This is a genomic window from Vibrio algarum, from assembly GCF_028204155.1.
Lineage (GTDB): Bacteria > Pseudomonadota > Gammaproteobacteria > Enterobacterales > Vibrionaceae > Vibrio > Vibrio algarum.
In genome coordinates this window covers 576,715-634,385 of the sequence record NZ_JAQLOI010000003.1, presented here as the reverse complement: position 1 = coordinate 634,385, position 57,671 = coordinate 576,715, and the positions used below count along the sequence as shown (strand labels likewise).

Below are 57,671 nucleotides of genomic sequence, written 5' to 3'. Positions count from 1 at the left end.
GTCAGAACACTTAGAGCAACCACCTTTGACATCATGATCGTTTAATCCTTTGAAAACAATGGCTCTCATCTAGTCTTCGGAGTGTGTTTTAAGGTATCGGCCCCAAATATCTCTATCATTGATATTTGGGGCTCCAGAAATCCAACCTTTAAGACCACCTGTATGGCATGACTGACATACCTTCTCAAAAGCTGAATTCTCTGCTACAAGCGGAAAACTTGCTGTTAGTAGGCATGTAGAGATTAAACTGAACACAGTTCTTCGCCGCAACCTTAGTTTCATTGTCTTGCCTTCTGTCTCATATGTAAATATTGACTCATTTCTATTCTTCTGAAAATCATATTAGCAATATGTTGTCACATCTCAGATATCATGACAGCACGTTGCCAATATGACAACATTGTGTCATTGTTATGTGCTTCTTGCGACAAGGTGTAATTTTTAAAAGCCAAACTACAACTTAAGTGAAAACCAATTAGAGGTAATAATCGCTATGAACAAATTAACTTCTTCTGACGATAGATCGTTTTTACGAGGTGAAACCAACGGCGGAGTGTATAAAGGTGCTGTAATGCCTATAGGTGAAGACTCATGGAAATCAACAAATCTTGGGGGGATCTATGCATTAGAAGTTGATGGAGGAAACCCTGGTGGAAATTTAGGTCTTCTAATCGGAGATGACGGTATTGTCTTAATTGATAATGGACTGGAAAAAGCGGGTCAAATGACACTAGCGACAACCCAAAAAATGGCCGACGACACTGTCAATTTCGTCATAAACACACACCTCCATGCTGATCATCTCGCCTGCAATCCTATTTATTCGGCTACAGGTGCAAAAATTATCGCACATGATAATACACGTAGCGCTCTGCTTGCAGATAGTCAATTTGATAAGACAGGTTTACCCAACCTAACATTCAATGATACTGCTACCTTTTATCTGAATGGCCAAACCCTTAAGTTATTGCACATACCGAAAGCACATACCAATAGTGACATAATAATTCACTTCAGCGATGCCAATATTATCCACGCCGGAGACATGTTCTTTAACAAGGTCTTTCCGTTCATCGATTTAAATAACGGGGGCAACATTGACGGTTTTATCGCTGGTCAGCAACAAGTTATTGAATTAGCGAACGAAAAAACAGTAATCATTCCTGGACATGGCCCCTTGGGTAGTAAAGCCGATATGCAAGAAGCACTAGATATGCTGATCAACATCAAAGGTTGCATCAAACCATTGGTTGAACAGGGTTTATCGATGGAAGAAGTGTTGAGGGTTAATCCACTGGCAGACTTCGAAAACTGGGCTTGGTTTCATATTAGCATAGAGCGAATGACCAAAATTTTATATTGCCTGTTAACGGAAGGGCAATGACATCATAGCTATATCTGATTCAGAATGATTTATCCGCATAGGCAGTCGAAATTAAAATCACTGCCTTTCTCTATTGCGCACCAAGGTAACTCGCCATCTTTTGAAGTACGAACAATGTTGTCTCTAGTTCTTCTTTGGACAAGTCTTCTGCACCTTTACTAGCCCAGCATGTTTGTTTTATATCCAATAGCCTATATACTTTTTTTCCTTGTTCTGTAAGGTCAACAAGCTTGGCTCTCTTGTGATGTGGGTTCTCCACCAATTGCAGTAAACCATCCTTTGTCATCACATCTACAATTCGCTGCGTTGCCTGTCTACTCTGCCCCATAGTACGACCAATTTGAGGTACCGTCAGAGCCGTCTCAGACCTGCCGATCGCTCCCATAACTTTCCACCTAGCGCTACTTAAGCCAAATTCTTTTGTAAGATCATCACCTTCTACGTTAAGCATTCCGCTTACTTTGAAAACTTCTAAAACGACTTCAGTAAAGGTTTCTCCATTTGCTTTTTTTAACATGGCTATATTTCACTCCCATCCATTGACAACATGTTGTCAATGGATTAATATTGACAACATGTTACCAACTATACACGTGTGGAGTCACATATGAAACCCCTAATTCATCGTAGTTCGGCAATATTAGCCACAATCTGTATAGCTACCTTTTTTAGCTCAACTCTATTTATTGAATTATTTGGTTCACTTGAGTCAGTAGCGAAAGTTAAGGCTTTTATTGTATTTCCAGGTCTTTTCATCCTCATTCCCGCAGTTTCCCTAACTGGAGCCACAGGCTTTTCGATAGCAAAAGGGGGAAAAGGAAAAATCATAGAAAAAAGAAAAAACGTATGCCTATTATCGGTATAAACGGAATTGTTATTCTAGTTCCTGCCGCGATATATCTAAACCAAATGGCAATAAATGGTACCTTTGATACGACATTCTATATTGTTCAAGCATTAGAACTACTTGCTGGTGCTACCAACTTATTTTTAATGACTATGAATATCCGAGATGGTAGGAAATTCAAAAAAATAAGAAACTAGATAACCCCGGAGCATAACAGAATATGAAAACTGTAAGTCCGAATAGGAATGCCGGTCGGCCTGTACAGACCTTAGAGTCAAGAAAGGCTTTAATAAATACAGTAAAGTCACTCTATCTGTCTGATGGCGGCCAACCTATCACGACCAGAATTATCTCTGAGCAGTCTGGGTTTAATATATCTTTAATTCGCTATCACTTTGGAAGCAAAGAAGGGTTAGTAGAAGAAATGATTAAATTGCATATGTCTAGGTTTAGAAGAGAGTTAATTAAAAAAATCAATTCAAATAATGTCAATCTAGCAGAGAAATGTTTTAGTGAGGTATCTTATGATACAGAAACTTTAAAATTGGTAACTAATGTAATCAGACTCGAAAAATCGAGCGTGGAACATGAAGCGCTAAAAGATATCATAAGAGATAATTTTGATAACTTAATAATAAGCGTCATTAAAAAAGATCCATATTTTCAGAAAATTGAACGTGATAAATTTAAAAATAGCGTAGCACTATATTTTAGCTTACTTTTATCTCCTTTTCTTATATATAGTATTAACGAAGATTATCCTAGTATTTATGAACAACAAACTAAAAATTATAACATTCTAAGAAGCTTAATTAATCTTGAACTCTTATAGTGTAAAAACCTTTGAATAGAGGTCAATTTTACTTATAAAATTTGTCCTTTTTGTGGCAACAAGAACCTATCAATTGAGTACCTTTACCTTGCTAGGGGTGGTGGAATAAAGGAAGCACATGTTGTTTGTGATGAGTGTGCTTCATCTTCCCCTATCTATATCTGGAATAACTACTACCAGTTTATAGAGAAGCACACCGGTCAGGTATTCAAAAGCCTTACATATGACAAAGACATGCAACACCTATTTAATGTCCCAGATAGGGTATCAGCATCAATGAATGATTACTTTAAAAAGGCTATTGAAGGCTCAAAAGACAACACAGCCCCTAAGTTTAACTGGTGTGTTGCCTCCAAATGGTCAAGTCTGAATGATGAAGATATGGCAATTTTCTATAAGATGAAGAAAATTCGGGACAGCATGAGTCACGGTACTGTCTACGAGGATCACGACTTACCTATATACGAAGCAAAACAATTAGCCATAAAAATCCTACAGGAACTGCAAGAATACATTATAGAGCCAATAAATAGGGAGCACTAAGCTCCCTTCTAGCTACAAGCTCAGCAACTTAATAGCTTCGGGTTTAACAGAATAAGGCGCTGATGGACAAAAGCTTCATAGAATACAAACCATTTATCCAACTCCTTCTTCTCATATAACCGAACGTTTCTACTTTGCCAGAAGCCAGACATTCTAAAGTGAGATTGACAGTATATGTAAACCCAAACGAAAATTTCATAATATAACCAAGTGAACCTATTCTATTATCGCTTGGAGGTATTAGGTGCTCGGGTAATCACAATCAGTGACGCGCTGAATATGGCGACGGACAGCACTGTTCTGAAAAGTGGCGTTATGGAGACAGTAACAAGCCATTTATGGCTACACAAAAAACATAAAGAGCTTGCGCCACAACTCTCGGTTATTCTTAGAAATATGAAAAAAGAAGGCCTTTTTGAGCTGTATCTCGAACAGCTGGGGCTAAATCCTCAACTGATAAAATGGTAACACTTATGGCATCACATTAAGTGCATATTTACCGAAGTTCAATATCAATATATATGAAGTTTCACGCTAAATAATCGATAGTTTAAATTAAGCTCCTAGATATAGAGCTAAGATAGAGGAGTGATAGAGAGTCACATTCACTATTTATAGGTACATAGCTATGCCTGTCGTACCTGAAAATAGCTTAAGTGTGATTGAGACGAGTAACTGCTGGCAATTGTTGTGCTAGGATACGACCAAGTTAGTAATCATGACCGTCTCTATCCTAATGCTCTCTATCGAAGATAGTAAAACCCGATGGGAATTCTTCCAGAAACACCAATGGGTTTCGCCTGAATTTGCCTTTTCTCCAGTATTCCAATCTTGGCAGCGCTGTATCAAGCAAATGAGTGCCTACAATTGGACTCGTCCGCATATTGCTTCCGGTTTCACTCTTACTTCACTAAGACGAAGAAATGAACGCATTATCAACTGTGCCACAAGGGTAACAGAAGATATGTACGATCTGCTTCGCAACGAGAAACTGGCGCTTATTGTTACAGATGACAATGGCTGCGTGATGTCCCATGTTGGACACCAAGAGCTGGAAGAAAAAATGAATGCACTAGGTATCAAGGTGGGGTGCTTTCTAACGGAAGACAAAGTGGGTACGAATGCCGTCAGTTTCGCTATGGAAACAAACATGCCTTATGAAGTGTTTGCTGGCGATCATTTCAAACGAGACTTGCATGACATTGGTAGCGTTGCGGCACCAATTATCGATACCTATGGCAAATTACGCGGTACTATCTTGCTAGTTCGTCGCGCAGAGGATTACAAAAAAGAGAATATTGTGATTGCCACTTCTTGTGCTCGTGAGGTGAGTTTGCAGCTTCACATTGAAAGTGAACAAGAGAGTATGAATCGACTCCAATCAGCACATAGCGCAGCTTTGGAGTATATGGATGATGGCATCATATCATGGGATAGTGAGAACCTAATTTCGTATACGAGCAGTCAAGCTGAGAAGCTGCTCAATGTGAACAGTAACGATTTACTCGATAGGGATATATTCAATGTAATTCGTTTCGCCCCAAATATTATAAGTAGTATCAAACAAGGCGAAATGGTACGCCGAAAGCAAACGACATTTGAAATTGATGGCCGTTTTATCGAAGCGATCATCACGTACCGCTGTATGTCAGATGGTACGCACCTACTTTTCATCCACCCCGTTGATAAATTTCATGAACTGGCATTGCAACAATCGGCCAGTCCTGCAACTTATACCTTTGCGAATCTTATGTATGCTTCACGTAAAATGAAGCATGTAATGCGGGTCGCTGGACGAGCGATTAAAACACGGGCCCCTATCCTGATCACTGGAGAAGAAGGAGTTGGCAAATCTGATTTGGCAATGGCGATACACAATGAAAGTGAGTATCGTGACGGCCCATTCATCTCGCTTAACTGCCGGTCAACCAACCCCTATCAACTTTTAAGAGATGTGCTTGGGCATGATGAAGGAGAAGGACACCCCTCTAAGTTTGAGCTGGCTCAAAATGGCACACTCTATATTGAAAATATTGAGTTGCTCGGTACTGAGTTACAAGCAACCTTATTAAAGTTGCTTAAAACGGGCTTGTTCAATCGCAGTAATAGCGAAAGGCCCATAAAAGTTAAGTTTCAACTTATCACTGGAACATCGGCCAATATTGCTGAGGGGGTTGAGCAAGGTTCTTTTGCTCGAATACTTTACTATGATCTATCGGCAAATGAACTCCATATCCCTCCATTGAGAACCCGGCCAGAAGATATTGAACATATGGTGACAAAGCTCGTGAGTATTTATGAGCAAAGGCACAAAATTACAATCGAGATTGAGCGTGAAGTAATGACAACTTTGTGCAACTACCGCTGGTTTGGTAATAACTCGCAACTTCGAAATATTGTAGAACGCTTCTTGTTGAATCGCAGTTCAAATCGTATTGAACTTGATGATCTACCTGATGAGGTGAAACTTCAAGCTCATCAAGAATTGAACAGTGCGGCTTCCGTTATGACGTTAGAGGAGCTAGAGAAGCAGGCGATCATCCAATCATGGAAAGTATTTGACGGGCGCTTGCAGGAAATGGCGAAAGCCTTGAATATCGGACGTACAACGCTTTGGCGTAAAGTGAAAAAGTATGATCTTGAAGACGTGCTTGAAACTAACTAATGCCAACCCTTTAGAGAGCGTAAAATGAGTCCAAGTCGCTTCAATAACTTGAATTTTTTGTTTGTATTATAAAGGCTTAGCTTCCATTTACAGCCTGTACTAATGCTTTGATCATGATTAATGACGAGGTAGCCCCAGGATCTTGATGGCCAATACTTCGCTTACCTAGCAAACGAGCATTTCCTTTGGATGCTTCCATCTCAATGGTTGAAACAGCCCCTTTTTCTGAAGTAGAAACCATACATTCCAACAAAGAGTCTATATGAGCTCCAGAAGCTATTTTAGAACGAGTCTGCTCAATAACGGGCAACCAGACATCGCACATAGTTTTATCACCCACGTTGGCTTTGCCTCTCGTAACAATGCCATCAACACCGCTTTTTAAGGCATCAATTAACTCTTCAAAAGAGAGTTGCTCACGGGTGCCAATGGTAGCGGCGGCTCGTATAAAAAGGGTTCCATAGAGCGGGCCACTTGCTCCGCCAACATTGTAGAGTAAAGTCATACCTGTATTTTTCAATATTGTTGCAATGTTTTGTTTCTCAAATTTAGGTAGGTTCTCCAAGACAATTTTAAATCCTCTACAGATATGCAGCCCATGATCAGAGTCACCAAGATCTCGATCCAAATCAGTAAGAAATTCTTTATTCTCTTCGTATGCTTTAGCGCAGAGCGAGAGCCAGTTAACAATGTGTTGTTTTTCAATTTGCATCACTTTCTTCCAATTTAGAGGATTACCAAGTCATTGCAGCTGTGTTAACTGGTGCATCGAAAAGGTCAATCACTTCCTTATCCGCCTTAAGTAGCGTGATTGAAATACCCGACATATCGACAGCGGTACAATACTCGCCAACTAAGTTACGCGCTATTCGAAAGTTCTCTGCTTCACAATTTTCGGCTAAGCGTTTATAGACAACATAAAGTTCAGAGTTTGGAGTGCCACCTAAGCCGTTCACAATCGCTATATAGTCATGGTCAGATTCAAAGTCATTGATCGAAGAATCAAGTTCGAGCCATTCACCTTCCTCCTTATCCCAACACGGTAGCACCCTGCTATATGGGGCGTTTTCTTTGAGAGCCACAAACATCTTATCAACCAAGTCGTCAGAGTTCGTAAATTCCATACGCTCTATGCCGGGCTCCCCATGTATGCCAATACCAAACTCGACTTCGTTTTCTCCTAGTTCAAACGAGGGCTGATCTGCGGCTGGGACGGTACACGGCCTTAATGCAACACTGATCGACCGACAGTTATTGTTCACACGACGTCCAAGCTCTTCACACTGTTCTAATGAATAGCCTTTTGCCGATGCCGCACCGACAATTTTTTCTACCAAGACTGTTCCTGCCATTCCTCTGCGTCCGTTTGTATAAAGGCTATCATTGACTGCGATATCATCATCAATGAGAACGGCTCCTACCTTTACACCGTCAGAATGAAGCAACTCTACTGCTAACTTAAAGTTCATACTGTCACCAATATAGTTTTTAATCAGAAACAATATGCCTTGCTCACGGCTCACTTGGCTCGCACATTCATAGATTTGGTCGGGGGTTGCTCTAACAAATATCTCACCAGGAATTGCACCAGTAAGCATACCTTGGCCTACATATCCAATATGCATAGGTTCGTGCCCAGAGGCTCCTCCTGAAACCAATGCAACTTGGTTCGGAGACTCTTCATGCCAGATATAACATGGATTTTTATTTAGTTTGAGATCAGTACGAGAGGCAACTAAGCCCTGAACTTGGTCTAAGACAACATTGTCGACGTTATTGATAATCTTTTTCATTATTCTTTTATATTCCTTGAAACCAAAGGGCTGGACCCATATTAAGTTCCTTTTTCATGGTCAGCAATTTAATTTGCCTGTTTCATTTCGAAACATAGCAAAAAAGTCGAATGGTTCAAAATGAAACACAAATCAAGGAAATTATTTGTAAATGTGACTGAATTAATAATTGGGTTCTCACAATATTATTTCTATGACGTTAATTGATGTGGGAATCAAACTTCACTTATATAACTGACGTTATTTCTACTTGTTTCTAACTCTCTTTCTTTATGATTTCTCCAACGTTGAAACACAGAGAAGGTCAAAAACATGGATAAAATAATTATTAGCCCTAGCAAATACGTTCAAGGTGAAAATGTACTAGGTGCTATCGCTGGTTACGTGAAGGCATTAGGTGAAAATCCACTGGCGATTGCAGATGAATTTGTTACAGGCTTAGTAGGCGGTACAGTAAAAAACAGCTTTGAAAAAGAAGAAATGCCACTGGCAATGGATCTGTTCCATGGAGAGTGTTCCCGTCAAGAAATCGACCGCATCATTGACATCGCAGCAACGCAAAAGCATGACGTGATCATTGGTATTGGTGGTGGTAAAACACTGGATACTGCTAAAGCGGTAGCGTATTACTCAAAAGTACCAGTAGTCGTAGTTCCGACAATTGCATCAACAGATGCCCCTACCTCTGCACTTGCTGTTATTTACACACCTGAAGGTGAATTCAGTGAGTACTTACTATTTCCTAGTAACCCAAATATGGTAGTGATGGACAGTGCTATTATCGCTAAAGCACCAGTACGCCTTCTAGTTGCGGGTATGGGTGATGCACTTTCTACTTACTTTGAAGCACGAGCAAACATGACCTCAGGTAAAGCGACAATGGCAGGTGGTGCACCAACACGTTCGGCTCAAGCACTAGCAAAACTATGCTATGAAACACTGTTAGAAGATGGCCTAAAAGCGAAAGTGGCTGTTGAAAATGGTGTGAGCTCAAAAGCCGTTGAAAACATCATTGAAGCGAACACTTACCTAAGTGGTATTGGCTTTGAAAGTAGCGGTCTAGCGGCTGCTCATGCTATTCACAATGGCTTAACCAAACTAGAAGAATGTCACCATCTCTATCACGGTGAAAAAGTAGCGTTCGGTACGCTAACTCAATTGGTTCTTGAAAATGCCGCAATGGAAGAAATTAACACTGTTATCGATTTCTGTCGCTCAATCGGACTTCCAACAAATTTATTCCAGATGGGTGTAAAAGAATTAAATCACGACAAGTTACGTGAAGTAGCTGAGGGAGCAACGGCTGAAGGTGAAACCATTCACAATATGCCTTTCCCAGTAACAGCAGAAGCGGTTTATTCGGCAATCCTAATAGCTCACCAGCTAGGTCAATAATATTAACCCGCTAATTATTTAATTAGTGACGAAGAATAGAAATTAATCTTACTATATTAAAGAGATAACAATGTCTGATCTTATTTTAAATAACAAAGAGTCTTTTGTTCTAGATTCTATTCACGGTGCTTTATACGCAGCTCAAAAAGAGAACCTAACACTACTAGATTTTAATAACGATATTAAAGTTGTTGCGCGCAATGACTGGAATAAAGACAAAGTCGCACTGATTTGTGGTGGTGGCTCTGGACATGAGCCAGCGCACGCAGGCTTCGTTGGTAAGGGCATGCTAACCGCAGCGGTTTGTGGTGACTTGTTTGCTGCGCCAAGTGTGGATGCCGTTCTTAATGCAATTTTACATGTAACGGGTGATGCCGGTTGTCTGGTTATCATTAAAAACTACACTGGCGACCGTTTGAACTTTGGCTTAGCCGTAGAAAAAGCCAAGGAGATGGGGCGTAAAGTTGACCTGATTGTCGTTGGCGACGATATCTCTATCCCTGGTAACCCTCAACCACGTGGTATCGCAGGCACTCTGTTCGTGCAAAAAGTTGCGGGCTATGTAGCTGAAAACAACGGTTCTCTAGAAGAAGTGAAACAAGCTGCAATCGACGTGCATGAAAAAACGGCGTCTATTGGTGTAGCACTGACAAGCTGCTCTCTTCCTGGCGAAAGCAATGAGCGTATTGCTAAAGGTAAAGCCGAGCTTGGTCTAGGCATCCACGGAGAAGCGGGTATCGAGACTATTGACCTACCTAAAGCAAAAGAGCTTGTAGCAACCATGGTAGGCAAGCTTATTGAAGCGCAACCTATTTCTGAGAATGCAATCTTGCTAAATAACCTTGGCGGTCTGTCGCCAATTGAAATGAATATTGTGGCGAAGGAAGTGATGGAATCTGAGCTTGGCCAACAAGCGAAGTTTATCGTAAGTGGTGCACTGATGACCGCTATTGATATGAAAGGCTTTTCGGTTTCTACCATTCAACTGACTGATGAGATCAGTAAGGCATTGACTGCAGACGTTGAAACAAGTGCATGGCCTGGTGCTGTTGCCCGCCGCGAAGTACCAATCACTCAGTGTGAAAACCAAATCGTGAAGCAAGCGTTCGAGCCCTCACACGAAGAAGAGACTGCCTTAGTTCTTAGCAAGGTATGTCAATCAATTATCGATATCGAAGCAGAGCTTAACCACCTTGACTCCATCGTTGGTGATGGTGATACCGGTTCTACTTTTGCAGCAGGTGCACGTAAGGTTATAGCTCAATTAGAAGCAAAACAGCTACCGTTACAAGACAAAGCCAAATTGATGACGACAATCGCAGACTGTCTAACTTCTGTAATGGGTGGTTCTTCAGGCGTACTTCTGTCTATTTTGTTTACTGCAGCAGGCCGTGATTTTGAGCTTAATGGCTCTCTACCTAAGGCATTGCAAGCGGGTCTAGATCAAATGATGGCTTACGGTGGCGCAAAACCTGGAGACCGCACGATGATCGACGCATTACACCCGGCTCTAGAAGCATGGGTAGAAGAAGGCTTTGATAGCGCTATTAATGCAGCGAAAGCCGGTGCAGAGGCTACTGTTGCGATGACCAATGCGAAAGCGGGCCGTTCATCCTACCTAAACAGCGACAGCCTATCAGGAACAAAAGATCCAGGTGCATTCGCAATCGAAACCGTATTCAGTCAATTTTAATAAAAAATAATAATTAGAAATGCGTCAATAAGAGTTTTTCTTTTTGACGCCAACAAATGTGAACATAGGTGATAATATGAACAACTCCAGCCTAACAAGGTATTTTCAATTCGTGCTCGTGATATTAGCGGCGGGTGCCGTTTTTCCACTAGTTTATTTAAAAGCGCAGTATCAAGAGACTATTCTTGAAGTCTTCCAAATGAATGTCACCGACCTAAACAATATTTACTCCATTCTCGGTATGGTATTCGTAGCGGGTTACTTCCCAAGTGGTATTTTGAGTGATAAGTTCAGTGCTAAATCATTGCTTGTAGTTAGCCTACTAGGTACGGCTGCAGGCGGTTTCTGGTTTGCACAAATCCCTCAATATAGCGGAGTGGTTGGTTGCTTCATTATTTGGGGTATCTTTGCAGTATTCACTTTCTGGTCGGCTCACATGAAGCTAACTAAAATGTTGTCTACTCCTGAAGAAGAAGGCCGATTCTTTGGCTTCTTAGATGGTGGTCGTGGTTTGGTTGAAGCAGCTCTAGGTAGTGTTGCTTTATATCTTTTCACCACAACTCTAGGTGATAGCGAAGCCTTTGCAGACAAAGAAACAGCTCTTAAATCAGTTATCTACATGTACTCGTTCGCTTTGACAGCTATTGCAGTTCTAGTAGCACTCTTCGTTAAACCAACAGAAGATCGCAATGTCGAAACGGGTGAAGAAGAGAAATTCCGCCTAGCCGATGTTTCTAAGATTCTTACCAACAAATACGTTTGGCTACACGGTCTGATCATCTTCTGTGGCTATACTGTTTTCTGGTCGAACTACTATTACGGTGGCCACCTACAAAGCAACCTTGAGATGAGCGCAGTAACTGTCGGCTCTATGATGGTTGGTGTTCTATGGATGCGTCCTATTGGTGGCTTCCTGGGCGGCTACTGTGCTGATAAATTCGGCCGAGCTCAAACCGTGGCGACAGGTACTTTCCTAGCAGCGGTTGCATTATGTACACTAGCAATCATTCCAAGTTCAGCAGGTACAATCATAATTGGTAGCCTTGTGTTGCTGACCGCCGTCTTTATCTACGTGGTTCGTGGTACTTACTGGTCGATTCTAGGTCAGGCGAAGATCTCTGCTGCACTAACGGGTACAGCGATTGGTGTTGTGAGCTTAATCGGTTACCTACCAGATATTTTTATTCCACAAATGAACAGCTATCTATGGAGCACATTCGGTAATGACGATGGCTACCGAGCTTACTTTATCGTGACAGCTGCCTTTGGTGTTCTTGGTGCGATTTTAGCAATGGTCTTTAACCGCATGAGCAAAAAGGAAGAAGCGTCCTCTGAACCATCTAATCAAATTAACAGTGTTGAACTACCAACATCATAAGTGAAGAGAAAATCATGAAAATTAAACTGAATATTAATAAAGATAAAAACCGTTTTGATGTAAAAACAGGCGACAAAACAATGAAAGCAGTCGTTACCATGGGTAATGGTGGCTACGAAATGTTGGAGTACAAAGACGTACCAATGCCTGTAATTAGCGAAGGTGAAGTGTTAATCAAAGTCTTGGCGGCTGGCGTGAATAATACAGAAATCAATACTCGTCTTGGTTGGTACTCTCAGAAGGTAACCCAAAGCACGAATACTTTGTCTACGGATGAAAATGAGGTTACAGATGCGGCTGAGGAGAAAGATGGCGGCTGGAACAATGAAACACCTTTCCCATTCATTCAAGGTACAGACTGTGCGGGTCTAGTGGTTGAAGCGAAAGATCAAGCTGACCAACACCTTATTGGCAAACGTGTACTTATCCGCGCTTGTATTCGCCACGAAGGTTTTGAATCTCGTGAAAATATCTGGATGGCTTCTGATTTTGACGGTGCCTTTGCTCAATACGTGAAGATTTCTGCAAGCGAAGTTTTCCCAGTTGAGTGTGACTGGAGTGATGCAGAACTGGGCACGATTCCATGTGCCTATGCGACATCTGAAAATATGGTTCAGCGCTCAGGCGTAAAAGCAGGTGATCGTGTCTATGTTGCAGGTGCGTCTGGTGGTGTTGGCTCTGCGGTAGTTCAACTTGCAAAACGTCGTGGCGCTTATGTTATCGCGGCAGCAGAAGGCGAAGACAAGATCGAACGTGTGCGCTCTTACGGGGCTGATGAAGTCGTCGACTACGGTAAAAATGCACTCGAAGTGCTGGGCGAAATGTCGGTCGATATCATCATTGACAATGTGGCTGGCGACAATTTCGTCAACAACCTAAAAATGCTTAAGCGTGGTGGTCGCTATGCTTCTTCTGGCGCCATTGCAGGCCCACTAGTTGAGTTAGATTTCCGCACTATGTACCTAAGAGACTTGACGCTTGTTGGGTGCACTGGTTGGGATGAACCTGTATTCCCAAGCCTGATTGACGCTATCGAAAAGGGTGAAATCAAACCAGCCCTTTCAAAAGCCTTCCCTCTTTCTGACATAGTAGAAGCTCAAAAAGAACTTGTGAGCCGCAAGCATGTGGGCAAGCTTGTTCTTATTCCTGAACACGAAGACTAATTGAACCTGGTCGAGGCTCAGAGGGCCTCAGCCTTTTTAAAAGGAAAACGAAATGTCTATTTTTGAGAAAGTTCATGACATTAAACACCCAAGTTTGACAAAGGAAAATTGGGGAGAGGAACAACCGCTGGTTCGTGTCAATTTTCTAGGTAAAGAGTTGGATATCAGTCAACCGTCATCGACATTTTGGGTTTATTTACTCGGTGTGATCGTTACATTAGTTGGGGTTCAGTTCCTAGTAATGCAAGACGGCCAAATGTCACGTTTTTGGTGGGGCATTTCAATGCTTCTCTGGGGTATTGGTGCCATCATTGCAGGTACCAGTTATCAGGCGTTTGGCTATGAGCTGAAGGCGAAATACAGAGAACAGTGCTCATGGACAACCTGGTGGGAAGTGATTTACTTAATCTTCCAACAAGTCAGTATGAATGCCATGACGGTTGCTATTGCTTACTCTTCAATACCACCGGAATCAATTTGGTTTGATATCTTCATTTGGTATGCTGCAATCATGACGGTTGGCTACACCATTATTACTTTCTGGGGCGCATTTACGGCAACTAAATCCGTTATCACCTTTGAGTTTATGATGATGGCTTCTCTACCAAGCTTTATCGCCTTCATTGGAATTAACACCGTTGCTTTCATTAGAACCGGTGCAACCTATGATTTATTGTGCATGATCTCTTGGGCTCTAATTTATGCATCGTATTACTTCTTCGATAAATACTGGAAGCTAGGTATTGGTGAAGTTCTTTGGAAAGAGAAGAAAATTTGGTTCTCTGAGAACGATGTACTTCATGTCATTCTCGTCGTTTGGTCTCTAGTAATGATTGCTTTGCCATTTTATACAATGGATTACATTAACCTGTAAACCACACCCTAAACTATTGGTATTGTGATTTTCCTGTACAGTTCTAATCTACATAGTGCTGTACAGGAGTTAAGAGTGATATGCTCCAGTCAGACTGGACACTAAGCTAAGCTACTTTTTCCATACTTAGTTATTGATGATTTGCAAATTTAGTGAAGGTGCTGACAAAGTTTTGTCCGTGCGACGTGAAGTCGCATGAAGCGCTGTTTGTGATTACTGCTAGCACGTTTGTTCCTGCAATTAGTTATTCGAAGTAAGTTTGTAGTCGCATTGAAGTTGCTTTTGAAACATAACTTGCTTAGAAGGTCTTAAGTTAATCCCCCAAAGAGAAGGGAGCAATGGTGCTTTGCTTGAGACACAATACTCGCTAGCTTAGAAGCTACAAGCTACTTACCACCTTTAGGATATAACGCCCATATGGCTGGAATTGGAAGTCGACCAAGGTTCCCATCTGGATCGATCTGATGTATACCGAAAAAAAACAACTGATTAGTTTATCTACAAAGATTTGCCATTTTACCGTCTTGGTGCAACTATGTAAGCGCTCTATAGATCATGATTTAAGGATTAGGAATGCGAATACTCCTGCTCACTCTTTGTCTTTCTGTTATCAGTGGGTGTACAACCTACAGCGCGGTGGACAACGTACCTATCACCGATACCATGGGCAAGAAAGCCTACTCGTTTGAAAACTCGGTAAAGATGCTGAACGATGGCGAGTACACCATTGTGGTGGCGATGTCCGGTGGCGGCACTCGCGCGGCGGCATTGTCTTACGGTGTGTTAAAAGCGCTTCATGAGCAAACGCATCCACTGACCGAATCGCGCAATCTGCTTGATGAGGTAGACGTAATGAGTGCGGTATCCGGGGGCAGTTTTACCGCGGCGTATTATGGGTTGTACGGTGAGCAGCTTTTTACTGATTTCGAAGACGATTTTCTGTATTACGATGTGGGTGGTGACCTCACATCGCACTTCTTTAATCCACTGTTGTGGTTCTCAAGCCAAGGGTTGACTGAAAAGGCCGTGGATTATTATCAGGACCGGTTGTTTGAAGGCGCCACCTTTGCCGATTTGCAACGTGAGGGCAGCCCTCTGGTCATCTTGAATGCATCTGATTTGGGCAATGGGGTTCGCTTCTCCTTCCTGCAAGAATACTTTGACCTGCTGTGCTCCGATTTACTCGACTACCCGGTGGCCAATGCGGTTACGGCTTCGTCTGCGGTTCCGGTTCTCTTCAATCCTGTGGTTCTTGAAAACTATGGCACCTGTGCAATCGACAACCATTTCTTGATGCGTGATCTCGCAACGCTTCCTCCAATGACGAGGGCAACCTTGAGGGGTTGGCGAGTTACAGTAACAAAGAGAAACGCAAGTACATTCACTTGGTGGACGGTGGGATCACCGACAATCTGGGTTTGCTGTCGCTGTATGACATTGCTGATCTGGGCAATGGCCACATGGAGTTTCTGGAGCAAACCAAAGAGCAGATTTTACCCCACTATGTGATCATCGCTATCGATGCTTCGACAAAACCCGAAACGAATCTAGAGAGTTCACGTGAAGCACCGGGCATCACGGAAACCATTTCCGCCATGACGGATATTCAGCTCCACCGTTTTAACGCTACCACGCACGGCTTGATTGAAAAATGGCAGGAAGACTATACCGCCATGACCGCAAAAATGATGGGGGTGGAAGTGCAAACTTATCTGATCAACATCAGCTTATCTGACCTTGCGGTAGACGATGAAACGCGACACCGATTTCTTAACGATATTCCCACCAGTTTTACCTTGGATGAAGCGCAAGTCGATGCGCTGATCGAAGAGGGGGAAGCCAACTGCTGAGTCATCCGGACTTTATTCGCTTTGTTGAAAATATTACTGAGCAGGCGACGCTTCGTTCCAACTAGTATCATCCATGAACAAATGTGTATTAACCTGTGGCTGTTGAGTCGATACTTGCGGTGCTGATACGTGGTTCATGGACGAGCTGTTTATCAACATACGTGGTGAGCATCACTACCTTTGGCGAGCGGTTGAAAAGGATGGTGATGTTATCGATATTCTTGGACAGAAAAGAAGAGATGGAAAGGCGGCTAAGCGTTTCTTTAACCGCCTGTTAACGAGAAATCAGGGAGTTAGGCCTTGGAAAATTGTGACAGATCCACATTGGCTAGGTGATGGCGCAGTTATAATGTTGCTCAAAGGGTGCTTATTCGAGATTCATTTTACGACAACAGCAAGTACCACAATAATCGGAGTGAAAGTTCTCATGAACCAACAAGGGTTAGAGAGCGGCAAATGCGAAAATTCAAAAGCAGGGCACATGCGCAACGTTTTCTCAGTAATTTCTCTCCAGCGTATAACGTCTTTAATTGACAAAGACACTTGTATCGTGCCGAATTTTACAAAAGTCGAAGATCGGATGCTTTTGCTCCATGGTCCGTAGGCACTGCTAGTTAATAGGTATTCAGCCGAAAAACTGTGGCATAATTTGGTTAACTTGAGAGTTCCCTTTGATACCATGCGTAGCGGGCAGTCTGGGAAAGTTATTCTTGATTGGCAATAAATCAGTAAAATGTAAAAGGGGCGTTGGCTCCTTTTTTAATTAGAACTTATAAGGAAATATGATGACAAGTCGAGTTTATGTTATAGCGCAGTTCAAACCTAAAGCCGGACAAGAAGAAGCATTATTTGATGTATTGAAAGCGCTGGAACCAGATGCCTATCGTGAAGAAGGGTGCATCCAATATACTGTTACACGCCAAATTGAGCATGCAAGCGCGACTAATAACGAATACACCGTTGTATTTAACGAAATCTGGAAAGATGCACAAGCATGGGCAGCTCATGGTCGCAGACAACAGATTAAAGATTTTTTTGAGAATCAAGTGGTAGCAGAGACAGGTCTTGTTGCAGACGCCATTGTTACGGCTTATTCCGATGAAGGCCACAACTTTGATGCCCCCATTTTTGAATAGTTAAATATTTCAGAGTTCAAGTTAATATAGTGCTTCTTCTAGATAATCTAGCAATAACCTTACTTTAGGAGATAAGTGCCGATTATTAGGATAGAGAGCCCAAATGCCTTCTTCGGGAGGGCTATTGTTCTCCAGCAGCTTGGTTAACTTACCTTGTTCGATATAGGGCAGAACATAATAATCGGGAAGCTGGATAACCCCTAAACCTTTAATTGCGGCATCGGTAAGAGCGTGGCCGCTATTACATGTAAGCTTCCCTTTAACCTTGATATTTTTTGCCTTACCATTTTCTTGAAATCGCCAATATTCTAATGTGCCGATTAAACAGTTGTGTTGTTCTAGCTCAGAAAGCGAGTGAGGGACACCAAAGGTTGAAAGATAATCAGGAGAAGCACAGACGTATTGAGTTCGTGAACCGAGTTTTTTGGCCATCATGCTTGAGTCTTCTAATATGCCTAATCGAATAGCGAGATCGTACCCTTCGTCAACTAAATCGACCTTCTGATTAGTGAGGTTTATCTTCACTTCGAGTTCTGGGTATTTAACCATAAAGTTATTGATGAGAGGAGCGAGTGTTTTCTCACCGTAGGTGACGGGAGCAGTAATTTTTAATGAGCCTCTAGGGCTACTCTGTAAGTTAGTAATAGCTCGCTCGGCATCTTCTAGTCCATCGAGTACCAGCCGGCAGTGTTGATAATAGATTAATCCTACTTCAGTGACCGAAACCTTACGCGTTGTGCGATGTAAGAGCTTGGTTGCCATTCTTGTCTCTAGCGCACTAATTTGCCTGCTAACTTGGGCGGTTGATATACCTAAGCGTTTTGCCGCTTTGGTGAAACTTTCTGCTTCTGTAACAGCAACAAATTCACTTATTCCTTCCCAGATGGCCATTATTACTCTCCTGTAATTAAGCCGCGTTAATTGACTACTGTAAGTTATCTTATCATAAAAATTAGAGTGGAAATCGAAAAATAGAACTGAGCGTAAACTATTAATCATTGATTTTAAAGAAAATAACATCATGACCGCAATTTTCATTATTACCATATGGTAAAAGTGATTTTCAGAATGATCGGATTATCACCTTTATAAATGACAACTATAATGCATCTATACTTACGGAGAACAGAACAAGACCACACGTTTACTAGACTAAATTAAGGGTATCGAGATGACAGCACAGACAATAAAATCCAAAGCAGCAGTCGCATGGGCAGTAGGTAAGCCTCTATCTATGGAAATAGTAGATGTAATGCCACCTCAAAAAGGCGAAGTTCGAATAAAAATGATAGCGACGGGCGTTTGTCACACAGATGCTTTTACCTTATCTGGTGACGATCCTGAAGGGATTTTTCCGTGTATTTTAGGTCATGAAGGTGGCGGTATTGTTGAGTCTATTGGTGAAGGGGTGACAAGCGTACAAGTGGGTGACCACGTTATTCCGCTTTACACCCCCGAGTGTGGAGAATGTAAATTTTGTAAATCGGGTAAAACAAACCTTTGTCAAAAAATTCGAGAAACGCAGGGTAAAGGTCTTATGCCAGATGGTACGACTCGTTTTTCAAAAGATGGTGTAGATATTTTCCATTACATGGGTACCTCAACGTTCTCTGAATATACGGTTTTACCTGAAATATCCCTTGCGAAAGTAAACCCTGAAGCCCCTCTTGAAGAAGTTTGTCTGCTGGGTTGTGGTGTGACTACGGGAATGGGCGCTGTAATGAATACCGCAAAAGTGGAAGAGGGTGCAACTGTCGCTATCTTTGGTATGGGCGGTATTGGTTTGTCTGCGGTCATTGGCGCAACCATGGCAAAAGCGGCCCGTATCATCGTTATTGATATCAACGAAAGCAAATTTGATCTTGCCCGTAAACTGGGTGCAACGGACTTTATCAACCCTAAAGATTACGACCAACCAATACAAGATGTCATTGTTGAATTAACCGATGGCGGTGTTGATTATTCATTCGAGTGTATTGGTAACGTTGATGTGATGCGTTCAGCGCTTGAATGTTGTCATAAAGGCTGGGGAGAATCAGTTGTCATTGGTGTTGCAGGGGCAGGACAAGAAATCTCAACGCGTCCATTCCAACTTGTGACTGGGCGTGTATGGAGAGGGTCTGCATTTGGTGGTGTTAAAGGTCGTTCTGAACTACCAGAATACGTTGAACGTTATCTAGCTGGTGAGTTCAAGTTAAATGATTTTATTACTCATACAATGAGCTTAGAGCGAGTGAATGAGGCGTTCGACCTGATGCACGAAGGTAAGAGTATTCGTACCGTTATCCATTTTTGATCATAAGTCAAAGCAGACAGAGGAATGAGATAAGTGTCGATTGAGAATACAAGCGTGAACAAGAGTTTTGGTGGGTGGCATAAACGCTATAGTCACCATTCTAAAGTGCTAAATTGTCAGATGCAATTTGCTATCTATTTACCGCCACAAGCGTCAAATGGAGAGAAAGTTCCCGTCTTGTATTGGCTATCGGGGCTTACTTGTACGGATGAAAATTTTATGCAGAAATCGGGCATACAGTTGCTGGCGTCTGAGCTGGGAATAGCGATTGTTGCTCCCGATACTAGCCCTAGGGGGAAAGACGTAGCCGATGCAGATAGCTATGATCTTGGCCAAGGTGCCGGCTTTTATCTTAATGCAACTCAAGAGCCGTGGAATAAGCATTACCACATGTATGACTATGTGGTTGAAGAGTTACCAGCGTTGATTGAATCGACGTTTCCTGTAACAGATAAGCGTTCGATTTCAGGGCATTCTATGGGAGGACACGGTGCACTTGTCGTGGCATTGCGAAACGCAGCTGCCTATCAATCAGTATCGGCATTTAGTCCAATTTGTCACCCATCTATAACCCCATGGGGTAAAAAAGCTTTTGCTGCCTATCTTGGACGTGATAAAGCGTTATGGCGAGATTATGATGCGAGCATTTTACTGAGTGACGCGACCGACTTTGTTCCTGCTTTAGTCGATCAAGGCCTTGCTGATGAGTTTTTAAAAGAGCAGCTTAAAACGGAGCATTTACAATCTATCGCCAAACTCAAAGATTTCCCGATACAGATCAATTATCGCGAAGGTTATGACCACAGTTATTATTTTATCTCTAGCTTTATTGAGAGCCATTTGCGCTTCCATGCTAAATATCTTAAAAAGTAGCAACTAATCGATTCACAAAGCCTCAACTGAATATCTATCCAGTGAGGCTTATTCTATTTTACAAACTATTTTTGAGTAAGGCTTCGAATTAACTTAGGTACGTCTGTATTGTTTAAGACGCCTTCGAAATATTGAGAACCAGGTCCCGCAGCAAACAATGGTACCATGTTGCTTGAGTGACCACCGGTACTAGAAGCTTCTCGAACAGAACGATCTATAACACCCGCTTGATAATGCGCGGCTATTATTGAGCCAATTTCCCAACCGAGTTTGTATTGATACTTCAGTTTGCCTTTTGAACTCACCATGTGAGAATTTAATTCATTAACTTGTTCATCGGTAACTTCAAAACCTGCATACTCTTTGAATACGGCTTTAATAGAATCAGGTTCAAAACTTTTCCCGTCAGCGGCTTTAGTGAGTTTTCCTGCCATGAACTCTGGTGAAACGGTAATGTTTTTTAGGCCAGATATGTCCATTGGTTCGGTAACGGATAGGCCCATTGTTTCATGATCCGCTAAAACCACGATAAGTGTGTCATTTCTATTAGCAGCCCAATTCACAGTTTGTTTGACAGTACGGTCAAACTCCATAAATTCTTTCCATACACCGGTAATATCAGCGGCATGTGCCGCGTGGTCAATTCGAGCGCCTTCAACCATTAGGAAGAAACCATCTTTGTCTTTTTCAAGGATGTTGATAGCCTTTTCGGTCATTAACTCTAGGCTAGGTTCATTACTCCCTAAATCATCACGATCCAATTTGTAGTTCATATAAGTTGAATTGAATAAACCTAAAAGCTTGTCCGCATCTTCTACAGCTGCGAGTTGGTCTTTATCTTTTACAATGGTGTATCCAGTTTGCTCAAACTTAGGTAGGAGATCGATCCCGTCTTGTTTTTTTGGTCCGAAATATTTTGATCCACCGCCTAACAACACATCATATTCATGCTCAAGCATTTGGCGTGCAGCAGCTGGTTGGCCTTGATAACGATCAGCGACGCTTGCCGTAAATGCTGCTGGTGTTGCGTCTGTAACGGTGTTGGTCGAGATTACCCCAACTTTACGGCCAGATTTTTGGAAATCATCTAGAACGCTATCCACTTCAATGCCTTGTGAGTCAACACCGATAGCGCCGTTGTTCGTTTTTACGCTCGTTGCTATTGCGGTACCAGCAGCGGCAGAATCAGTGACTTGCTTGTTCGCAGAATAAGTTTTAACCAAGGCGACGTTGGGTAGTGATTCAATGAAATGAGAACCGTCTTTGCCATATTCCATATGACGAGCAATTTCAATTTGTCCCAACCCCATGCCGTCACCAATAAATACAATGACGTTTTTAGGCTTAGCCGTTTCTGCTTGAGCTAATGCAAAATTAGGGGAAGACATAACTTGACTAGAGCTTGTTAGTGCGATGATTGTGGCTAAAGTAATGGTGTTCAATTTCATAAATGGTACCCTTCAACTAGAGAAAATAAGACCTTTTATATAAAGATCAAAAATACGGTCGATACTCGAAAGAGCCCGTATTTTCACTGAAGGGGGTATCTGAAAATGATATTAATATCACACGATAGATATTAAATATCTATTGATAGAATGCTTTGTTTAATGCTGTTGAATTTATACCTTACATCACAGATTACTCGGTGAGTTCTTTAGTTAAGTCTCGAAAGAAGTGTCCAGTCTCACGTGTTGCGTCTCGTGTGGCATGCCCGATGGCAGTTGTTGCATCTTTCGTTGCTTTACCTACTTCACTGGCGTCTTTTTTTATCTGTTCTTTGTGCGTTGCAGAGCAGGCAAATAGAGTAGTGCAGAGAAATAGGGCTAATATAGAGTTTCTGTTATTCATCGTTAATGTCTAAGGCTATCAAAATTAAACTTGAGCTTATCACTTTGCCAATATCACGAAAACAAAAACGCTCTAAGCGAAGCCGTTTTTACAAGCTAGGGTTAGTTTTAGCATTCGTCATCTTTCTCTTTGTTCATATAACCTCCACCGTGATCATCGTTATGTAAAACCATCGGTTTTCATATATGAGATTTCAGTATGTAAATTTCGAGCTATATACAACCCAGTTTACGTGGTTAGATCACATTTTTATTATGAACCGAGGTGACACATGGGCTGGACAATTCAAGGAACAACACGTTATTTATCAGAGTTTGGTCTAAAACCGGTACGCAGCAGAATTAGCGTACAAGAAGGCACCATATTTCTTAGCGAATTACTCAAAGTTGACCCAAATAACATGATGAATTCGAATGGCTATGCTTATTATATTTGCCACCATAATGAAGAAGTAAAGGCGTTATTGATTACCACATCAATCGAAGATAAACGATATGTAAAAGAATCGGAAACCATGTTCAAAAGATTGGTGAAAAGCTTAGTTAAGCAGACCACGGCTGGCACGGTCAGAAAAGATCTTGATTTGGTTAATAATCTGGTAGAGAAAGTGGGAGAGCATACGTTTCAGATAGAAAGAAATGGCGTTAATCATGACAACTCATTGAGATGTATTTTAAGCCTATCTGAAAATGCATCAGAAGCTAAGCAATGGTTAGACAATATTGATTGCCAAGTAGACTGATATATTTTTTGCCTTATGTAGATATCACTCATGCCATGCCCGTAAGATAGGGAACTCTCTAACAAGAGAAGACCTAGTTTACGGGCATGACATTATTTTTTTATTGATGTTTTTATACCAGCTTAGTCACCTAGGGCGACGCCTTCACGTCGAGGATCTGCGCCACCAATTAACTGTCCATCTTTGAATAAAATAGCATGCAGGCCAGAATTTAAGTCTCGGATATTAACCTTAAAGCCCATTTTTTCTAGCGGTTCTTTAAAGTTTTCAGCCGACGTACCTTGTTCAAGATCGTAAGTTCCAAAACGATTCACCATATGTGGCATATCTATAGCCTGTTGTATATCCATTCCCCAATCAAGGTGCGCTATCAAGGTTTGCGCGACATAGCCAATGATACGAGAACCTCCTGGTGAGCCTACCGCCATGTAGGGTTCGCCATCTTTCATTACGATAGTTGGAGCCATAGAAGAGCGGGGACGTTTTCCTGGTTCTAGGCGATTAGCGATTGGATAGCCATTTTTATAAGTCGCAAATGAAAAATCTGTGAGTTCATTATTGAGAATAAAGCCGTTGCTCATGACTCGAGACCCAAACCCGTTTTCCACAGTGCTCGTCATTGAGATTATGTTGCTTTCTTTATCCACAATGACTAAATGAGTTGTACTAGGTAACTCGATCGATTGGTCATCAGCCAGAGCGATTTTACCTTCCCATGGTGGTTCACCAGCGTTGACGCTTTCTAGTGCCTTACCTTTTTTGATTAACCAAGACCGGCTAGCAAGATAATCGGGGTCTAGTAAGCCTTCCGGTACGGGTACGAAATCTGAATCCGCCATGTACCTTCCTCTATCGGCAAACGCTAATCGTGAGGCATCACCTATAATCTGCCAAGAAACTGGATCTTCAGGCCCCATTTTTGCTATATCAAATCGACTTGAAATCCCCATGATCTGCCCGACAGTGAGTGCCCCAGAGCTTGGTGGTCCCATGCCACAGATATTGTATTGACGGTATGGAGCACAGGTGGTTTCTCTTTCTACAACGGTGTAATTTGTAAAATCAGTTTGCGATAGATAACCAGGGTTATCAGTAATACCAGTTACCTTCGCGATGATATCTTTGGCAATTTGACCTTGATAGAATGCGCTTTCGCCCTCTTTTGCTAGTGTTGTTAGTGTTTTCGCATAAGCTGGGTTCTTTAATGTAGTACCTTCTTTTAAAGGCGTTCCGTCTGATTCAAAAAAATAAGCTTTAGTATCTGGGTAGCGAGCTAAGCGGTCTTTGTCTTTTGCGATAGAAGAGGCCAAGCGTTCCGACACGGTAAAACCATCGGTTGCCATTTTAGTTGCAGGTATAAATAGCTCTGACCAACTTTTTTGACCATATTTTTCATGCATTGTCGCAAGCAGCTTCACCGTACCTGGAGTACCAACTGAACGGCCACCAACAACAGCATCATAGAACTTTAAAGGCTTTCCCTGTTCATCTTGAAATAGCTCGGGACGAGCGGCTAATGGTGCGGTTTCTCTGCCATCAAATGTGGTGATTTTTTTGGATTTAGCATCGTAGTAAACCAAAAATGCACCACCACCTAACCCAGAAGATTGTGGCTCAACCAAACCTAATACCGTTTGCACTGCCACCAAAGCATCAGCAGCATTACCACCACTTTTTAGCACGTCATAGCCAGCTTGAGCAGCCAACGGGTTTGCTGCTGCAACCATATATTCGTTTGCGATAACGGCCTTTTTTGCCGTCACTTTGCTTGTTAACTCTGGAGCAACAGAATCAGCGACTTGTGACGTGGCACTGGCATTGACGGAAAGAAAAAATAAGCCAACTGACGTGATTGTTTTTTTATACATATATTCCCTTGTTATGTTTTTAACTTATTGAAATAAAAGGCGATACTTGCAAGTATTAGTCCATGTTTGCCTCGTTCAAAATCAACAGGTTATATTGTTATTGATAACATTTAATCAAGACGTCTTACTCATTTGAGTCAAACTGCACTGGAATGGGGAAAGTATAGGAGAGATTGAAAATAGATGGTGCTGGTTTTATGGAAAAAAAGGGTGGGTAGTTTTACCTACTTCACCCTTTCAAGAAAAAGAACAAATGTTGTCTTGAAAGGGTGAAATCGTATTTTTAATGAGATTAGTCTTTGTCTATCGGAGACCAATTTACCGGGCCTTCTTCTTTGCTACACATTACCCAAAGAAGGAGAGCTAAACCTGCGTAACCAAATGTTACCGATGGACTAGCATTCCATGCGAGTTGTGAACCATGAATAAACCCAAAGAAGGACAAGATAGCAGCAATACCTGCATAAACCGCGGCCCAATTGAAACGTTTTTCAATGATGAATACAGCAATAGCGCCAAGCATTAAACCAGCCAGAATTGAACCACCACCTAATGTTTCTACACCATGATAGAGAACATTGTTTTGAGCTAAATTAGCAAATCCTACATCGGTATAATTGGTTCCAGCCGCAAACAATGCGCCATCAACCTGAGTTTTTGCCCATTCAGCAATACTTGGAATAATGGCTAGAATAATTGCGGGAGCATGGGCTCGCGGAGTTGCTTGGAAAGCTTGAGCACCAATAACCAAACCGATAAACAACAAAATAGGTAAAATGGCGACCAACGGTATAATTGAAAGTAACAGAGCGGCCAAACCAAGAAAACAAACAGTAGCAACACAGAATCCAGTCGCTAGGGAATAACCAATCCTGCCTCCAACCGCTTTCCAACCAGGGTGACCGATATAAACGGCAGGAGGGAAAGGTGAGCCTAGGAATGAACCAATAACAGCACCACCACCATCGGCTAAAAGCACTTTTCGTAGGTCATAATCGTCACCTGCTGCAGATGCAGATTCAACATTATTGATTGCTTCTGTGAAGTTATAGATACCTAGTGGAATAGCAGTGACTAGTAATGGCCAGACTTTACCCATAGGGACAGCAAAAACATCCCCAGAGAAAGAAGGCAGGTAAATGTTAAACTGACTCATGGCTTTTCCTACTTCTGTCGGAACCATGATATCACTGTAACCAAGGAATACTGCGGTCCAAGCTAGAACCATTCCGACGATAACCGCAGCAAGACCTGCAGGAACACCGAAGGGCATACGGACATTGCCGAGCCAGCCTAGGAGGATGATACCGAAGCAAATAAGAGCAATCCAAGGTTGTTCATACATCTGGAAGGCAGGGCGCATCGAAATGAAGGCAATTGAAATACCGGCCAGTGTACCGAGCATAGCGGCACGTGGCGTATATTTACGGATAGTAGGGCCAACAAATGCACCGATTAGAACAATGATCCCGATGATTAATGCCCAGATTAACCCCAACTGCCAGGCAAGAATAGGATCTTTTGTCTGTAAGTAAGTGGGCAACATGACCAGAAAAACCACGATGAACATATGAGGTACGCTGGGACCATATGGTAAGGCTGTAACATCATTTCTGTCTTCTTCCTGGCTTTTTTTATAGGCCATGTACGCATAGAACATATTACCTAATGGTAATGCGATGCCAAGAGCAGGAAGAATACGCCCGAATACCAAATCACTTGGTAAGTTAACGACATAAAGAGAAAGCCCAGTTAAGACTAATACGTTTAATAAAATATTTGTAAATAAGCCAAAGAAGGCGTTCCAATCACCTGGTGCCCATAGTTTTGGTTTGATATTTGCTGTACTCATAAGTACCTCGACGATGTTCAGTTTTGATTTGTATAGAAAAGCGGTTAAATCACGTCTATTTATTGATCGAAAGGACGTTATCGCTCTTGTTAGTCGTGCTTAGCTTATTCTTCTTTAGTTGCAATGTAGTTTCTCCAACCACCTGTCTCTGTTATCTCTAGTTGCCCTTCGACTAACCATGGTTCGCCTAATACACCAAGCACTATGGTTCCATTTGCTAGTGTTACTTTTCCTATTGATAATCCTGCTGGCTCATTGCTCAGCACAGTGGCAAATGCTTCCATAGGCAGCTCCCATAGTTCCAAAGCGACACAGTTGTTTTTTTCTTTGGTGCGAATCATCGCTGGGTGTTTGTCATTAATTGACCAAAGACGGTAATGTGGTTCAGTTTTATCCTCACGGATAAACTTCCCACCGACATTAGTCAGGTTTGAGTTGAGTTCTAGACCGTGCATTAAAGTGCCATTAACGGCCAAAAGAGTTGTTTTCGACATATTATATGTTCCATAAATAATTGATAAGGTTGTAATTGATACGATTCAATTACGGATTATTTCGAATCCACGTACCTGTGTTTCCTTTAATGGCTTGCATAAGTGTATTTGCTTTTGTAATCAAGCCGGTTCCACCTTCATTTCCGTCCAAAAACTGAAGTACAGCATCTACTTTTGGTTTCATTGAACCTTCGCCAAATTGGCCCTGTTCACTGAGCATTTTGGCTTTAGAATAATCGAGATTATCTAGCCATTGTTCGTCACTCTTACCAAAATTAATGGCGACTTTTTCTACACCTGTTGGGATGATTAATAAATCAGCTTTGAGTTCTGTTGCGAGCAAAGCAGAGGTTATATCTTTGTCAATGACGGCCTCAATGCCTATTAATGTCCCTTCTGAATTTCGTTCAACAGGAATACCGCCACCACCAGCGGCAATGACCAAAGATCCGTGAAGTAATAAGGTCTTTATACTGTCCAGCTCAATGATTTCTTGTGGTGCAGGGCTTGCAACACAACGGCGCCAACCTCTGCCAGAATCCTCCATTATGTGCCAACCTAATTCGGCAGCATGTTTTTCTGCCATCGATTTATCCATAAACGCACCGATGGGTTTATTTGGTGCATCAAACGCAGGGTCATCTCTGTTAACCCGTGTTTGAGTGACAAGAGTGACGACAGGGCAGTTTAGTTGTCGCTGAGTAAGCTCATTATTTAGCGCTTTTTGAAACATATATCCGATAGCACCCTGAGTATCCCCAACGGCGTAATCAATGGGTACTGGTGAGACTTCGTTTGAAGCTAATTCTGAACGGCGCAGAATAAAACCAATTTGAGGACCATTCCCATGCGTGAGCACTAAGTTCCAACCCGCTTCGATTAAATCGACCAGATATCCAACATTGTTAACAACGGTTTGGTACTGGTCATGGATAGAGCAGTGGTCGTTATCATCAATCAGGGCATTGCCGCCGAAAGCGACCACAGCAAGTGGTTTCTTTTTCATATTAGCTATCCTGTTTACGCTGGGTGACAAGTGAAGATAAGGCATCCACAAAACAGGTCATTGGTGCAGTAGTAATGCCGGCCCCAATCTGTCCTATCCCCGCTTTTTTGTGAGCGATACCCGTATTAATGATTGGTAGAATTGAACGGTCTACGACTTTTCTCGCATCGATTCCAGCTGCTGTAGAAGCAAAGTTTAAGGCTGGTAGTGTGAAGGCGGGGTTACTACCAATAGTGATAGCTTGCATTGACCGGCTATTATTGGTTGCATCTGCAGGTGTACCACCAACAAATTTAACAATCGCAGGTGATGAGGCCATAGCAAAACCACCCACTCCGGCGGTTTCGGTAATCGCGCTGTCACCTAAGTCCGCCGCGGCGTCTTCGACATCGTAACCTGGAAAAAACAAGCCATCTACAGGGTTCGCGGGTGCTTCAAACCAGGTATTATTTGTTCCGGAAAGTCGTATGCCAAAATTGACGCCATTACGAGCCATGATAGTAACCATTGTGCTATTTGGTACGTTTTCAGCCGCTTTGAGCATACTTTTGCATGCCGCCATTGATAGGTTTAAGAAGAAGTGATCGTTTTCAGTTATAAAGCTAATGACTCTTTTAACTTGTTCGTGATCGAGAGATGTACGTAGCAACGCAGGAACAAGTTGTTTGAGTAATAATCCCGTTGCTGCAGCATTGCGATTATGGACTTCATCTCCCATATGTAATGCTTGTGCCATAATGGGCTTCAATTCTATCGGCCCAGATTCAACCAACATTGCTTTCATTGCTGACGCTAGTTCAGTCCCCATCCACTCTAGACGTTCAATGACAGTCGCGCTATTAGCTCCAAATCGTAGTACCTTACCTAAGCCTTCATTAAAATTGCTAAAAACACGTTGGTTATTGTTACTTGGATTCTCTATAACCCATAAGGGCATTGAAGCACTGATAATACCGGCCATAGGACCTACTGCATCATAGTGGTGGCAGGGTTCAAAACTTATTTCACCTCGAATGACAATTTGTTCTGCTTCTTCAAGTGTCGACGCCCATTTCTCAAATAATATCGCACCAAGAATAGCGCCTTGCATTGGTCCACACATCGAGTTCCAAGCAATAGGAGGGCCCGCGTGGAGGATTAATCTCTTTTGGGCCAGAGCGGGGATAGCGTCACTAGCCGTTGCTACATCAACTAGCGTTGGGATAGCAGATAGGTAACGTTCCATAGCCACTTCATTAGCGAGCTCAATTTCAGGTTGATTAATCAGGGTAGCGAGACCTAAACCGGCCTCTTTATTACCACTAGCAGGCGGTTGCCAACTGATAGAGTTTGCGTTTCCTCCCGCGTGATTGATATTAGTTGCAAAGCTAGTAAGACCAGCATTGAGAACAGTAAGATTTTGCGTAAATAGTTCTTTCATTGGCAATACCTTTATTCGCTAAGTTGAGAAATAATATGACTAGAGAGATGCGAGGCATCGGCATTGCTTTCTGCGAGTAACACGCCTGCATCGGCCAATAACTGGCGTGTTAAATCACGCGACTGTGGGTCTAAATCTGTACCACAAACATGGGCAATAAATAGTGGCGCAGTCTGTTGCTCGTCTTTAACCTGTTTCAATACATCTAATAGGCCTATTATTGGCTCTTCAGAAGCTCCGTAGCCGAGCACTACATCAAATAATACGATGGCAGTTTCTTGATCTCGTGCCTCTTGGAGGATGCGTTGATTACGCAGAGTAGGGTCTATCATTGGATGCGGGCGGCCTTGTGTAAACTCATCGTCACCAAGATCGACGATTGTATGTTGTTGGCTGTGCCATACATTCTCAAGTTGTTTATTGTCTTTCGAAGGGGTGTTTGAATAAGCTTGAATAGCATGTTTTTGAGCGACAATTTGGCTTTCATAACAGAAAGTGCCACCAGCAAAAACACCTCGAATATACTTTTGGTCTGGGGTGAGAGTGGCTGCATATTCAGCTGCTTTGCTCTTATTTAAATCACAATTTTCATCGTTCGCTTGTATGTCATCATCGTGTAAAATCGCGACAGCCATTTCCGCTGCTTGGACGAGAGTGTCAGCAAAATAGACACCGTCGATAGCCGTCTTTATCTCGCTGGAACCAAGGAAGTTAATGACGACTGGTTTGTTTATTTTTGATGCTTGCGTAATAATATTTTTTGCTATTGACTCTGCTGGTGGCTTTGAAATGAGCACTATCACATCTGTTTTAGGATCATCAGCGAGCGCATTTAAACCTTGCAACATAGATATTCCACCAATATCTAGGTGTAGATCATGTCCTCCCGTTCCAATGGCTTGTGATATGCCTTCGCCTAATTGATGGATACGACAGGTTGCCTCTTGCATGCCAGTACCTGATGCGGCAACAACCGCTATCTTTCCTGTACGAACAACATTAGCAAAACCAAGCGGGATACCGTTTATTATTGCCGTCCCACAATCAGGGCCCATCACTAACAAGCCTTTTTGTTGCGCCAATAGCTTGATTTGTTGCTCATCACGAATAGAGACATTATCGCTGAACATCATAACGTTCAAACCTAGGTTTAATGCCTTGATAGCTTCGGCCGCGGCATAATCACCAGGTACCGAGATTAGCGCTAGGTTAGATTCAGGGTGTTGTTCTAATCCTAGGGACAAGCTGTTAATTGGTTGACTAAAACCTTGACTCGCATCTTCGATAGGTTTTGCTGTCAATAATTCTTCAGCATGCTCGATAGCTTTAATACAAGCACTTTCTTCTCCTTTTACGGCAATGACTAAATCGTTAGGAGAGGCGATAATATCCACTCCAAATCCAGCATCGATAATACGTTGTAAGTTAGCTTCCGTTCCCATTACAACAGAGGCATCATTAATATCTATAATTTTATTCAATGCAGATGAGATTTGCATTAAAGAAACTGAATCCTGATAAAGATTCTTAAATAATTTATATTTTGTAATCATATATACCTGTTGTTCTAATTTTATTAAATTGGTAATAATTTATTTATGCAGTAAATAATACCTGCCGCAGTATCAGCACCAGAACTTGCACCAATATTAATATTAATTGACATGCACACTTGAATATCTGCCTCTTTTGTCACATTAAATAAGCGATAAACTAGCCATTGAACCGGCTCTGAAAAATGCTGTGCTAATGCTAATTCCAAATAGTGAGCGCTAATGTCTGTTGTAGTACTAAGTAAAATAGAGGCAACTTGTAGGCGTTTAAAAATAATGTCGGTCTCTGGTATACACTGTTTCAAGCCAGATAATACCGCGAGCACACCGATTAAAAAATCATCGCCAGATGGTGTTAATCCTTCCCCTTTACCTATATTTGTGATTAACAATTCAGGATTGTCATGAATACAATTAGGTACTTTAATATGCAATAATTGCAAATACTCATCAATTGAGTTTATAGGTGTTTTTTTATTCTTAGAGACAAAATTAAGAAGCTCTTTTTCAGCAGTTCTTAAATTATTTATTACATTACAATGGCTAAATTTTTTAAGTATTGGGGCTCTCTTCCAGTTAGTTGCTGTCAATGTGTTTATTGACAGTGATAAAAATGAAGGGAATCGAATTACCCCTCCACGAATAAATACAGGATCATTTCTGTATAAATGCGCTCTTAAATCAACAGACGCCGATAAAGAATATTGAAAAGCAGTAGGTGTTGCTGGTAGTGATATATCTAGTAGGGATATCCAAGGTGTCTCTTTACAGTCGGTAATAATGTTGACGGAGCGACTAAAAACACTATGTACCTTGCCATTTAAAGATTTTGAGGGGCAAAGGTATCCCTTACTAAGAGCAACAACCACCCCTTAGTTAATGGCCTCAATGATATTTTCTGAGTTTGAGATCCAACCGATAATTGCTCCCTGTGCTTTAATCATCTCTAGAGCATATTTATGGAATTCAGGAAAATATGAGCCAGTACAGTCTTCAGGAATAATACATTCATAACCACGGTCGTTGGCTTCACGTGTTGTGGTATTAACGCAGACTTCCGTTGTGACACCGCAAATAATAATCGTTTTAATATTACTAGTTTGTAAAATGAGATGTAGATCTGTTTGGTAAAAAGCGCCTTTGCCTGGCTTGTCAATTATTGGCTCTCCAGCTATAGGGTACAATTCAGGAATGATGTCATGCCCTTCTTCGCCACGGATAAGTGTGCGTCCTTTAGGGCCCATTTCACCTATAAACGTCTGACCGCCACGGGTTAGCTTTGCTGCAGGACAGTCAGTCAGATCTGGACGATGCCCCTCTCGAGTATGAATAACCATTAATCCGGCATTACGCGCGGCGTTGAGTACTTTAACGCAAGGCTCAATAGCACTGCGAACTAGAGATACATCATTGCCTAAAACCTCACCAAATCCACCTGATTCAACAAAATCACGTTGCATGTCAATAACTAGTAATGCGGTATTCTCAAGAGAAAATTCTAGGGGAAATGGTTCTGCATTAAACGTTCTATTCATAGCTTAAATAACCTAAATTTAGAGGGTTACGTTAACGTTAAGTAGTTAACACTGTAGGGATAATATCCGTCATCATTTGGATTTAAAAGTGAGAAAATTCAAATGATGACAACAGTATTTTTGATGAATGGGATGTACATGTGCGCTTAATCACGCAATAAAATCGTTACGTGATTAAAACAAGAGGTGAAACGATGTTAGCCTTCTAACATCGAAAAAATTGAAGTGTCTTATTGGGTTTTTATCGGATATTGGGAATAAAAATGAGAACTATGTCAAGGGTTAGGAATGAGCACCGTCCTATTCGCGATTAAATTTAGTTGTTCCATTTTACGATATTTTCTGCGCGCATTAAGTATTCAGTGCACCAATTTAACACCGGATTATCTTGATTTGCCTGCCACGCATAAAATAGCTGAGTAGGTTGTTTGTGCTCCACAATTGCTTTTTTTAAAACCGTCCCTTGATCAAGTAGTTCTTTGACGCGAAGGTGGGGGATGTACCCAATACCCACACCACGTTGTATCATTTTAATGGCAGTGCTGAGCTCTGGCGCATAAATTACTTTTTGTCCGGTTAACGACCAAGTATTTTGTTGAGAAATATGCTGAGAGGTGTCTTTAACTACAATGGCGGGGTAGTAACGTAATTCTTCCGCTGATAATACGGAAACTTTACTGGCAAGCGGATGCGACTGTGCCACGACGAAATCCCATTCTATGTTACCAATAGGATGATAAATAACACCTTCCATTTTAGGTGCTGAGTGTGGTGCCCCAATGATTAAATCTGCACGGCCGTCATATAGCGCATCCCAGCATCCATTGTATACTTCTGTTTTAAACGTTATCTGCGTTGCAGGAAATTTCTCGTTCAACCTTTCAGCAAGATCAATCAAACCATCACGATTAATGATATTGTTGATGGCGATGGTAAATGACACATTGATCCCAGTGCTGATAAGCGCAGAGTTCCGTACCAGTTCTTTATATGAGTGCAACATCCACTGACTATTTTTTATAAAGTACTCGCCAGCAACGGTGAGTTTAACTTGCCTACCAGTCCGATCAAATAATGAAATCCCTAACTCCTCTTCTATTTTTTTCACAGAATAGCTTACTGACGAAGGTACGCGATTTAACCTTTCTGCGGCAATAGCGAAGCTTCCCGATTGAGCAATAACGTGAATAGTTCTTAAAGAGTCGTTACACAGAGGCATTTCTTTGTCCTTCTATATATTAATATAATTATTTTCGGTTAAAACTAGTGGAAAACTTACATCACAGAGTATGTTTTTAAAACGTAAGTTTTTACATAAGGCTCAGTTTAAGCCCATTATGGCAATCAAAAAAGTTAATATAGGGACAACCACCTAATGCACTCAACAGGAAAGAAAACGTGCTCTGCTAGTTGGCTGTAAAAAGAGTATTTACTCTTCTTTACCTCGATTACATAGGCGTCGGATATGTGGCTATCAACTGAACTAAGCCAACTTTCCAAATTATCACTTCGATCAAAACAGACAAGACGACTTGTCGCATTTTAGATCCTGTTATATTTATTTAATCGGTAAAACTAGATTAAAACCGTGATTAGGCAGACTCGCGCTCGCGTCTATAATCGCACATTAAAACTAACCGGCTTCGTAATAATTAGAGGGTTAAGAAACCTGTTTGTTTTGCTTTTTTACGGTGCTTGTCCACGTATTTTCCAGGGCAAGCACTCTAAAAGTAAAAAAGACACCTCAGAACTAGTTTCTTAAGGTGCCTGTACCGCTCTATTACGCATTGTTTCTATGCGAGTTATTCTAATTCTTCAGCAAACTCTTCAGCAAAATTTCTAACTTTTTTGGTATTTGCATGCATGGCCATATAGTCGAGTTTTGCTTTATATTTCTTGTTTCCTGACATACCTAGCACGCGACAAATCCAAGCATGATAGTCTGATCGTAAAATAGCTTTATAAACACTTCTAGAACGTGCGTTATCAAGAGATAAACTCAGCTCATCGAGTAATATTTCGTTCCTAGGGTATTTTTTATAAATTCGCTTTACGGCCAGCTTTTGTAAATACAAGTCATTTGATCGAATCATGTTGTAAAACTGGTGCTGCTGCCATTCTAATGTCATGTTTTCTGGTAACGGCTTATGTATGGCGCTAGCTCGAATAGAACGTGACTTGAGCGTTTCAAGCCCCTCTGTCGCCTCTTTTATTAACTGCTCAGATTTTGCATTTTGCGCAATTTTAGATAAAGTTGATGTGTATGAGGCTAAGCCAGATAGTGCTAATGTTTCTATCTGATACTTTGCTTCAGAAAGTGCTTCATCGCTTAAGTCTTGCTTATAAGATGCTAAGAGTTGATCGTTGATGAGCCCAAAAATCGGGTCTTGATTAAACCAGCTTTTCTGAATCTCTTTATAAGCCGACTTACGTACCTTATATTTATCACTGGTTAATCGAGCAACAAAATCTTTCGTTATGATGTCCGGGATGTAATCATACCCAATACGCGCTTCTTCTTGTTCCTCAAAAGCTCTTATTGTTGAATTTACAAAGGCGTTAAGTTCAACATCCAAGATGTCATCAACCTGTTCAACGTTATGCCCAGGTGTTTTTTCTATCAATTGTTTCGCTATATTGTGACCTATTGACATCGAATATTTAACATCCGTAGCAATATTTTTGTCGGCTTTAAATAAATCAGCAAAGTCGAACATAGATATGGATAGTGACAACTCTTTAGATTGATAGATATTGAATGTCTCTGTATCATTTTTCGTTGTGATCTGGAAATAAAAATATGGAGATCCCACTTTATCAATAGGAAATGGCGTCGCTTCACCAGTGAAAATTCGGCGATAATCAATGTAAATATAAATTGGTATGGTGTTTTTATCACTTTCTTGAGCTAAAAGTCCTGCATTTTCTAGTGCTTTATTAAAACTTGCTTCCATCACCTTTTTTGTATGTTCTTGATCTAAAAATCCAGGTACGTTCAGTTTATACGTTAAGTCTACGTCAAAAGACTGTACCTGATAGGTAACACCAGGCGATAAATTCGCCTTTTGTAATGCATTTTTGGTATTTGATAAACACCCAGTTATTAACAAAGTAAAAACGACCAACAGTCCACACGCTTTATTAATTATTCCCACCCTAAACCTCCATCTATAAATACAAGTACAAAAACATCCTTCATGAGCCAATATCGAAAATTAAACCTCATTTAATAAACGCTATAACATTAATGCTGATTGTATTGATATCATGATGAATATAAAACATATCAATACCTTAAGCTTGTTCGGCTTGATTTAGACTTCTTGTAACTAATAACAGTACAGCCATTTCGAAATAGCACTATTTAAAAAATTCATGAACCTTTAAAAATATAAAAACTTATTGAAGAAATGGAGTTAAGGTGCCAGTCCTCGAATTTCCACTCCACAACAGGGATACGTCATAATTTCACTTGAGCGGCGTCTCTGCTATGGCATGATGATGAGCCTATTTAATGGCGTTTGCTAAATTTCATCACTGGTTGTGGTTGGGGCTATCTGTGCTCTAAATAGCAGTGGAAAGGTGAATAGTTCAAATTGAGATCTGTGTGTGATTTATTATTGTTAATAATTTAAATCGAATCGAGAATAGTGTACGTAAATGTCGCTTATTATATGGCGAGGGGTATTGGAAACACCGGAATCTATTATCAAATAACCACCATAGAACTCCCGTCCACGCTATTATGTGCTGGTTCTCTCCTCGTGCTAACAACGGGCAGTATTTATATTTCCATCATGGATACCGTCGCTGTGGCTTGTTCCTACGTGCGAGAGAGGTGTCTGAGAGTGGGACGCCACTCGGATGAGTGGCGCACACCTAGAAAGTTAGTTACATTTCGTGGCAAATTACGTTACCACTTGCGTTTTTCAGGTCGGTTCCACTCCACCAACTTTCACCTAGCTCGAAATGAACAAATCGAACAGAGTTTATTGCCGAACCGCCTGCACTTTCAGAGTCTTTAGTCTCAGAAGTAAAATATTTGCTGTAAACAAAACCCTTATCCAGTACACATGCGTCGTAATTATCTATTTTGCTACTGTTTTTTTCATGAGGTTTTGGCAGGTCATTGTCCTTTATCGGCCCACCGCATTCCTGAACCACTTCCATTAATTCGGTATTAGTCGGTAACCTTCCTCCTGAATCAGAGCATATCTGAGATGCTTTCCAGCCATGAGCCAACAGATAACATTTATTATCGCGCTCGACCTCTCCTCCATTTTTTATACACACTTCCTTTGATGGCGTTATGAAAGGAAGCGGGGCAACTTTTGCCTTTGCATTGCGCGCTTTCAGCTCTCGCTTCTGGGACTCAAATAACCGATCTTCTCCCTTGTATAAATACTGCTTTTTAATGTAATACACCTCATCGAAGTTGTACTCTACCTCCCCTTTATACAAAGTTTTGTAATAACGCGATACATAACTCTTGCACCATCCCTTAGGATCACACGATTGTATCGGAATCCGTCTCGCGCCATCTAGAAGGCTTTGTGGAGCCATTAGTTGTTCATCTTTTATATAGGTTTCATCTTCTTTTATATACAAATAGACATTCTTGTATCTCCAGACAGGGAGAACATGAACCACCTCATCCGGTATGACTTTCCACATTCGTTCTGCGGGAATTTCAATATTCTCTCGTTGACCATCTTGCACGTAATAACGCACGGTAAACATGTGTTCAATCTTTTTTGCTGATGCACCATATAAATCCGTTCCCGAGGGCAGCTTTCTTTCATCATGCTCTTCATTTAAAAACCAACGCTGAACGTAAAAACCACCGGAAAGATAACGTTGAGCCCCCATAAAATCCACACCGCTACAAGCTACAAGCAAAAGGGATAAACAAAATAATGTGACTCGTTTCATTCAGTAGTACCGTTTTCCGTTGATTGATTTAAACTGATTTCTCGCGCCGCACCATAATTCTCAGTGCCATGGCCGGGCATGTCCCAGGTTTTTGGGTTCATAACGTTCGAAGGCTTACTGACATAGTCCCCTTCATTTTGTTGAATATCTTGTTCTGGATCTAACACATTGAACTTTTCTGTAACACTGTTTTTCGACATAGGCGATCCATAACTCTTATAAGTATTGTTCGTATTCGCGCCCTCAACACTAATTAGATTCCCCTGAGAGTGCATATGGATGACTTTGTTTGAGTTGTTATCTTGCAATGTTTCTATCTGTTTACTGATCCCCGTTTGAACTCCAATATGATTGCCAAATTTATCAACCGCCGACTCCAGTAAGTCACCAAGTAGGCCATGTGTTGGGTTATACCAAGTTGTACTGTTTACACTTCCGGTGACGTTCTTTGCACCTTCTTTAGCTGCAGCCTCGGTATTCATCATGCCATTTACGTAAACATCATTACTTTTGCCTTTCCCTTTCCCTTTCCCTTCTATCACTCTATGTTTATTATCCGCAATACCTATTAATCCGGGTAATTGAGCAATAATACCGCCATGGTTTTTATTGCTTGGTATCACGCCAGCGGTTAGTTCACCTAAGGTATCTAATGTTTTTCCCACGGCATTCTCAACCACATTTCCACCTTCCGCCGCAGGGACGTTTTGAGCCACTATTTGAATGTTTTCACCGACATTATCTATATCCTCTTTAATCTCTTTTCTGCCATCTTCACTCAACAATCGATGGTCTAGCGTGACATCGATATCCCCCTGCTTACGGTCTACATCGAACAGCTCTTTTTCGGTGTTTAGGGTGTCTCGGTTTAGCGCGGTAATGTTGTCGCTGTTTTCTGTGTCGTTGATAAGGACGGTGCCTAAGCCTAACGTGGCGAGATTTTTGCCCTTGCTGTAGTCCGATTCATTTTTGTATTGAAGGTTGGTTGAGTTATTGGTGGCGTCTATCTCTCCGCCATTGACACCCACACTGGTATTGATCCCCATACTCTGGTTTTGGCTGTAGTCGGTGTTGCTTAAATCGGCGTAGGTGAACGTGTCCGTTGTAAGATTGAGATTTCCTAAGTCATTACCTTCGTTATCCACGGTGGCGATAAGTGCGCCTTGCAGGTCGGTGTTGCCACCAACGGTGATGTTGGCGTTGCCACCAGAGGTTAAGGTGGTGAGTAGGGTATCTTTACTGTTTGAGCGTCCGCTCGAGGCGTTGGTGCCAGCGTTTGCGCCCGTTACGTTGCCGGCGTTTCCATCGCTGTTGTTGATAATGCCACCCGTTTTCTTTCCTTCTGAAGGGACTTCTCCTCCCGATAGGCTTAACCCGCCACTGAACCCCATGCCTTTGTTGCTGCTGCTATGGCGGTCTTGCACTGACGCTACATTTAAATCGCCGCCCACATTGACGTTGAGCGCTTTGTTGGCGTTAACATTGCCGCCAATAATATTGGTGTCTTGAGTGGAGGTTATGTTGATGTTGTCGGCATTAACGGTGCTGTTGGTGTGGGTGAGTGAGTTGGATGTACTCTCGCTTCGGTTAAGGCTGGCGTTTAAGTTGATGCCGCTACTGGCGCCATACACCGTCATCGAGGCGCTGATGCTGCCCGATTTGGTGCTACTTTTTCTGCTTTCGCTTTCTTTTGAGGCGAGAATGTTTACTTCGTTTGCGTCAAGGCTGATGCTGTCGTTGGCCTTCAGGTTAGCCCCTTGAAGGGTAGCGTGGTTGCCTTCTTTGTTGCCTGCGTTAATCGTGATGTTTTGACCGCTCAATGTTGAGGCGACCGATGTGGTTTGCTGATGCTGTGATTTTGTTTTGCTGGCTTCAATATCTAAATTTAACCCCGCATTAAAGCCGTAAGTGCCCGAGCTTTGCGCGGCTGCCGCGATTTGTTGTACTAATAGCGTGGTTTTGGAGACGGCATCGGCGGCGGCAAGGGTGATACCGGCGACGTACCATGCTTCATCGCTTTTTACTTGTGCTACAAGGTCGGTTAGCTCTTCGATGTCTTCAAAGTTGACCCCCGGTTTTCTTTCATCGTATTCCTGTTGCAGGGTCGCGAGGGTGTTTTCTAATGAGTCGAGCTGTTTTTTGTATTGTTTGTAGTCTTTTTGCGATTGTCTTAATGCTTTGTCGGCCGCTTTTACCGCCATGGCTGCTTTGGCCACTTCCACCGCTTGGTGTTGAACCACTAGGCTGACTTCGGCTTTACCATGTATCTCTTCGGTTTGTGATTTGAGGTTGTCTTTGGCTTCTTTGATGGTGATGTTGTCGACCGCGGTCAGATTAATATCACCATTGTTGTTCTTGTTGGCATCCGCGTTTAATGTAGATCCTTCGATAAGGATATCGGCACTGGCGTTGAGGTTAACGGTGTTATTGGCCACCAGTTTGCTGCCTTTGTGGTTGGCGCTGTCGGTTTGGTTATCCACTTTGTCATAGGCGGCTTTGCCGAGGCTGATTTTGAGTTGCCCGTCCTCTACTTTGACAATCTCATCCATATCTCCGAACCCAGCGGTAATGGTTTCTTCAAACGAACGAGTCGTTGTGGTCTCTTTGGCCGCGAGTATTTCTATATCACCCGTGTCGGCTGTTAAGGCCAGGTTTTTACCGGCCACAATATCGGAGCCGACCACCTTGATACTGCCCGCGTTGATGTTGAGATTGGCTCCCGATTGTATAACGCTGCTTTGCGCTGTGCTGGTTTCCGTGCTGTCTCGTTTGGTTTCCATCTCGAACAGGTTGCCACCCGACAAGAAACTGGATTCTTCGCTCCATTGTTGGCTTTGTTTGAGCACTTCTCCGGCGCTGATTAATACCTCGTCGATGGCCGCAAGATTGACTTCACCATTAGAGACCACTTCACTGGCGACTACGGCGATGTTGTTGCCCGCGTTAACATTGATGTTGTTGCCGGAAAGGGCATAACTGCTATTAAGTAACGTAGCGTCATCTATGCTGCCTTTGTGTTTGTTGCTTAGCCCGCCAAACCCTTTTTTGATGGTCTCGTTTCGCTCGTATTCTTTGTATTGTTGCGCTGCTAAGATGACATCGCCATCCGTGTTGAGGTTGATATTGTTTTGGGCATTAAGCTCGGAGCCGATGATGCTAATGTCGCTGTCGCCGCCTGCGGTTGGCGTTGAACTGAGTGCTTGCGCGGTAAGGGTGATGTCACTGCCTGCGTTAATGGCGCTGCCTTTAACCGTCTCGTTTAGGCTTTCATGAATGGTGGTTTTTGAGCGACCGAAGGATTTTTTCTTTTTTTCTTCAACATAGTGGTAGTCACTGTCATTGACCGCAAGGATATTGATATCGTCTTTGGCGGTGATACTGGCACTGTTTTTTGCAAGGAGGTGACTGCCCGAAAGCGTGACGCTTTCACCGGAAGTGATGGCGACATTAGCACCACTGATGTTGCTTGCTTGATGCCTTTTTTGGTGACTGATTTCTGTTTTACCTCGCCCTTTATTACTTTGATAAGATTCATTGATGGCCGTATCGATGGTGATACTACCGCCTGTTTTTATGTTTAGGTCATTTTGCGTAGTGACATTGGCCGAGGTAAGCGTAAGGTTTTCTCCTGCATTTAGGCTGATATCGCCGCCAGTCACGAGCTCAGCGCCTTGGTGTTGAATGGTTAACGCCTCGTGAGTGGAACGAGCACCGGTAATGATTTTGTGTGTTTTATCTTCAATGGTGGTGAAGAGAATATCGTTACCAGCATGTAGAGCGGCATCGCCTTTGGCCGCGATATGTGCGCCTTCATTAACAATATGGGTACCTGCGTTAATAGTGAGTGCGCCCGTTGAGGTGATTTGGCTGGTGGAACCTATATCGGTTGTGACATAGTTAGCGTCATACTGATTTTGTTGGCTTAGGGTCTGATTGATAACCAAGCCGTCTACCGAGGTTATGGCAACGTTTTTCCCTTTAATCTGGCCACTGAGGTTGAGGATGTCGTCTTTTGCGGTTAATGAAATATCGCCACCACCAGACAAGGTGCCGGTGTCGTTGCGAATGGTGCTGTCGCTTTTAAGGCTTAGGGTGTTGTTTGCCAGCATTGCACCGCTGTTGGTTATCTCACCGGTGTTAATATCAATATCTCGTCCGGCAATGAGCGCGCCATTTGAGATATTGTCTCGGGTGAGCTTGGCTAAATAGAGTTTTGGGGCGAGTACTGTCTTGCCGTTCACGTCTATTTTTTCATACCACAAAATGTCTTGGGTAAGGTTGGCGACTTGCTCTGCGGTTAAGGCGATACCCAGTGCAAGGTTGAGTTTGTTTTTTTGCGAGGCGGCGGCGTCCATCAATTGCTGCATCTGGGTAAGGTCGCTGCCGACGTTGCTGGTTAAGTAACGCTGACCCGTTTGCTCTAAGATGGCTTGGGTGATGATGCGGGTGTCGTAAAAGGCGTCACCTAAAAACGTAATGTCTTTGTTGGGATTAAAACCAACATTACCTAAGAAGTAGTCCGAGCCAAGATAATTTCCTAAGTTTGTTAGTAATGGGTTGGTTTCAATTAAATAGCGGCTTTCAGGGCCATCGCTGTAAATAAATAGGCCATTGGGGCCAGTTGGTAGCCGAAAGTCAGGGAAGGGTACGTTGTTGATGGTGGGTAGATTGATATTCGCTATGTTGAGTGCCCCGGGGGCCTTGATGTTAGCCGAGCCCGTTTCTTTGGCGGTTTGCTCTTTGCCTGAAGGGGCTACTTTGGCCGCATTCGCCTGGATGGTGGCGTTATTGACGCTGTTTTTTGCATTGATAGTAACCTTATTTGCTGCGCTAATGCTGGCCGAATAGGTGTGATTTACGACACGTGTTTTGTCGGTGTTTACCAATTGGAGCGTCATTTTCTTGCTTACAACGTCGCCATTGATATGGCCCATGACACCTCCCCCTTAAATGTGCCTTCTTCAATTTGATAGTCGCCATAGGTGGTGACGGTTTCGTCAACATAGGCACTATTTTCTAATTGATCGGTGTTGATAACAACATCGTTACCACTGGCAATATGGCTGGCTTGATTTTGAATGGTCGTGGCGTCAATAGAGAGATCGCCACCAGAAACTAAACGCGCGCTTTCACCTTCTAAAGTTACGATGGATTTTTCGACGGACAGTAGATGACGTTCTTTAATTTCGTTGTATGGCGCTGTACAAAATAAAAATATACAGCTCATTGTTCCGCTAACGGTGCGGTCTAAATCTGTGGGGGTATGGTTTGTTGTGCTACTACTGTGCGATATAGACTTTCTGCTGTTGATGAGTCTTTCACTTAATACGCTAAGGCTTCCTAGTGCTTCAATGCTGCCGGAGCGATTTTCAATCTGTTGCGTTCGGCCACCTTGCGCTGTTTTCTGAAAGCGCGCATTACCTCCCACCAAAATGTCTGCTTGCTGGTTGAGCAACCTGTTCGCAACGTTGAAGGTGCCATTTCCCCCGCGTAAATCAGCCCTCGATTGGTTAACGACCCGCTCACATTAGCCATCAAATCACCTAACGCTATCAGCGCGCCGGGGTTAGTTAACGAGGCCGTGGTCAGGGTAAGGGCACTGAGTGCCTGTAAGGTACCTTGGTTTTCAATCGCACTGGTGTTGAGACGGGTGTTGTTACCCGAGATAACGCCGCTGCCTTGGTTGGTTAACGGCCCTATGAGGTTCAGTGTGGTGTGCTTTTTACTGGTCAACTGATTACTGTTAGTAAGGCTATTGGCTGTTACCGTTAAGTAGCCACCTGCGGTGATGGCGTGATTGGTGGTCAGCGTGCTATTCACCGTCAAATCAATATCACCATTGGTACTGAGTGTACCCTGATGATGGAGGGTTGTAGCCTTGATGGTGAGATTTTTATTGCCATTGATAACGCCTTTATTGCTGAGGGTTTGGCTTTGCAGTATGGCATTGCCGCCACTGACGAGCTGACCTTCGTGAGTAAAGGTGGCGGCATTTATGGTCAGTGCGTCACCACTGATGAGTTTGGCGCTGTTTTTCGTGGTCAGCGTTTTGGTTGCATTGAGGGTTAAGGTTTTTCCAGATCCCACTGTACCAGACAGTGTACTGTTGTTGGTATTGAGAGTGAGGGCGCCTTTGGTGAGCGTTTGGCCTGATTGTGTCAAGGTGTTAGCGGTGGCGATGGTGTCAGCGGCGCTGCTTGATTGTCCATATAGCAACGCTGTGCTGGCGCTTAGGGTCAAATTGCCGCCCGCGAGTAGCGCACTATTTCGGTTGGCGGTGAGGCTTTTTCGGCCAGTTAATGTTAACTCACCACCAGATTGCACCTTGCCGTTGAGGGTGAGTGATTCTGATTCAACACTCAGTGCCTTTCCCGCACTGGATTCCCCCGATAATGTGGCGCTACCAGCGTTAATGGTGACGGTTTCTTTGCCGGTGAGTTCGCCATCTTGTTGCAGTGTTTTTGCCGTGATGGCAACGACATTACCTTGGGTTTGTCCACTGTGTGCCAGTGTTTCGCGTGCGGTGAGTGTGGCTTTCTGTTCGGCAGTAATCAAGCCAGATTGCGTCATGTTTTTTGCACTAAGCTCTGCCGTGGTGCTGGCGCGTAATACCGCTTTAGAGGTGATGAAGAGTGCGTCGCTCGCTTGTAGCGTTATCTTGCCCGCATTCATTTTGGTATCGACGTGCATGGCGTTTGCGCTGGCTTCTACCTGCGAGGCACGGATGTCACCGGTGCCGATTAATGATAGTTGTTCACCTTCTAACGCCAATTCCCCTGAAACAGAAAGCTCGCCCTGATTATCGAGCGTAGTCAATTGACTCAGTTTGGCCGATTGACTCTCTATCAGGCTGCTTTTATCCAGTGAGATAGAGCGGACTTTACTGTTGATTTTTGGGGCTTGCATTGTGGCGTGGTTGAGGGTTAGCGAGTCGGCTTCTACGTTCATCATGCGGCCAGCGACCAACTTGCTTTTACTGGTGTTGATATCTGAACCACGAAGGGAAATATCTGCCTTGGCGGCTTGGTTGCCTTTGATATCAAGTGGCTTTGAGCTGTGCACAATGAGGTTTTGCGTGCTACTGGTGTTGCCTAACACAATTTTACCATCGGCGGTAAGGTGAATATCGCCTTGCGACGCACCTAGGTTGCCCACGTTCACGCCAACCCCCGCTTCGGTGGCGATTAATCGGATACGCCCTGCATACATGCCGCCAAGAGAAGAAGAGTCGATAGCCAACTGAGGTTTATCCTGTGAGCTGGCTTTTTTTGTCACCTTATTGGTTTGATAGCCTACGTTGTTTTTTCCTGTGATTACCGTTAGGTCGTTAGCGTGTATTTTAGCGTTTAGCTTGGCGGTGCGACTAATAATGTCAAAGTAGGTTTGTGTGGTGCCATCTAACCCTTGGCCTTCAATGGCAATAGCGCCTTGTGACACATCAAACCCAGACAGTTTGTCATTGGTGAACTCAGGCACTCCGGTCGAAAGCGTAACGCGTGGAGTATTAACAAACCCGCAGCCGTTACAAGTGATACCGTAAGGGTTGGCCAAAATCACATTGGCGCTGGCACCGTGCACTTCGGTGTAGCCTTGTAGTTGACTGGCATTGGCACCGGTCACTTCATTAAGTATTACGTTCGCCGATTGCCCCTTTAAATGCGGGTTATTCTGTAATAAACCACCCAATTGAGATTGGCTGAGTTGGGTGGTTGAGTTATTGAGGATTAAACCGTTTTTGTCGACATTAAATTGCTGATATTGATTGTGAGATAAGCCTTTGCCGTTGGGTGTGGCAATGTTAACCACCTCAACCCCGTTACCTGCCTTGATAACCGTCGTATTCGTGCCACCGACCACCACATTGGCAAAGGCTGGCTGCACATTGATGAGCGTACAAATGAAGTAAGTGAGAAAGCGATAAGCAGATGAAATAGGCTTGTTCATAACGCACCTCCACAGCAGGGATACGTCATGATTTCACTAGAGCGGCGTCCCTGCTATGGCATGATGACGGGGCTATTTATAGGCGTTTGCTAAATTTTATCAATAGTTGTGGTTGGGGCTATCTGTGCTGTAAATAGCAGTGAATAGTTAAATAGTTCAATTTGGGATCTGTGTTTCATTTATTATTGCTAATATTTTAAATCGAGTCGAAAATAAATCACGTAATCGTCATTTTGTAGACGGCTAGGGGCCTCTAAAGGTAAGCCAATAGAAAACGATGAGGATAAATTATTTGAACTCGAATTGACTCCAACACTTGCACCGGTTAATGCTCCTTGTTCGAAAGGGTTGCTGCTATCCTTGATTATTTGACCGGTATCTACAGCAACATTGGCAGTTAATCTACCAAAATAGGGGAGTGAAGTAAGTGGGTAGTTGACCTCATTTCTCCAATAGAAACCTTTGTCACCAGATATAGACGCACCTTTAAATCCTCTGACGGAATACTCACCACCAATACTTAGCCGTTCATTACCATAGAGTTCATCGTCGCTCCACTGACCAAACCAAGTGGTGGAGTAAGCTAAATCTGTAGACAAAGGATACGAATAGCTTGCCGTTAATGTTACCTTTTTAAATTGAGCTTTAGGGGCTTGTTCAGACGTGCCGTGATCGTCCTCACCACCGAACCAATCTGTGCCTAAGTGATAGCGGGGTGAAAGAGTAAAGAACCCTTTTTCTATTCGTGTGCTGTAGTCCAGAGTTAGTGATACTGATGAAAGGTTTCGACTGCCGGTATTGAGCAACGTATTCAATATATAATTTTTCTCACGGCGGTGATGAACACCAGCAGAGGCAGAAAATTTGCTCTGTTCATCTCGATAAAACAACCGTTTTATACCAAGATCGTGACTGTTGGTTTTACCCGTTGAATCAAATTTAAAGCCGTTGCTTTGAAAGGTAGATAGATAGGTGCTGTATGAGGTGCGATAGTTAACGTTCCAGTAACCTCTTGGTATATCGACGGAAAGGTTAAAATTTTCAGAGTCTAGGTAATTTGAAAACTCGCTGCTTTTGTTAGCAGATAGACTCCATTTGTCCAAAGCATCAAATAAATTTTCTAACCCAATATTGAGTGCGATTTGATCTTCGCCTGTGTTTTTTTGTCCACCGTTGTTAAATCCGATACCAATACTACCAACATTACCTTTATTGGTGACAATATTGACAACCGAAAAACCTTGCTCTTTTCCCGGTTCCATTTTTATTTGAGCATTATATCGAGAAAGTCTGTTTATTTGGTCTAGGCCTTGTTCTATCTCTCTTAAATTTAGCTTTTTGTTTGTTGAGTTTGGAAAGGCATTCTTTAAGAAGCTAACGGGTTGACCATTTAAAAGTACACTTTCAATTTTACCTTCGACGATGATTATTTCTAATGAACCGGAATTTAAGTCTTGTGGTACTAAAAAAGCTCTAGATGTCACGTAACCTTGCTCTACGTAGTAGTTTGTAATGATGCTGAGGTATTGATTGATTGTATTTAGGCCAATGCACATCGGTTGAAATTGAAGTAAGGCAAGCAGTTCGCTGTCTCCGAATATGTCATTCCCCGAGAAATTAACTGAATCAATATCAAAGCAAGTTATATCGTTTGAATTTTGATCTATGGGGATAGATTGTAGCGGTGTAATATTTTGTAAGGATTCTTTTGCCGTTTGAACTGCTTCTAGGCGTTGTTTTTGTTCTTGTTCTACTTCTAACTGGGTAGTGGGCGATGTTAATTTAGCTTGTGTTAGTGGTACAACAAGCATAGTAATGGCAATTGAAACTGATATCACTCTCTTATTGGCGCACATAGAAAATACCTCAGTTAGCTTCCATATGGCATGTTATGTTGTTTAATAACAAGTGGTTATGAGGCTTAAAATATAGCGGAGTGATAAAGTAGAGTAGAGTTTTGTCGTTTCAATTGAGTAGAATGAGAGGCTGCTTCAGTGCTAGTTATTAAAAAGCGAGCGATTTTCCTCATAAAGAGGAAAATCGCTCGCTTTTGTGAAGGCTTGTGACTAAGTACCTTAAACTACAAACTTATCCAAAATTCCGTTTTGTTCACGAACATTGTCAGCTTGTACTTGCATCAAGGTGCTTGATTCTCCAGCGGCACCAGCGACCATTTCAGACAAGTCCTTAATTTTCACTGTATTGGAGTTAATTTCTTCCGCGACTAAACTTTGTTCCTCAGCTGCGGAAGCAATTTGCATGTTCATATCGGTAATGCGTTGGATGGAGTCTCTAATCCGTTCTAACGCGCCATTTGCTTCTTCTGCTTGGGTCACTGTAATTACGGCCGTATCTTTACTCGCCCCCATCGCTTTGGCTACAGCACCTGCTCCTGCTTGAAGTTGTTCGATCATAGTACGAATCTCGGTGGTGGATTCTTGTGTTCTTTGAGCCAGTGTTCGCACTTCATCGGCCACGACTGCAAACCCTCGTCCATACTCGCCAGCTCGTGCAGCTTCAATTGCAGCATTGAGTGCTAGAAGGTTGGTTTGGTCGGCAATATCATTGATAACTTGAAGTACGGTTTCGATACTATCGGTTGCGTCTTCTAGTGATTTAACTTGCGTCACAGCGTCATCGATACTGGCAGACAACTCGCCAATAGATTGAGTGGTGTTATTTACTATTGCACTGCCTTCTAACGTGGCGTTGTCAGCTTCTTGAGCGGCTGAGGCTGCGCCTTGCGCATTGCCTGCCATATCAGTAGAGGTCGTTGCCATTTCGTGCATTGCTGTTGCTAATTGTTCAATTTCACGCATTTGCTCTGTCATTGCAGCAGCAGCACCAATAGCCCCTTCGGAACTTGCTTCTGCACCATTTAAGATCTCTTGGCTAATCCCTTTTAGGTGTTTGATTTTGTCTTGTAGGCTTTCTGTAAATGTGTTGAATCCTTGTGCGAGTTCTGCAAATTCGGCATCTGTATCAGTGGCTAAACGCTGCGTTAAGTTGCCGTCTCCAGTAGCAACATCTTGTATAGCATGGTTAAGTGTTCCTAGTGGCTTCATTAATTTGCCAATAAGAAGGAGTAGCAAACCAATACTGATTATAAGTGCGACAGCGGTAGCGATAATGGAGCTTGTACGCATGTCATTAACAGGTTGAAAGGCAATGCCGTTATCGATTACTGTGCCGACATACCAGTTAATGCCTGGTATTTTTCTAAAGTCATAGGCCAATTCAGTTCCATTGGAATTAACCAGCTGCAGCTTTTCAGAGATGCTGACTTGAGACTGCATCTGTGTAAATGGTTTACCGTTTAGCTCGGTATCAGGGTGAGCAATGATGGTGCCATCAGAAGAGACAATAAAGAGGTAACCGGCATCAAAAAGATTCACTTGGTTTATTGTTTCGGCCAAGCTTGCGAGACTGACATCGAAAAACAATGAACCAACAAATTTGCCACCTTGTTTTAAGGGCGTCGCGATGGATATTAGAATTTCTTTGGTAACAGCATCCTCATAAGGAGCGGTTACAATAAGATCATTTTTTGATTTCGCATCTTCGTACCAAGGTCGAACGCGAGCATCCCATTGAGGCCCTGGATCCCAAGTGACGTCACCACTAATCGCTTTACCATCGGTTTCTAAGCCACCACCGACAAGTAAGAAAGGCTTTTTAAGGCTCGGCTTTCTAATGACTTTTTCAATAGCGGTTGGGTTTAAATCATCGCTGGCCATCTCTGTCGTGTATACAGCAAGCGCTTTTTGTCCAGAGATTTGCTCAGCAACATTACTTTTTACGCTGTCCATTGCATTGTTTAAACCATGGACGATAGTATCAGTAAGAAGATCTTGAGTATTAAAAACTTGCTTCGTAGTAACAATGCTTACGGTAACTAGCATTAGCAGTGCCGAAGCGGCAACAATTTTGTGACTAAATTTCATATTACATCCCTTAACAAAAATTTTTCCTGCTCTTTGTTAATAAGCTCATAAATTGAATGGGATAAATCATATCCCGTGCTCTAAATGTTATTATAATTATTGTTGTTGGTATAAATAACCTGCCAATAACTATTAGTATAGCGGCCCTTTGACGACATTCTTTAGTGATGGCAGCATAATTGGATAGATTTATTAATGAAGATACGTGGTTCACATTTTTAACTGAGTGTTGTTACCTAATTGCAATCTGTTTGTTCGTTTGTATATAAGCAACAATGTTCGTATTGGCTCGATTTGTAAAAATTAGAGTTAAGTTTGTAATAATCTATTAAGTTTAGATTCGCTATTTTTTACTGGCGACAAGTAGCAGTTTGGAGCCATTACGCAAAAAATGGACTGAAAACAAAACAGCGATGGCATAAAGTGAAGCCCATCCAAGGCAAGCGAATACCAACATTGTGATGACCAAAGCCGTTAGTGATAGCACTTTATTCATACCAGTCAGTAATTTGTAAGCCGATAGCATCGCGAGCAAGTAAACAAGTACAAATACACCATTGGCTAATTTAACTAACGCCTCTAAGTCGATACCCAGTACTTCACCGATGAAAGAGCAAATGACAAGTATCGCAGAAATCGTCAGTGTCGCATAAGCAGGAACCCCACGTTTAGAAATAACCGCCATCTTAGCGTTAGGGTGGCTGTTTTTTGCAATAGCGAAGGCCATTCTTGATAAACTTTGAATATATAAATTTAAGCTAGCAAAACAAGCAAAGTAGCCGATAAGGCTAATCAATATAGCGCCTTTACTACCAAAGATTTGTTCGCTTATCCATGGAATAGAGCCCGCCGCCAGCTCTTCTGTGCCGTACGCATGAAACTTAAGAATAACGACGGAGCAACTCCAATAGATCGCACCTGCAAATAAGCAACCCAATATAATGGCAATAGGAAAGTCAGTTTCGGGTTTTTTAAATTCTTCACCCATATGTGCAAATGCCTCTATGCCAACGAAACACCAAAACATAACCCCTAAGGCAGAAGCGATGGGTAATATTGAATCGGAAGTTAATACTGGCATCTTTATATCTGCGGTACTTACGTCACCGTAAACCCAAAATAGAGAAACTAAGGCACAGATAGCTAAAGCAATAACCGTTTGAATACGCGCTGATGACTTACTACCCATCAGGTTAACCATGACTAACAAGCCAATGGTTATTAATTCTGCAAGAAGCGTGTTGTCTAAAGGTGTTGGAAGTAATTGTTTTCCGAAACTGCCGGCCAACGCCACACCAGCTGGGATCCCAACGGGAGTCACACTTAAGAATAGCCATCCGACGCTACGTTCCATACGTTGCCCAAAGGCTTTACGGACAAAATAAGCTGTGCCCCCTGCGCTGGGATAGCGCTTTCCTAAGGCAGCGAAAGTAAGGGCAATGGGAATAACAGCGACAAAAAGAATTAGCCACGCCCATAAAGACGCTTCACCAGCAATACCAGCAGCGATAGCGGGTATCATGAATAAGCCTGTCCCTAAAAGGGTAGTGGACAGTTGCCCTAGGCCTGACCACAAAGTAATTTCTTTTTTAGCTCGCCCACTGAATCGACTCTTAATATATTGACATTACTAATTGTTGGGTCGCCAAGGATACGTTAATTTACTGGGCTAGACACAACTTTTTATAGACGATTTACGTCTAATTGCGTGGCAAGAAGTGATGGCTACGAATATGAATAATCCGAACAAGGTGATTGAGGAGGCTTTAGGTGTCTATTTATTGCGGATAAGTTAAGAAAAAGCGGAACCTTCATAGAGAAGACCCCGCTTTAACAGATAACGTTACTTGTCCATTATATAAACAAGTTAAGCGATAGCTTTTTGCCCTTCTTCGGAGCGGTTTTTCAAGAAAGCATAACCAAATCCAGTCACGGCTGTACCTGCTGTTATGGCTACAATATACATAAGTACTGAAGAGATAGCGTTTGGAATAAAGAGAACAAATAGGCCACCATGAGGTGCCATTAACTCACAACCCGCAAGCATAGAAAGTGCACCAGCAACGGCACCACCGGCCATTGTACAAGGGATTACACGCATTGGATCTCGAGCTGCAAATGGGATAGCCCCTTCAGATATAAAGCATAAACCTAGTACAAATGACGCTTTACCCCCTTCACGTTCACTTTGATTGAATTTATTTTTTGCAAGGAATGTCGCTAAGCCCATACCCAGTGCTGGTACCATACCAGCGGCCATTATTGCAGCCATTGGAGCATAGGTTTCTGATGCAAGAAGGCCAACGCCGAATGTGTAAGCCGCTTTGTTGACAGGGCCACCTAAATCGAAACACATCATACAACCTAGAACGACACCCAACATGATTGCATTAGCGCTACCCATATTATTAAGGAATTCCGTCATTGCAGACATGATGCTAGCAACCGGGCCACCAACCACATAAATCATCACTAGACCAGTAATTAGAGTGGCTACTAAAGGAATAATAAGGATGGGTTTTAATGCGTCCATCGATTGAGGTAACTGCACTTTGTCAGCAATAAATTTAGCTGAATAACCGGCTAGAAAACCTGCAACGATACCACCTAAGAAGCCAGCACCAATTGAACTTGCTAACATACCACCGACAAGGCCGGGAGCTAGACCTGGTCTGTCCGCAATCGAAAATGCAATGTAACCAGCAAGTACAGGAATCATCAAGGCAAATGCAGACCCCCCACCAATCGTCATTAACGCAGCGGCAAGCGTTCCTTCTTCTTTAAACGCTTCGATCCCGAAGACAAATGAGAGCGCGATGATTAGACCACCAGCGACAACCACTGGTAGCATATGTGAAACACCAGTCATTAGGTGTTGGTAGACACCTTTGCTTTCTTCTTCTTTTGCAGTGACCGCGCCATTGGTGTGAGCGTAAACCGTTGCGTTGGCGAAGGCTTTTTCAACTTCCTCTTTGGTTTTTTTAAGAGCTGGTCCTGTTTTTGTTTTATAGAGTTTTTTACCGTTAAAGCGATCTAATGGGACATCAATATCAGCAGCAATGATGACTAAATCTGCTTCTTGTATGTCTTGGTCAGTAAGCTGGTTTTTAGCACCAACACTGCCGCGAGTTTCGACTTTAATTTGGTGTCCAAGGCGTTTACCTTCCGTTTCTAAAGCTTCTGCCGCCATAAATGTGTGTGCAACACCGGTAGGACAAGCCGTAACCGCAACGATTTTTTTACTTGCGCTAGTAGGGGTGCTTAAAGACTCTGAAAGTGTAGTAGCGTCGGAAGTCGTTAGTTCAGTGGCATCAGTAGCGGCGTTTTCCAACCATGCTTTTGGGTCTTCAGTTATTTCTGAAATTGCAGCTTGGCAGACTTTTTTACCGACGAAACGGGTGGTATCAATAGGCGTGTTTGTTGCGATAACAATGACCTCTGATTGTGCAATATCCTCTGCGGTAAGAGTTTCTCCTTGAATAACAGATGATTGGCACTCAATTTTTGCAGTCCAGTTTAAAGACTTCGCGGCTTTTTCTAGCAGACCAGCAGCAATGATGCTGTTAGCAACGCCGCTTGGACAAGCTGTAATGATAGCTATATTCATAATAATCGACCTTTAACTCATTAATTAATAGTATTTATTGTTAACTCAACTCAGTGAGCTGTATTTGTTGCTGTAGGGATTCGAGCTCTTCTAAACTCGATACGCCGACACCTACTTGCGATACAGCTAATGCTGACAGTGCGGTGGCGAAACGTAATAAATTGTTTTTTTCCATACCTTGCATATGTCCCCAACAAAGACCAGAGACCAACGTGTCACCTGCGCCCACTGTACTTACTACAGTCATCTTCGGTGGTTGTGACCGTAACCATTGATTTTGGTTGAGCCACAACACGCCTTCAGAACCCATAGAGACCACGATGTTGTCTATGCCTTTATCAGCAAGCTCCTCTGCTGCTTGTTGACACTCTTCAGGGGTTTTAAGCGAGCGGCCAACAAAACCAGACAGTTCTTCATCATTTGGTTTGATTAACCATGGGTGTGAATTTAGCCCTTCTGTTAGGGCGTCACGGCTGCTATCAAAAAGGACTTTTTTCCCAGCATCGTGAAGCTGTTGAATCCAATTCGCACACAATTGAGGGGAAACTCCCTTAGGTAGACTGCCTGCAATGACGAAATAGTCGTGATCTTCAGCGAGTTCAAAAAGAACCTGCTCAAACTGCTTAATTTCTATTTCTGAAACCTCGACGCCAGGGAAATTTATATCACTAACTTCGCCGCTTTCCTCGACGAGTTTGACGTTGATACGGGTCGCGCCGTTTACACGTACAAATTTGTCTTTTGCGTTAATCTCTTCAAATAACTCGCAGAAAATATCTTGGTTATCACGGCCAAGAAACCCGGTCACGGTAACCTCTGCGCCTAAGTCAGAAAGTACTTTCGCAACATTCACACCTTTACCTGCTGCATGTAATGAACCTTTATTTACTAGGCTCACGCTTCCTACATTTAATGTTCCCAATTTTCCGGTGAGATCCAGTGCCGGATTTAGGGTGACGGTCACGACTTTTTTGGTTGTCATAATGTGCTCCTACCCTTCGCCTAAACCAGATTCAATGGCCGCGCCTATTGCTTCAATTGCTTGGGTTGCATCAGAACCTTCTGCGGAAAACTCCAGTGAATGTCCATGCAAGACACCTAACCCAATCACTTTCATTAAACTCTTTGCATTAACGGTTTTACCTTCGCCATCAAGATTTTTGACCTTGATAACAGACTCAAATTTTTTCGCTTCTGAGACCAGCATAGCGCCTGGACGAGCATGCAGACCATGAGCGTTTTTGATGGTAAATACGGCGCTATTATCTGCTCCGCTAGACGCAAGAGATTGGTCCGCATCTGAGTTAAATAGGTTTATTAGTTCTTGTTTATTGGCGCTAAGAATGCTGGTTTGTTTTTGTTGGAAGACTAAGTCGCTCAACTTATCTAGCATAAATTGGTGGGCGTTATTGCAAACGGCAAGGGTAATTATTCCTTTAACAGGTTTGTTTTCAAACGCAAACTCAGCTGAGAGAGTAACGACAGACATTGCTGTGCGGGATACAGAATGTGTACTACTGATTAGCCATAAACCGCGACCAAGGTAACTCGGTGTTTTACTGATAAGGTCGGCTATAAAATTCGACTCAACGGCGTCAGAGTTTTTAAGTAAACCACCCGCAACAGCAGAGAGCTGAATCATGTCACTTGCAGGGAAATCATTCAGGATCAGGGCTTCGTTGAAGTCAGCGGTAAACTGAACGTCACCGTTTAACAACGCTATTATCTCTTGCTTCGAAGAGGCGAGTTTCAGTTTTTCTTCTACACCGTCAGCAGAAAGCACTTTAGTAAGTTGTTTCAAAATACCTAAATGTTCATCCGATTTGGCTGCAATACCAATGGCAATATAGATGGTGTTTCCATCACCCCAATCAACGCCTTGAGGAAAGTGATGAACAGCTACACCTGTATTTTTAACAAGGTGGCGAGTATCAGTCGTTCCGTGAGGAATAGCGATACCGTTGCCAAGAAATGTTGTATTTTGAGCTTCGCGGTTAAGCATGCCATCAACATAGCCGGTTTCTACTAGCCCTTTATTCGTTAGATCTTCTGCTAACGAACGAATAGCGATGGTTTTGTCTTTCGCTGCTTTATCTAGTTGGATATCTTGCGTGGTCAGTTTTAACATGTCGTGCCTCTATTTGCTCTTTTCGGTGAGCTTCACTAATTGGGTCTATTGGCTTTTAATCTACCGATTCATTGTTAGGAACAAATGCTGAATCGGTTCAGCATTTGTTTAAAAAATTCAGCAAACATCAAATCATGCTGCTGAAACCTACCGCCATTCTATATTTATGCGGATTAGGTGATTTAAGTCATGTTTCAAGCTTTGCTGAATCCTTTCAGCTATAATACTGAATCGGTTCAGCGTATAATTCAAGTCAGAATGATAAATAATCTATAAAATTTTGATCAGCGACACAAAAAGGCACTGAAATGACACTAAATGAAGTAGCAAAATTGGCGGGTGTCTCAAAGACCACAGCAAGCTATGTTATCAATGGGAAAGCAAAAAAGTATCGTATAAGTGAGAAGACCCAGCAGAAAGTTATGGCGGTTGTTAACCAGCATAGTTACCGTCCTGATCATGCGGCTTCCTCGTTACGTGCAGGAAATAGCCGTTCATTTGGTCTAATTATTCCAGATTTGGAAAATTCTAGTTATGCAAAACTAGCCAAACTACTAGAGCAAAACTCACGTAAGGCAGGCTACCAAATTTTGATTGGCTGTAGCGATGATGCACCAGAAATCGAAGAGAGTTTAGCTGATGCATTATTGAGCAGGCGAATTGATGCACTTTTTGTTGCAACTTGTTTACCTAAAGCAAACGAATATTACTTAAAGGTACAAAAAGCCGGAACGCCAGTTGTCGCAATAGACCGGCCGTTGGATGATGAGCATTTTGGTTGCGTTATTAGTGAAGATTATACGTCCGCTTTTGATTTAACTAACTCGGTCTTATCTTCTAGTGTTGAAACTGTAGGGTTGATTGGTGCTCTGCCTGAGTTAAGTGTTTCCAAAGATAGACAGTTGGGCTTTGAAGCAGCGGTACGGGCGCATAAAAAAAATACTATTGTTGGATATGGAAAACATTTTAATAGGGAAGAAGGAAAAACGGTACTTGCAGAATGGGTGAGAGACAAAACCGTACCTGATGCGATTGTCGTTACATCTTACACTTTATTGGAAGGGGTGTTAGATGTGTTGTTAGAGCATCCAAAGTTAATGTCTAATATAAAATTGGGCACATTCGGTGACAATAGGTTACTCGATTTTCTGCCGATTAAAGTTAATTCGTTGCCTCAACAGTTTGAATTGATCTCTGATAGCGCTCTTGCTCTTGCTCTTACGGCTTCTGCAAAGCGTCAGCAATCCGGGATTGAATTGATTCCAAGAAAACTAATACGTAGATAGTGGGTAGAAAGTTAACCTTCAGTGTGTCATCGACTATCAAATAATATTTAGCCGTTTATTCTGCATAGATGGCTATTTAACGAACAATTGCTAGTAGCACCAATTTAGCTCGCTCCCTCCTTTTTCGCACAAATATAGTGCGACTGTTTTATTTGTAAAATACAAAACAGATACTTTTCGATATTTTAATCTGTTTTTGTTTGTTTGTGCAATATATAACTCTTATTTTTATCAATAAGTACGTATTTAATTATCGGCACATCTCTTGCTTTACGTAATGCTAAATGCACAATTTTGGTGGTTACGTATAATGCCCTTGGTATCCTCGTTGCGTATTTATGCTGTACAAATGCCTTTTGATGCAATAATATCTAGTTTATATGAATAAAAACCCATTAATGGATGGTATTGTTAACAAAAATAACAAGGAATTAACAAAATGAAACATAAAATAGGCAAGTTAGCGGCTCTTGGCGCGATAATCTTCTGCTCCGCAAGTGCGAATGCTGGACCCGTTTTAGATGGTATTGCTGAATCTGGTGAGTTGCGTGCATGTTTTGACGCTGGTTATATGCCGTTCGAAATGAAGTCAAAAAACAACAGCTACATTGGCTTTGATATTGACTTAGGTAAAGTAATGGCAAAACAAATGGGTGTGAAGTATGTACCTGTTAACACGGCATGGGATGGAATTATTCCTGCGCTAATTACTGGTAAATGTGACTTAATCATGGCGGGTATGACAATCAATGCCCAGCGAAACATGAAGGTTAACTTTGCTGACCCG

The 57,671-nt window shown here is 42.4% G+C and carries 45 protein-coding genes and 1 pseudogene (1 of these 46 running past the window's edge); 20 read left to right on the top strand and 26 right to left on the bottom strand.

Annotation, left to right across the window (positions count from 1 at the left end):
- Positions 1-493 precede the first annotated feature (493 nt).
- Positions 494-1,384 carry an MBL fold metallo-hydrolase gene (locus PGX00_RS18185; protein WP_272139229.1) on the top strand — a complete coding sequence of 297 codons (891 nt, stop codon included), beginning with the start codon at positions 494-496 and terminating at the stop codon, positions 1,382-1,384.
- Positions 1,385-1,454: 70 nt separating this feature from the next.
- On the opposite strand, the gene PGX00_RS18180 is transcribed toward PGX00_RS18185, so the two are convergent.
- Positions 1,455-1,901, bottom strand: coding sequence for a MarR family winged helix-turn-helix transcriptional regulator (locus PGX00_RS18180; RefSeq protein ID WP_272139227.1), 447 nt, complete (start codon positions 1,899-1,901; stop codon positions 1,455-1,457).
- Positions 1,902-1,991: 90 nt separating this feature from the next.
- Here PGX00_RS18180 and PGX00_RS18175 point away from each other — a divergent pair.
- From PGX00_RS18175 to dhaR, 5 genes and pseudogenes are all read left to right on the top strand, one after another.
- Positions 1,992-2,428: pseudogene (locus tag PGX00_RS18175) on the top strand (hypothetical protein).
- A gap of 23 nt (positions 2,429-2,451) precedes the next feature.
- Positions 2,452-3,063: a TetR/AcrR family transcriptional regulator gene (locus tag PGX00_RS18170; RefSeq protein ID WP_272139225.1), complete on the top strand. Its 612-nt coding sequence runs from the start codon at positions 2,452-2,454 to the stop codon at positions 3,061-3,063.
- A gap of 234 nt (positions 3,064-3,297) precedes the next feature.
- Positions 3,298-3,606, top strand: coding sequence for a hypothetical protein (locus PGX00_RS18165; protein WP_272139223.1), 309 nt, complete (start codon positions 3,298-3,300; stop codon positions 3,604-3,606).
- 210 nt (positions 3,607-3,816) lie between these two features.
- Positions 3,817-4,074: a hypothetical protein gene (locus PGX00_RS18160; protein ID WP_272139221.1), complete on the top strand. Its 258-nt coding sequence runs from the start codon at positions 3,817-3,819 to the stop codon at positions 4,072-4,074.
- A gap of 268 nt (positions 4,075-4,342) precedes the next feature.
- The gene (gene dhaR, locus PGX00_RS18155) at positions 4,343-6,271 is read left to right on the top strand and encodes a dihydroxyacetone kinase operon transcriptional regulator DhaR (protein ID WP_272140903.1); all 1,929 of its coding nucleotides are present in this window, start codon (positions 4,343-4,345) and stop codon (positions 6,269-6,271) included.
- Between the two features lie 76 nt (positions 6,272-6,347).
- Here dhaR and dhaL read toward each other — a convergent pair whose 3' ends face one another.
- Both dhaL and dhaK read right to left on the bottom strand, forming a co-directional pair.
- Complete coding sequence (dhaL, locus tag PGX00_RS18150; RefSeq protein ID WP_272139218.1) at positions 6,348-6,983, bottom strand: dihydroxyacetone kinase subunit DhaL; 636 nt, start codon at positions 6,981-6,983, stop codon at positions 6,348-6,350.
- Positions 6,984-7,005: 22 nt separating this feature from the next.
- On the bottom strand, positions 7,006-8,064 hold the full coding sequence (gene dhaK, locus PGX00_RS18145) for a dihydroxyacetone kinase subunit DhaK (RefSeq protein ID WP_272139216.1): 1,059 nt from the start codon (positions 8,062-8,064) through the stop codon (positions 7,006-7,008).
- Positions 8,065-8,376: 312 nt separating this feature from the next.
- Here dhaK and PGX00_RS18140 point away from each other — a divergent pair, with 312 nt between their 5' ends.
- The 9 genes from PGX00_RS18140 (at position 8,377) to PGX00_RS18100 (ending at position 17,553) form a co-directional block, all read left to right on the top strand.
- A complete protein-coding gene (locus tag PGX00_RS18140; RefSeq protein ID WP_272139214.1) occupies positions 8,377-9,459 on the top strand; it encodes a glycerol dehydrogenase in 1,083 nt (360 codons plus the stop codon).
- Between the two features lie 70 nt (positions 9,460-9,529).
- Complete coding sequence (locus PGX00_RS18135) at positions 9,530-11,152, top strand: dihydroxyacetone kinase subunit DhaK (RefSeq protein ID WP_272139212.1); 1,623 nt, start codon at positions 9,530-9,532, stop codon at positions 11,150-11,152.
- A 76-nt stretch (positions 11,153-11,228) separates the two neighbouring features.
- A complete protein-coding gene (locus PGX00_RS18130; RefSeq protein ID WP_272139210.1) occupies positions 11,229-12,530 on the top strand; it encodes an MFS transporter in 1,302 nt (433 codons plus the stop codon).
- 14 nt (positions 12,531-12,544) lie between these two features.
- Entirely contained in the window at positions 12,545-13,693 is a 1,149-nt protein-coding gene (locus tag PGX00_RS18125) for a zinc-binding dehydrogenase (RefSeq protein WP_272139208.1), read from the top strand.
- Positions 13,694-13,745: 52 nt separating this feature from the next.
- Positions 13,746-14,567, top strand: coding sequence for a hypothetical protein (locus PGX00_RS18120; RefSeq protein WP_272139206.1), 822 nt, complete (start codon positions 13,746-13,748; stop codon positions 14,565-14,567).
- A 573-nt stretch (positions 14,568-15,140) separates the two neighbouring features.
- Positions 15,141-16,076 carry a patatin-like phospholipase family protein gene (locus PGX00_RS18115; RefSeq protein ID WP_272139204.1) on the top strand — a complete coding sequence of 312 codons (936 nt, stop codon included), beginning with the start codon at positions 15,141-15,143 and terminating at the stop codon, positions 16,074-16,076.
- On the top strand, positions 16,028-16,417 hold the full coding sequence (locus PGX00_RS18110) for a hypothetical protein (protein ID WP_272139202.1): 390 nt from the start codon (positions 16,028-16,030) through the stop codon (positions 16,415-16,417). Before PGX00_RS18115 ends, PGX00_RS18110 begins: the two co-directional genes overlap by 49 nt.
- Positions 16,418-16,553: 136 nt before the next feature.
- On the top strand, positions 16,554-17,021 hold the full coding sequence (locus PGX00_RS23115) for a DDE-type integrase/transposase/recombinase (RefSeq protein WP_272139199.1): 468 nt from the start codon (positions 16,554-16,556) through the stop codon (positions 17,019-17,021).
- A 181-nt stretch (positions 17,022-17,202) separates the two neighbouring features.
- Positions 17,203-17,553: a putative quinol monooxygenase gene (locus PGX00_RS18100; protein WP_272139197.1), complete on the top strand. Its 351-nt coding sequence runs from the start codon at positions 17,203-17,205 to the stop codon at positions 17,551-17,553.
- 21 nt (positions 17,554-17,574) lie between these two features.
- Here the strand turns inward: PGX00_RS18100 and PGX00_RS18095 are convergent, their stop codons facing one another.
- Positions 17,575-18,444, bottom strand: a complete 870-nt coding sequence (locus tag PGX00_RS18095) for a LysR substrate-binding domain-containing protein (protein WP_272139195.1) — start codon at positions 18,442-18,444, stop codon at positions 17,575-17,577.
- A 280-nt stretch (positions 18,445-18,724) separates the two neighbouring features.
- Here PGX00_RS18095 and PGX00_RS18090 point away from each other — a divergent pair, with 280 nt between their 5' ends.
- The gene (locus tag PGX00_RS18090) at positions 18,725-19,849 is read left to right on the top strand and encodes an S-(hydroxymethyl)glutathione dehydrogenase/class III alcohol dehydrogenase (protein WP_272139193.1); all 1,125 of its coding nucleotides are present in this window, start codon (positions 18,725-18,727) and stop codon (positions 19,847-19,849) included.
- A 33-nt stretch (positions 19,850-19,882) separates the two neighbouring features.
- Entirely contained in the window at positions 19,883-20,722 is an 840-nt protein-coding gene (gene fghA, locus PGX00_RS18085; RefSeq protein WP_272139191.1) for an S-formylglutathione hydrolase, read from the top strand.
- Positions 20,723-20,787: 65 nt separating this feature from the next.
- Here the strand turns inward: fghA and PGX00_RS18080 are convergent, their stop codons facing one another.
- Both PGX00_RS18080 and PGX00_RS18075 read right to left on the bottom strand, forming a co-directional pair.
- Positions 20,788-22,170, bottom strand: coding sequence for an alkaline phosphatase (locus PGX00_RS18080; RefSeq protein WP_272139189.1), 1,383 nt, complete (start codon positions 22,168-22,170; stop codon positions 20,788-20,790).
- 193 nt (positions 22,171-22,363) lie between these two features.
- Positions 22,364-22,573, bottom strand: coding sequence for a hypothetical protein (locus PGX00_RS18075; RefSeq protein ID WP_272139187.1), 210 nt, complete (start codon positions 22,571-22,573; stop codon positions 22,364-22,366).
- A 271-nt stretch (positions 22,574-22,844) separates the two neighbouring features.
- Between PGX00_RS18075 and PGX00_RS18070 the strand changes: the two genes are divergently transcribed.
- Positions 22,845-23,315 (top strand): hypothetical protein, encoded by a 471-nt coding sequence (locus PGX00_RS18070; RefSeq protein WP_272139185.1) that lies wholly within the window; start codon positions 22,845-22,847, stop codon positions 23,313-23,315.
- 122 nt (positions 23,316-23,437) lie between these two features.
- On the opposite strand, the gene ggt is transcribed toward PGX00_RS18070, so the two are convergent.
- The 20 genes from ggt to fruB all read right to left on the bottom strand — a co-directional run bounded on the left by ggt (position 23,438) and on the right by fruB (position 55,598).
- Entirely contained in the window at positions 23,438-25,183 is a 1,746-nt protein-coding gene (ggt, locus tag PGX00_RS18065; RefSeq protein ID WP_272139183.1) for a gamma-glutamyltransferase, read from the bottom strand.
- Between the two features lie 292 nt (positions 25,184-25,475).
- Positions 25,476-27,035 carry a xanthine permease gene (locus PGX00_RS18060; protein WP_272139181.1) on the bottom strand — a complete coding sequence of 520 codons (1,560 nt, stop codon included), beginning with the start codon at positions 27,033-27,035 and terminating at the stop codon, positions 25,476-25,478.
- 104 nt (positions 27,036-27,139) lie between these two features.
- Complete coding sequence (locus tag PGX00_RS18055) at positions 27,140-27,529, bottom strand: allophanate hydrolase-related protein (RefSeq protein ID WP_272139179.1); 390 nt, start codon at positions 27,527-27,529, stop codon at positions 27,140-27,142.
- Between the two features lie 49 nt (positions 27,530-27,578).
- Positions 27,579-28,535, bottom strand: a complete 957-nt coding sequence (locus PGX00_RS18050; protein WP_272139178.1) for a carbamate kinase — start codon at positions 28,533-28,535, stop codon at positions 27,579-27,581.
- Position 28,536: 1 nt separating this feature from the next.
- On the bottom strand, positions 28,537-29,955 hold the full coding sequence (locus tag PGX00_RS18045; protein WP_272139176.1) for a YlbE family protein: 1,419 nt from the start codon (positions 29,953-29,955) through the stop codon (positions 28,537-28,539).
- Between the two features lie 11 nt (positions 29,956-29,966).
- Positions 29,967-31,454, bottom strand: a complete 1,488-nt coding sequence (fdrA, locus tag PGX00_RS18040) for an acyl-CoA synthetase FdrA (RefSeq protein WP_272139174.1) — start codon at positions 31,452-31,454, stop codon at positions 29,967-29,969.
- Positions 31,455-31,531: 77 nt separating this feature from the next.
- Entirely contained in the window at positions 31,532-32,377 is an 846-nt protein-coding gene (locus PGX00_RS18035) for a DUF2877 domain-containing protein (RefSeq protein WP_272139172.1), read from the bottom strand.
- A 3-nt stretch (positions 32,378-32,380) separates the two neighbouring features.
- Positions 32,381-33,043, bottom strand: coding sequence for a cysteine hydrolase family protein (locus PGX00_RS18030; RefSeq protein WP_272139170.1), 663 nt, complete (start codon positions 33,041-33,043; stop codon positions 32,381-32,383).
- Positions 33,044-33,359: 316 nt separating this feature from the next.
- The gene (locus tag PGX00_RS18025) at positions 33,360-34,262 is read right to left on the bottom strand and encodes a LysR substrate-binding domain-containing protein (protein ID WP_272139168.1); all 903 of its coding nucleotides are present in this window, start codon (positions 34,260-34,262) and stop codon (positions 33,360-33,362) included.
- A 583-nt stretch (positions 34,263-34,845) separates the two neighbouring features.
- Positions 34,846-36,198, bottom strand: coding sequence for a hypothetical protein (locus PGX00_RS18020; protein WP_272139166.1), 1,353 nt, complete (start codon positions 36,196-36,198; stop codon positions 34,846-34,848).
- A gap of 736 nt (positions 36,199-36,934) precedes the next feature.
- Positions 36,935-37,975 (bottom strand): hypothetical protein, encoded by a 1,041-nt coding sequence (locus tag PGX00_RS18015; protein ID WP_272139164.1) that lies wholly within the window; start codon positions 37,973-37,975, stop codon positions 36,935-36,937.
- Positions 37,972-42,909: a hemagglutinin repeat-containing protein gene (locus PGX00_RS18010; RefSeq protein ID WP_272139162.1), complete on the bottom strand. Its 4,938-nt coding sequence runs from the start codon at positions 42,907-42,909 to the stop codon at positions 37,972-37,974. Before PGX00_RS18010 ends, PGX00_RS18015 begins: the two co-directional genes overlap by 4 nt.
- Positions 42,882-43,202, bottom strand: coding sequence for a hypothetical protein (locus PGX00_RS18005; RefSeq protein WP_272139160.1), 321 nt, complete (start codon positions 43,200-43,202; stop codon positions 42,882-42,884). Before PGX00_RS18005 ends, PGX00_RS18010 begins: the two co-directional genes overlap by 28 nt.
- Positions 43,203-43,315: 113 nt before the next feature.
- Positions 43,316-45,919, bottom strand: a complete 2,604-nt coding sequence (locus PGX00_RS18000; RefSeq protein ID WP_272139157.1) for a two-partner secretion domain-containing protein — start codon at positions 45,917-45,919, stop codon at positions 43,316-43,318.
- Positions 45,920-46,107: 188 nt separating this feature from the next.
- Entirely contained in the window at positions 46,108-47,775 is a 1,668-nt protein-coding gene (locus PGX00_RS17995) for a ShlB/FhaC/HecB family hemolysin secretion/activation protein (protein WP_272139155.1), read from the bottom strand.
- A 219-nt stretch (positions 47,776-47,994) separates the two neighbouring features.
- Entirely contained in the window at positions 47,995-49,863 is a 1,869-nt protein-coding gene (locus PGX00_RS17990) for a methyl-accepting chemotaxis protein (protein WP_272139152.1), read from the bottom strand.
- 343 nt (positions 49,864-50,206) lie between these two features.
- Complete coding sequence (gene yjeH / locus PGX00_RS17985) at positions 50,207-51,481, bottom strand: L-methionine/branched-chain amino acid transporter (protein WP_272140900.1); 1,275 nt, start codon at positions 51,479-51,481, stop codon at positions 50,207-50,209.
- Positions 51,482-51,730: 249 nt separating this feature from the next.
- On the bottom strand, positions 51,731-53,470 hold the full coding sequence (gene fruA / locus PGX00_RS17980) for a PTS fructose transporter subunit IIBC (protein WP_272139150.1): 1,740 nt from the start codon (positions 53,468-53,470) through the stop codon (positions 51,731-51,733).
- A gap of 40 nt (positions 53,471-53,510) precedes the next feature.
- Entirely contained in the window at positions 53,511-54,452 is a 942-nt protein-coding gene (gene pfkB / locus PGX00_RS17975) for a 1-phosphofructokinase (RefSeq protein ID WP_272139148.1), read from the bottom strand.
- 9 nt (positions 54,453-54,461) lie between these two features.
- Positions 54,462-55,598 carry a fused PTS fructose transporter subunit IIA/HPr protein gene (gene fruB, locus PGX00_RS17970; protein ID WP_272139146.1) on the bottom strand — a complete coding sequence of 379 codons (1,137 nt, stop codon included), beginning with the start codon at positions 55,596-55,598 and terminating at the stop codon, positions 54,462-54,464.
- Between the two features lie 308 nt (positions 55,599-55,906).
- Here fruB and cra point away from each other — a divergent pair, with 308 nt between their 5' ends.
- Both cra and PGX00_RS17960 read left to right on the top strand, forming a co-directional pair.
- Positions 55,907-56,884 (top strand): catabolite repressor/activator, encoded by a 978-nt coding sequence (gene cra / locus PGX00_RS17965; protein ID WP_272139144.1) that lies wholly within the window; start codon positions 55,907-55,909, stop codon positions 56,882-56,884.
- A gap of 439 nt (positions 56,885-57,323) precedes the next feature.
- Positions 57,324-57,671 carry the 5' portion of a transporter substrate-binding domain-containing protein gene (locus tag PGX00_RS17960; protein WP_272139142.1) on the top strand. Its footprint extends 450 nt past the window's final position, so the window shows 348 of its 798 coding nt (coding positions 1-348); its start codon is at positions 57,324-57,326; its stop codon lies beyond the right edge, outside the window.

Bases quoted from the DNA above. Each gene is read 5' to 3' on its own strand.
- PGX00_RS18185 (WP_272139229.1), top strand. From the start codon at position 494: ATGAACAAATTAACTTCTTCTGACGATAGATCGTTTTTACGAGGTGAA.
- PGX00_RS18180 (WP_272139227.1), bottom strand. From the start codon at position 1,901: ATGTTAAAAAAAGCAAATGGAGAAACCTTTACTGAAGTCGTTTTAGAA.
- PGX00_RS18170 (WP_272139225.1), top strand. From the start codon at position 2,452: ATGAAAACTGTAAGTCCGAATAGGAATGCCGGTCGGCCTGTACAGACC.
- PGX00_RS18165 (WP_272139223.1), top strand. From the start codon at position 3,298: ATGCAACACCTATTTAATGTCCCAGATAGGGTATCAGCATCAATGAAT.
- dhaR (WP_272140903.1), top strand. From the start codon at position 4,343: ATGCTCTCTATCGAAGATAGTAAAACCCGATGGGAATTCTTCCAGAAA.
- dhaL (WP_272139218.1), bottom strand. From the start codon at position 6,983: ATGCAAATTGAAAAACAACACATTGTTAACTGGCTCTCGCTCTGCGCT.
- dhaK (WP_272139216.1), bottom strand. From the start codon at position 8,064: ATGAAAAAGATTATCAATAACGTCGACAATGTTGTCTTAGACCAAGTT.
- PGX00_RS18140 (WP_272139214.1), top strand. From the start codon at position 8,377: ATGGATAAAATAATTATTAGCCCTAGCAAATACGTTCAAGGTGAAAAT.
- PGX00_RS18135 (WP_272139212.1), top strand. From the start codon at position 9,530: ATGTCTGATCTTATTTTAAATAACAAAGAGTCTTTTGTTCTAGATTCT.
- PGX00_RS18130 (WP_272139210.1), top strand. From the start codon at position 11,229: ATGAACAACTCCAGCCTAACAAGGTATTTTCAATTCGTGCTCGTGATA.
- PGX00_RS18125 (WP_272139208.1), top strand. From the start codon at position 12,545: ATGAAAATTAAACTGAATATTAATAAAGATAAAAACCGTTTTGATGTA.
- PGX00_RS18120 (WP_272139206.1), top strand. From the start codon at position 13,746: ATGTCTATTTTTGAGAAAGTTCATGACATTAAACACCCAAGTTTGACA.
- PGX00_RS18115 (WP_272139204.1), top strand. From the start codon at position 15,141: ATGCGAATACTCCTGCTCACTCTTTGTCTTTCTGTTATCAGTGGGTGT.
- PGX00_RS18110 (WP_272139202.1), top strand. From the start codon at position 16,028: ATGGAGTTTCTGGAGCAAACCAAAGAGCAGATTTTACCCCACTATGTG.
- PGX00_RS23115 (WP_272139199.1), top strand. From the start codon at position 16,554: ATGGACGAGCTGTTTATCAACATACGTGGTGAGCATCACTACCTTTGG.
- PGX00_RS18100 (WP_272139197.1), top strand. From the start codon at position 17,203: ATGACAAGTCGAGTTTATGTTATAGCGCAGTTCAAACCTAAAGCCGGA.
- PGX00_RS18095 (WP_272139195.1), bottom strand. From the start codon at position 18,444: ATGGCCATCTGGGAAGGAATAAGTGAATTTGTTGCTGTTACAGAAGCA.
- PGX00_RS18090 (WP_272139193.1), top strand. From the start codon at position 18,725: ATGACAGCACAGACAATAAAATCCAAAGCAGCAGTCGCATGGGCAGTA.
- PGX00_RS18080 (WP_272139189.1), bottom strand. From the start codon at position 22,170: ATGAAATTGAACACCATTACTTTAGCCACAATCATCGCACTAACAAGC.
- PGX00_RS18075 (WP_272139187.1), bottom strand. From the start codon at position 22,573: ATGAATAACAGAAACTCTATATTAGCCCTATTTCTCTGCACTACTCTA.
- PGX00_RS18070 (WP_272139185.1), top strand. From the start codon at position 22,845: ATGGGCTGGACAATTCAAGGAACAACACGTTATTTATCAGAGTTTGGT.
- ggt (WP_272139183.1), bottom strand. From the start codon at position 25,183: ATGTATAAAAAAACAATCACGTCAGTTGGCTTATTTTTTCTTTCCGTC.
- PGX00_RS18060 (WP_272139181.1), bottom strand. From the start codon at position 27,035: ATGAGTACAGCAAATATCAAACCAAAACTATGGGCACCAGGTGATTGG.
- PGX00_RS18055 (WP_272139179.1), bottom strand. From the start codon at position 27,529: ATGTCGAAAACAACTCTTTTGGCCGTTAATGGCACTTTAATGCACGGT.
- PGX00_RS18050 (WP_272139178.1), bottom strand. From the start codon at position 28,535: ATGAAAAAGAAACCACTTGCTGTGGTCGCTTTCGGCGGCAATGCCCTG.
- PGX00_RS18045 (WP_272139176.1), bottom strand. From the start codon at position 29,955: ATGAAAGAACTATTTACGCAAAATCTTACTGTTCTCAATGCTGGTCTT.
- fdrA (WP_272139174.1), bottom strand. From the start codon at position 31,454: ATGCAAATCTCATCTGCATTGAATAAAATTATAGATATTAATGATGCC.
- PGX00_RS18030 (WP_272139170.1), bottom strand. From the start codon at position 33,043: ATGAATAGAACGTTTAATGCAGAACCATTTCCCCTAGAATTTTCTCTT.
- PGX00_RS18025 (WP_272139168.1), bottom strand. From the start codon at position 34,262: ATGCCTCTGTGTAACGACTCTTTAAGAACTATTCACGTTATTGCTCAA.
- PGX00_RS18015 (WP_272139164.1), bottom strand. From the start codon at position 37,975: ATGAAACGAGTCACATTATTTTGTTTATCCCTTTTGCTTGTAGCTTGT.
- PGX00_RS18010 (WP_272139162.1), bottom strand. From the start codon at position 42,909: ATGGGCCATATCAATGGCGACGTTGTAAGCAAGAAAATGACGCTCCAA.
- PGX00_RS18005 (WP_272139160.1), bottom strand. From the start codon at position 43,202: ATGAGCTGTATATTTTTATTTTGTACAGCGCCATACAACGAAATTAAA.
- PGX00_RS18000 (WP_272139157.1), bottom strand. From the start codon at position 45,919: ATGAACAAGCCTATTTCATCTGCTTATCGCTTTCTCACTTACTTCATT.
- PGX00_RS17995 (WP_272139155.1), bottom strand. From the start codon at position 47,775: ATGTGCGCCAATAAGAGAGTGATATCAGTTTCAATTGCCATTACTATG.
- PGX00_RS17990 (WP_272139152.1), bottom strand. From the start codon at position 49,863: ATGAAATTTAGTCACAAAATTGTTGCCGCTTCGGCACTGCTAATGCTA.
- fruA (WP_272139150.1), bottom strand. From the start codon at position 53,470: ATGAATATAGCTATCATTACAGCTTGTCCAAGCGGCGTTGCTAACAGC.
- pfkB (WP_272139148.1), bottom strand. From the start codon at position 54,452: ATGACAACCAAAAAAGTCGTGACCGTCACCCTAAATCCGGCACTGGAT.
- fruB (WP_272139146.1), bottom strand. From the start codon at position 55,598: ATGTTAAAACTGACCACGCAAGATATCCAACTAGATAAAGCAGCGAAA.
- cra (WP_272139144.1), top strand. From the start codon at position 55,907: ATGACACTAAATGAAGTAGCAAAATTGGCGGGTGTCTCAAAGACCACA.